At 53.7% G+C, this 57,671-nt stretch carries 46 protein-coding genes and 2 pseudogenes (2 of these 48 running past the window's edge); 17 read left to right on the top strand and 31 right to left on the bottom strand.

The features are described 5' to 3' along the window. The 5 genes from ACEN83_RS04990 to ACEN83_RS04970 form a co-directional block, all read right to left on the bottom strand. Positions 1 to 379 carry the 5' portion of a GNAT family N-acetyltransferase gene (locus ACEN83_RS04990; protein ID WP_495579668.1) on the bottom strand. The gene continues 119 nt to the left of window position 1, outside the view, so only the first 379 of its 498 coding nucleotides appear in the window; its start codon is at positions 377 to 379; the stop codon falls past the left edge of the window. Positions 380 to 381: 2 nt separating this feature from the next. Continuing rightward, positions 382 to 1,020: a LysE family translocator gene (locus ACEN83_RS04985; RefSeq protein ID WP_103394356.1), complete on the bottom strand. Its 639-nt coding sequence runs from the start codon at positions 1,018 to 1,020 to the stop codon at positions 382 to 384. 23 nt (positions 1,021 to 1,043) lie between these two features. Further along, entirely contained in the window at positions 1,044 to 1,478 is a 435-nt protein-coding gene (locus ACEN83_RS04980) for an NUDIX hydrolase (protein WP_495579667.1), read from the bottom strand. Between the two features lie 153 nt (positions 1,479 to 1,631). Then, on the bottom strand, positions 1,632 to 2,957 hold the full coding sequence (locus ACEN83_RS04975) for an APC family permease (protein ID WP_102699066.1): 1,326 nt from the start codon (positions 2,955 to 2,957) through the stop codon (positions 1,632 to 1,634). Between the two features lie 138 nt (positions 2,958 to 3,095). Then, positions 3,096 to 3,917 carry a carbon-nitrogen hydrolase family protein gene (locus ACEN83_RS04970; RefSeq protein ID WP_495579666.1) on the bottom strand — a complete coding sequence of 274 codons (822 nt, stop codon included), beginning with the start codon at positions 3,915 to 3,917 and terminating at the stop codon, positions 3,096 to 3,098. A 124-nt stretch (positions 3,918 to 4,041) separates the two neighbouring features. Between ACEN83_RS04970 and ACEN83_RS04965 the strand changes: the two genes are divergently transcribed. Both ACEN83_RS04965 and ACEN83_RS04960 read left to right on the top strand, forming a co-directional pair. Continuing rightward, positions 4,042 to 4,842, top strand: coding sequence for a helix-turn-helix transcriptional regulator (locus ACEN83_RS04965; RefSeq protein WP_495579665.1), 801 nt, complete (start codon positions 4,042 to 4,044; stop codon positions 4,840 to 4,842). Between the two features lie 91 nt (positions 4,843 to 4,933). Further along, positions 4,934 to 5,164, top strand: a pseudogene (locus ACEN83_RS04960) (FMN-binding glutamate synthase family protein); the annotation flags it as partial. Between the two features lie 568 nt (positions 5,165 to 5,732). On the opposite strand, the gene ACEN83_RS04955 reads toward ACEN83_RS04960, so the two are convergent. The 3 genes from ACEN83_RS04955 to ACEN83_RS04945 form a co-directional block, all read right to left on the bottom strand. Beyond that, positions 5,733 to 6,521, bottom strand: a complete 789-nt coding sequence (locus ACEN83_RS04955) for a hypothetical protein (protein ID WP_495579664.1) — start codon at positions 6,519 to 6,521, stop codon at positions 5,733 to 5,735. A 425-nt stretch (positions 6,522 to 6,946) separates the two neighbouring features. Beyond that, positions 6,947 to 7,504, bottom strand: coding sequence for a hypothetical protein (locus ACEN83_RS04950; RefSeq protein WP_495579663.1), 558 nt, complete (start codon positions 7,502 to 7,504; stop codon positions 6,947 to 6,949). A gap of 361 nt (positions 7,505 to 7,865) precedes the next feature. Then, the gene (locus ACEN83_RS04945; RefSeq protein ID WP_495579662.1) at positions 7,866 to 8,252 is read right to left on the bottom strand and encodes a hypothetical protein; all 387 of its coding nucleotides are present in this window, start codon (positions 8,250 to 8,252) and stop codon (positions 7,866 to 7,868) included. Between the two features lie 361 nt (positions 8,253 to 8,613). Between ACEN83_RS04945 and ACEN83_RS04940 the strand changes: the two genes are divergently transcribed. Further along, positions 8,614 to 9,879, top strand: coding sequence for a hypothetical protein (locus ACEN83_RS04940; protein ID WP_495579661.1), 1,266 nt, complete (start codon positions 8,614 to 8,616; stop codon positions 9,877 to 9,879). A 273-nt stretch (positions 9,880 to 10,152) separates the two neighbouring features. On the opposite strand, the gene ACEN83_RS04935 is transcribed toward ACEN83_RS04940, so the two are convergent. Continuing rightward, the gene (locus tag ACEN83_RS04935; RefSeq protein ID WP_495579660.1) at positions 10,153 to 11,208 is read right to left on the bottom strand and encodes a hypothetical protein; all 1,056 of its coding nucleotides are present in this window, start codon (positions 11,206 to 11,208) and stop codon (positions 10,153 to 10,155) included. A gap of 173 nt (positions 11,209 to 11,381) precedes the next feature. Here ACEN83_RS04935 and ACEN83_RS04930 point away from each other — a divergent pair, with 173 nt between their 5' ends. Next, on the top strand, positions 11,382 to 12,512 hold the full coding sequence (locus ACEN83_RS04930) for a DUF3800 domain-containing protein (protein ID WP_495579659.1): 1,131 nt from the start codon (positions 11,382 to 11,384) through the stop codon (positions 12,510 to 12,512). 141 nt (positions 12,513 to 12,653) lie between these two features. After that, positions 12,654 to 14,432 carry an ATP-binding protein gene (locus ACEN83_RS04925; RefSeq protein WP_495579658.1) on the top strand — a complete coding sequence of 593 codons (1,779 nt, stop codon included), beginning with the start codon at positions 12,654 to 12,656 and terminating at the stop codon, positions 14,430 to 14,432. 227 nt (positions 14,433 to 14,659) lie between these two features. Here the strand turns inward: ACEN83_RS04925 and ACEN83_RS04920 are convergent, their stop codons facing one another. Next, positions 14,660 to 15,109 (bottom strand): hypothetical protein, encoded by a 450-nt coding sequence (locus ACEN83_RS04920; protein WP_495579657.1) that lies wholly within the window; start codon positions 15,107 to 15,109, stop codon positions 14,660 to 14,662. A gap of 37 nt (positions 15,110 to 15,146) precedes the next feature. Further along, complete coding sequence (locus ACEN83_RS04915; protein WP_495579656.1) at positions 15,147 to 15,803, bottom strand: hypothetical protein; 657 nt, start codon at positions 15,801 to 15,803, stop codon at positions 15,147 to 15,149. Positions 15,804 to 16,215: 412 nt separating this feature from the next. On the opposite strand from ACEN83_RS04915, the gene ACEN83_RS04910 reads away from it, so the two are divergent. Then, on the top strand, positions 16,216 to 16,521 hold the full coding sequence (locus tag ACEN83_RS04910; RefSeq protein WP_495579655.1) for a helix-turn-helix domain-containing protein: 306 nt from the start codon (positions 16,216 to 16,218) through the stop codon (positions 16,519 to 16,521). Between the two features lie 831 nt (positions 16,522 to 17,352). Here the strand turns inward: ACEN83_RS04910 and ACEN83_RS04905 are convergent. The 5 genes from ACEN83_RS04905 to ACEN83_RS04885 all read right to left on the bottom strand — a co-directional run bounded on the left by ACEN83_RS04905 (position 17,353) and on the right by ACEN83_RS04885 (position 21,029). Then, positions 17,353 to 17,856: a hypothetical protein gene (locus ACEN83_RS04905; protein ID WP_495579654.1), complete on the bottom strand. Its 504-nt coding sequence runs from the start codon at positions 17,854 to 17,856 to the stop codon at positions 17,353 to 17,355. After that, a complete protein-coding gene (locus ACEN83_RS04900; protein ID WP_495579653.1) occupies positions 17,853 to 18,449 on the bottom strand; it encodes an antitoxin Xre/MbcA/ParS toxin-binding domain-containing protein in 597 nt (198 codons plus the stop codon). The genes ACEN83_RS04905 and ACEN83_RS04900 overlap by 4 nt, the downstream gene beginning before the upstream one ends. After that, a complete protein-coding gene (locus ACEN83_RS04895) occupies positions 18,442 to 18,852 on the bottom strand; it encodes a hypothetical protein (RefSeq protein WP_495579652.1) in 411 nt (136 codons plus the stop codon). The genes ACEN83_RS04900 and ACEN83_RS04895 overlap by 8 nt, the downstream gene beginning before the upstream one ends. Before the next feature lie 501 nt (positions 18,853 to 19,353). Continuing rightward, positions 19,354 to 20,067, bottom strand: a complete 714-nt coding sequence (locus ACEN83_RS04890) for a hypothetical protein (protein WP_495579651.1) — start codon at positions 20,065 to 20,067, stop codon at positions 19,354 to 19,356. Further along, a complete protein-coding gene (locus ACEN83_RS04885; protein ID WP_495579650.1) occupies positions 20,064 to 21,029 on the bottom strand; it encodes a hypothetical protein in 966 nt (321 codons plus the stop codon). The genes ACEN83_RS04890 and ACEN83_RS04885 overlap by 4 nt, the downstream gene beginning before the upstream one ends. Before the next feature lie 322 nt (positions 21,030 to 21,351). Between ACEN83_RS04885 and ACEN83_RS04880 the strand changes: the two genes are divergently transcribed. The 3 genes from ACEN83_RS04880 to ACEN83_RS04870 all read left to right on the top strand — a co-directional run bounded on the left by ACEN83_RS04880 (position 21,352) and on the right by ACEN83_RS04870 (position 26,264). After that, positions 21,352 to 22,824 carry a toxin-antitoxin system YwqK family antitoxin gene (locus ACEN83_RS04880; protein WP_495579649.1) on the top strand — a complete coding sequence of 491 codons (1,473 nt, stop codon included), beginning with the start codon at positions 21,352 to 21,354 and terminating at the stop codon, positions 22,822 to 22,824. A 619-nt stretch (positions 22,825 to 23,443) separates the two neighbouring features. Further along, positions 23,444 to 24,862 (top strand): hypothetical protein, encoded by a 1,419-nt coding sequence (locus ACEN83_RS04875; protein WP_495579648.1) that lies wholly within the window; start codon positions 23,444 to 23,446, stop codon positions 24,860 to 24,862. A 445-nt stretch (positions 24,863 to 25,307) separates the two neighbouring features. Continuing rightward, on the top strand, positions 25,308 to 26,264 hold the full coding sequence (locus tag ACEN83_RS04870) for a ParA family protein (protein ID WP_495579647.1): 957 nt from the start codon (positions 25,308 to 25,310) through the stop codon (positions 26,262 to 26,264). A 336-nt stretch (positions 26,265 to 26,600) separates the two neighbouring features. On the opposite strand, the gene dsr1 is transcribed toward ACEN83_RS04870, so the two are convergent. The 8 genes from dsr1 to ACEN83_RS04830 form a co-directional block, all read right to left on the bottom strand. Continuing rightward, entirely contained in the window at positions 26,601 to 30,419 is a 3,819-nt protein-coding gene (dsr1, locus tag ACEN83_RS04865; RefSeq protein WP_495579646.1) for an anti-phage defense-associated sirtuin Dsr1, read from the bottom strand. Between the two features lie 295 nt (positions 30,420 to 30,714). Beyond that, entirely contained in the window at positions 30,715 to 31,680 is a 966-nt protein-coding gene (locus tag ACEN83_RS04860) for an SIR2 family protein (RefSeq protein ID WP_495579645.1), read from the bottom strand. 338 nt (positions 31,681 to 32,018) lie between these two features. Beyond that, positions 32,019 to 33,392, bottom strand: a complete 1,374-nt coding sequence (locus ACEN83_RS04855) for a hypothetical protein (RefSeq protein ID WP_495579644.1) — start codon at positions 33,390 to 33,392, stop codon at positions 32,019 to 32,021. 206 nt (positions 33,393 to 33,598) lie between these two features. Next, the gene (locus ACEN83_RS04850; protein WP_495579643.1) at positions 33,599 to 33,934 is read right to left on the bottom strand and encodes a hypothetical protein; all 336 of its coding nucleotides are present in this window, start codon (positions 33,932 to 33,934) and stop codon (positions 33,599 to 33,601) included. A gap of 125 nt (positions 33,935 to 34,059) precedes the next feature. After that, on the bottom strand, positions 34,060 to 34,800 hold the full coding sequence (locus tag ACEN83_RS04845; protein WP_495579642.1) for a DUF6602 domain-containing protein: 741 nt from the start codon (positions 34,798 to 34,800) through the stop codon (positions 34,060 to 34,062). Between the two features lie 45 nt (positions 34,801 to 34,845). Continuing rightward, positions 34,846 to 35,775 carry an AAA family ATPase gene (locus tag ACEN83_RS04840; protein WP_495579641.1) on the bottom strand — a complete coding sequence of 310 codons (930 nt, stop codon included), beginning with the start codon at positions 35,773 to 35,775 and terminating at the stop codon, positions 34,846 to 34,848. Continuing rightward, positions 35,775 to 36,290, bottom strand: coding sequence for an HORMA-1 domain-containing protein (locus tag ACEN83_RS04835; RefSeq protein ID WP_495579640.1), 516 nt, complete (start codon positions 36,288 to 36,290; stop codon positions 35,775 to 35,777). The genes ACEN83_RS04840 and ACEN83_RS04835 overlap by 1 nt, the downstream gene beginning before the upstream one ends. A gap of 9 nt (positions 36,291 to 36,299) precedes the next feature. Next, a complete protein-coding gene (locus tag ACEN83_RS04830) occupies positions 36,300 to 37,265 on the bottom strand; it encodes a CBASS oligonucleotide cyclase (RefSeq protein ID WP_420650617.1) in 966 nt (321 codons plus the stop codon). Positions 37,266 to 37,455: 190 nt separating this feature from the next. On the opposite strand from ACEN83_RS04830, the gene ACEN83_RS04825 reads away from it, so the two are divergent. The 3 genes from ACEN83_RS04825 to ACEN83_RS04815 all read left to right on the top strand — a co-directional run bounded on the left by ACEN83_RS04825 (position 37,456) and on the right by ACEN83_RS04815 (position 39,260). Next, the gene (locus ACEN83_RS04825; protein ID WP_420650616.1) at positions 37,456 to 37,779 is read left to right on the top strand and encodes a helix-turn-helix domain-containing protein; all 324 of its coding nucleotides are present in this window, start codon (positions 37,456 to 37,458) and stop codon (positions 37,777 to 37,779) included. Continuing rightward, positions 37,779 to 38,669, top strand: coding sequence for an ImmA/IrrE family metallo-endopeptidase (locus tag ACEN83_RS04820; RefSeq protein WP_495579639.1), 891 nt, complete (start codon positions 37,779 to 37,781; stop codon positions 38,667 to 38,669). Before ACEN83_RS04825 ends, ACEN83_RS04820 begins: the two co-directional genes overlap by 1 nt. A 135-nt stretch (positions 38,670 to 38,804) precedes the next feature. Beyond that, positions 38,805 to 39,260, top strand: coding sequence for a hypothetical protein (locus ACEN83_RS04815; RefSeq protein ID WP_495579638.1), 456 nt, complete (start codon positions 38,805 to 38,807; stop codon positions 39,258 to 39,260). A gap of 163 nt (positions 39,261 to 39,423) precedes the next feature. Here the strand turns inward: ACEN83_RS04815 and gmtX are convergent, their stop codons facing one another. Genes gmtX through gmtY form a run of 3 tightly spaced genes read right to left on the bottom strand, consistent with a single transcriptional unit; the run spans position 39,424 to position 44,192 of the window. After that, the gene (gmtX, locus tag ACEN83_RS04810; protein WP_495579637.1) at positions 39,424 to 40,095 is read right to left on the bottom strand and encodes a gamma-mobile-trio protein GmtX; all 672 of its coding nucleotides are present in this window, start codon (positions 40,093 to 40,095) and stop codon (positions 39,424 to 39,426) included. Position 40,096: 1 nt separating this feature from the next. Next, the gene (gene gmtZ, locus ACEN83_RS04805) at positions 40,097 to 42,724 is read right to left on the bottom strand and encodes a gamma-mobile-trio integrase GmtZ (RefSeq protein WP_495579636.1); all 2,628 of its coding nucleotides are present in this window, start codon (positions 42,722 to 42,724) and stop codon (positions 40,097 to 40,099) included. A gap of 4 nt (positions 42,725 to 42,728) precedes the next feature. After that, positions 42,729 to 44,192, bottom strand: a complete 1,464-nt coding sequence (gene gmtY, locus ACEN83_RS04800) for a gamma-mobile-trio recombinase GmtY (protein ID WP_495579635.1) — start codon at positions 44,190 to 44,192, stop codon at positions 42,729 to 42,731. Positions 44,193 to 44,322: 130 nt separating this feature from the next. Here gmtY and ACEN83_RS04795 point away from each other — a divergent pair. Next, positions 44,323 to 45,717: pseudogene (locus ACEN83_RS04795) on the top strand (FMN-binding glutamate synthase family protein); the annotation flags it as partial. A gap of 45 nt (positions 45,718 to 45,762) precedes the next feature. On the opposite strand, the gene ACEN83_RS04790 reads toward ACEN83_RS04795, so the two are convergent. From ACEN83_RS04790 to ACEN83_RS04780, 3 genes are read right to left on the bottom strand one after another with little or no spacing between them, the layout of a single operon-like run. Next, positions 45,763 to 47,271, bottom strand: coding sequence for a glucosyltransferase domain-containing protein (locus tag ACEN83_RS04790; RefSeq protein WP_495579634.1), 1,509 nt, complete (start codon positions 47,269 to 47,271; stop codon positions 45,763 to 45,765). A 1-nt stretch (position 47,272) separates the two neighbouring features. After that, on the bottom strand, positions 47,273 to 48,214 hold the full coding sequence (locus ACEN83_RS04785) for a glycosyltransferase family 2 protein (RefSeq protein ID WP_495579633.1): 942 nt from the start codon (positions 48,212 to 48,214) through the stop codon (positions 47,273 to 47,275). Then, positions 48,211 to 48,585, bottom strand: a complete 375-nt coding sequence (locus ACEN83_RS04780) for a GtrA family protein (protein WP_007975111.1) — start codon at positions 48,583 to 48,585, stop codon at positions 48,211 to 48,213. Before ACEN83_RS04780 ends, ACEN83_RS04785 begins: the two co-directional genes overlap by 4 nt. 244 nt (positions 48,586 to 48,829) lie before the next feature. Here ACEN83_RS04780 and ACEN83_RS04775 point away from each other — a divergent pair, with 244 nt between their 5' ends. After that, positions 48,830 to 49,966 carry an OpgC family protein gene (locus tag ACEN83_RS04775; RefSeq protein WP_495579632.1) on the top strand — a complete coding sequence of 379 codons (1,137 nt, stop codon included), beginning with the start codon at positions 48,830 to 48,832 and terminating at the stop codon, positions 49,964 to 49,966. 65 nt (positions 49,967 to 50,031) lie between these two features. On the opposite strand, the gene ACEN83_RS04770 is transcribed toward ACEN83_RS04775, so the two are convergent. Further along, complete coding sequence (locus ACEN83_RS04770) at positions 50,032 to 51,453, bottom strand: amino acid permease (RefSeq protein WP_495579631.1); 1,422 nt, start codon at positions 51,451 to 51,453, stop codon at positions 50,032 to 50,034. 463 nt (positions 51,454 to 51,916) lie between these two features. Here ACEN83_RS04770 and ACEN83_RS04765 point away from each other — a divergent pair, with 463 nt between their 5' ends. From ACEN83_RS04765 to ACEN83_RS04755, 3 genes are all read left to right on the top strand, one after another. Beyond that, positions 51,917 to 52,375 carry an REP-associated tyrosine transposase gene (locus tag ACEN83_RS04765; protein WP_495579630.1) on the top strand — a complete coding sequence of 153 codons (459 nt, stop codon included), beginning with the start codon at positions 51,917 to 51,919 and terminating at the stop codon, positions 52,373 to 52,375. A gap of 285 nt (positions 52,376 to 52,660) precedes the next feature. Continuing rightward, positions 52,661 to 55,783: a transglycosylase domain-containing protein gene (locus ACEN83_RS04760; RefSeq protein ID WP_495579629.1), complete on the top strand. Its 3,123-nt coding sequence runs from the start codon at positions 52,661 to 52,663 to the stop codon at positions 55,781 to 55,783. A 171-nt stretch (positions 55,784 to 55,954) separates the two neighbouring features. After that, positions 55,955 to 57,671, top strand: the 5' portion of a protein-coding gene (locus ACEN83_RS04755) for a dermonecrotic toxin domain-containing protein (protein ID WP_495579628.1). Its footprint extends 2,933 nt past the window's final position; the window shows 1,717 of its 4,650 coding nt (coding positions 1-1,717); its start codon is at positions 55,955 to 55,957; its stop codon lies off the right edge, out of view.

Here is a 57,671-nt window from a genome sequence, read left to right as displayed (position 1 = left end):
TGCCGGCGGTGACGGTCAACTGGATCAGGCGCAAACCTCCATGGTGCTGCGCCTCGGCCAGTGCCGCCTGAACCAGTTCATAACCGAGCCCACGCTGACGGACCCCGGCGGTCACGTACATGCCAAACAGCGTCACCTTGTGCCGGGCCTTTTCCCGAGGCTCGAACGCGAGGCCGACAATGCCGGCCAACCGGCCGTCCTCGAACGCCCCGAGCACCACGTCCAGCTTGCTCGTCAGGCGCGACTCCCACCAGCCCAGCGGCATCGCCGCCCGCTCGCGCACACTCGAGGTGAAGGCCTGCGGGTGCAGGTCGTAGGCTTCGAGCATCAGTGCCCGATAGTCCAGGGCATGGCTGGCATCCAGTCGCTCGATCCACATGCTCAGGCCATCCGTTTTTGCTCAAGCATCAGCCGCAGCGCCAGTGCCGACAACACGAAGCCCATGAAATAGCGCTGCATCGCCAGCCAGGTGGGATTGTTGACGAACCACGAGGCGATACCCGCGGCAAACATGGCGATCAGCAGGTTGACGCAGAAACTGACGCTGATCTGGGTCAGGCCGAGGATGATGCTCTGGCTGAACACCGAGCCATGTTCCGGCGTAATGAACTGCGGAAACACCGACAGATAGAACACCGCGATTTTCGGGTTCAGGGCACTGGTCAAAAAGCCCATGGTGATCAGCTTGCGCGACGAATCCGGGGGCAACTGCTGCGCCTCGAACGGCGAACGCGCACCGGGTTTGACCGCCTGCCAGGCCAGCCACAACAGGTACAGCGCACCGGCCCACTTCAACACCTCATAGGCCATCGGCACTGCCAGGAACACCGCGGTCAAACCGGCGGCCGCAGCAAACAGGTGCACGAAAAAACCCGCGACCACGCCGAGCAAGGAGATCACCCCGGCCTTGCGCCCCTGGCAGATCGAACGGGAGATCAGGTAGATCATGTTCGGCCCCGGCGTCAGTACCATCAGCAACGCGGCAGCGGCAAAAATCAGCAGGTCTTGAAGCGGGATCATGGGCGAGGTCCTTTGCGTGATGATCAGGCGATCGCGGTCAGCGATGCTCGATAAAACGGCAGGATCAGGTCCCGTGTCAATGGCGCCAGAACGACACCGCCCTCGGTGGCCGGGTCGATCCAGATCACCTCTTCGATCTCCGCCGCCGGAGTGACATCCGAATCAATGTTCAGTTGAAAGAGCTCGGCGTGCACGACAAAACCCGGTTCGTTGGCCGCCGGTGCCGAAAAGTGACCGAGGTAAACGGCCTGCGCCGGGTCGATGTCCAGACCCAGCTCTTCTTCCAGCTCCCGGGCCAGCGCATGAACCGGCAGCTCGTGAGGCTCGATCTTGCCGCCCGGCTGCATGAACGCCGTGGTACCGCGCTTGCGCACCAGCAGCGTGCGGCCGTCAGGGCCGATCAACAGGGCGGCGGCGATGCGGATGGTCCGGGAGGCTGGCGTGGAAAACGTCGACATAAACAGAAGGCCTTTGACTCAAAAACGCCAAGCATCACATGTCCGCCAGCTGAGATCAAAAGCCTCGTGTAGGAGCTGCCGCAGGCTGCGATCTTTTGATCTTGATCGTTAAAATCAAAGATCGCAGCCTGCGGCAGCTCCTACACGGGGGTGTTACGTGGCTTCCTGGAAATCCATCTCCGGTGGCTGCCGACGGAAACCGCCGGTCAAGACCGCCAGGTACACCACGCCAATCGCCAGCCAGCTCAACCCCAGATACACCGCCAGGTGATCGAGGCTGACCATCAACCACAAATCCGCTGCCAGACCGATGAACGGGAACAGCAGGAACAGCACGAATTCGCGCAGGCCTTTTTTGTCGCCACCGATCCAGTAATGGAAGATCACCGACAGGTTGACAAGGCTGAACGCCAGGAACGCACCGAAGTTGATGAACGAGGTCGAGGTGGTGACGTCCAGTTTCAGTGCCAGCAACGCCACCACTGCGCACAGCAGGATGCTGTTGATCGGCGTGCCGAAGCGTTCGTGCAGGGTGCCGAAAAACGACTTCGGCAGCACGCCGTCGCGGCCCATGGCGTACAGCAACCGCGAACCGCTGGCCTGGGCCGACAGGCCCGAAGCAAATTGGCCGACGATCAGGCCGATCAGGAAGATCGAGACGAACAGGTCACCGCCGATGTTGCGGGCAATTTCGTAGGCCGCCGAGTCGACACTCTCGAACTGGAACGACGGATGAGCGATCTGCACGAAGTACGACACGCCGACGAAAATCAGCCCGCCGATCAGAGTGATCAACATGATTGCCCGAGGGATGGTACGGCGTGGATCGCGGGTTTCTTCAGTCAGGGTACTGACGGCGTCGAAGCCGAGGAACGAGTAACAGGCGATGGCCGCACCGCTCATGATCAACGGCATCTGCATGTCGCCATTGAAGAAGGGCTTGATCGACCACAACGGCGTGCTCGCATCACCACCGACGTAATGCACGCACAGCGCGACGAAGGCGATCAGCACCAGGAACTGCACCAGCATCAGCAGGGCGTTGATGCCGTTGGCCAGTTTCAGGCCGACGATATTGATCGCACTGGTGATGCCGATGAATGCCAGTACCCATATCCACTGCGGCACCGCCGGGAACGCGGAGTTGAGGTAGGCCGCGCCGATCAGCCAGATCGCCATCGGCAAAAACAGATAATCGAGCAGCACGGCCCACCCGGCGATGAACCCGAGTTTCGGGCTGATGGCCTTGCGCACATAGCTGTAGGCCGAGCCGGCCACCGGGAAGGCTGAGGCCATGCGGCCGTAGCTCATGGCGGTGAAGAACATCGCCACCAGCGCCGCGAGGTACGCGGCCGGTACCATGCCGGCGGTGGATTGAGCGAGGATGCCAAAGGTGCCGAGCACAATGATCGGCGTCATGTAGGCGATGCCAAACAGCACCACCGACCCCAGAGACAGGGTGCGTTGCAAACGAGCCATGAGCGACTACTCCGAATTTTATTGGATTTATGGCAGAGCCGGGTTTTTCGCGGTTGTTAAAAGATCGCAGCCTGCGGCAGCTCCTACATGGATCGCATTCCCCTGTAGGAGCTGCCGAAGGCTGCGATCTCTTGATCCTCAGCCCCTGGGAATCAGCAGCTCGCGCAATCCGCAAGCATGCTCAACCACCTCCCCCGGCAACTTCAGCCGCTGATCGTCCAGGTACCGATAATCCTGACGCGCCGCCGTCAACCGCTTCAGGTCCAGTTCAACGGCAAACTGCCCTTCCTCGCGCCCGGCCTCGAACAGCAGCGTGCCCAGCGGATCGACCAGCGCACTGCCGCCGGCAAACAACAAACCGCCATCCCCCTCTTCCACCCGGTTGACCATCAGCGCAAACGCCTGGTTTTCCTGGGCGCGGGCCATGATGGCGGTGCGGTGGGTCGGGCCGTAGGGGTCCATGTTGCCGTTGGTGACGATCAACAACTCAGCGCCCAGTTGCGCCAGGGCGCGGGCGCTTTCGGGGAATTCGATGTCGTAGCAAATCAGCAGGCCCACGCGCACGCCGTTCCACAGGCAGGTGGCGTAGCGATCACCCGCCTCGTACACACCGCGATCCGAGGCCCACAGGTGGGTCTTGCGGTACTTCAGCGCGATGCCTTCAGGGGTGATCAGCAGCGTGGTGTTGTAGAAGCGACCGTTGTCTCTTTCGGCCATGCCGATGGCCACGGCGATATTGCGCTCACGGGCGGCGTCGATTACCGCGCTGACGGACGGACCGTCCAGCGATTCGGCGACATCGGCCACGGACTCCGCCGAAGGGAAGCCCATCAAATGACCTTCGGGGAACAGGATCAGCTGCGTGTCGGCTGCGCATGCGGCGATGGCCGCCAGGGTGCGTTCGAGGTTGTAGGCCGTGTCGTTGTCACGGCCTGCCAATTGGGCGAGTTCGACCTTCATGGGTATTCCTTGTTATGGACCGGGCGGCAGAAAGATTGCCCGGTCGGTGTCTGTGCGCCAGTATGCGCAGCAAGCAACCGGGCGGGGAATCACGCCGCTGGGGTAACACGATAGGGGTAGTTGCATGACACTCTCGTTGGACGACATCGCCTGGCACCGCTCGGTGGGGCAACTGATCGACGCCCTGGACAAGCCCAATTTCTGGACCCAGCTTGTCCGTTTGCTGGATCAGTACGTGCCCTTCGACAGCTGGGTGGCCCTGCTTTTCAGCGCCGATCAGCGCCCGCAGGTGTTCGCCGAATGCCCCGGCGAGGACGGCAGCCCCGACCAGTTGTTCCAGGATTACCTGCGTGGCCTGTACCTGCTCGACCCCTTCTACATCGCCTGCCGCGAGCAGTCGCGCACCGGGCTGTATCGACTGTCGGAAGTGGCCCCGGAGCACTTCGAGCTGACCGAGTATTACCAGCGCTACTTTCGTCTGAATGTGGTGGCCGACGAAATCCAGTTCAATTGTCAGCTCGAAGGCGACCGCACGCTGTGCCTGTCCCTGGGCAGCACACAGCGCTTCAGCAGCCAGCAGATCGCTCTGTTGTCGTTGATCCAGCCATGGGTGCTCGGCCTGTTGCGCCAGCGTCTACCCTATGAAATCAACGAAGTGGTGGCCCTCGCTCCCGCACCGCCGCAAGCCGACTGGCGGGTGCAACTGGAGGCTTCGGTGCAGCAGCTCAAAGGCGCGCAGTTGACGGCACGGGAGCTGGATGTCGGGCGTTTGATGCTCAGCGGTTGCTCCAGTAAAGAAATCGCCCGTAAGCTGGAAATCTCCGTCGAAACCGTGAAAGTCCACAAGAAACACATGTACAGCAAGCTGGGGATCAAATCCCAGTCCGAGCTGTTTTCGATTTTTCTCCAGGCACAAAATGCCTGAAAAGATCGCAGCCTTCGGCAGCTCCTACATGGATCGCATTCCCCTGTAGGAGCTACCGAAGGCTGCGATCCTTAAAACTCAAGGAAACCGTATGAGCCTGTCACTCCTGAGCCGCTACGCCTTCTTTGCCGTCTGCGTGATCTTCACCCTCGCCAGCCTGCCCTTTCTTGACTATGACTGGCTCTGGCCGATCACCGCCGTCACCGGCGTCCTCAGCCTGATCGGCCTGTTCGATCTGCTGCAAAGCCCCCATGCGGTGCGCCGCAACTACCCGATCCTCGGTAATATCCGTTATCTGGTCGAAGGCATCCGCCCGGAATTGCTCTCCAGATCACTAACCATACTAACAACCGCAACACCCCCGGCTCACGGCTACAGCGCAACATAAAAAACTTAGTACACATACTAACGAATGGTACTAAGCTTCGCGGCAAGCTAGTACGCTCAAACGCGCAGGGCACACGGAAAAACCCCTCGGCCAGCTTTCAGATCAACCTCACCAGACACCCGTTACTCAGTGCCCCAGGAATGTCACTGACTCCCGAGCCCCGCTCGGCTGTGAAAAATGTCATTGCCCACAATTCAAACACCTGCTCCAACCGCTGAAACCCAGAGTGTGCAGTCGGGTTATTCAGCTATTCGGCTAACTGCTTAATTGCATGGACTTGACCGCCCATTTGCATTCGACCTGAACAGGCATTTGCATTGGATTGACCAGCACGGATTCGTGGGCATGACCGGCAGAGAGCGGCTAGTAACGGTCAGTCCTGACAGCTATCGGATTACCATCCCTCAATCTCAATGCCACATTTGTCGCATGTCATGTCGAAGGTAATCAAGTACCTGCAACAGAATCACGCGACATCGTAAAACCTTTACGGAGAGGTATTTTACGTAAGTAGCATCGCAGAGTTTGATTTTATGGTTTGAGTTATGTCGGGTCGCCTTGGTGTTATGACTTCATCGAAAACGCTCTGGATGAATGGAGCAACCCAGTATTGGGAATACTCCTCTGGCTGCATGCCACACTCAAGTAAATCTATATAGTCGCTAGACATCATGTAATGATCGTTGATATAGAAGACATAGCCTAGGTGAAGGGTGAATATATCTTTCAGGTCTTCTAGAAATTTGTCCAGCCACCAATCGCGGTCTTTTATATAGACATCGCCATCATTTAAAATTACATGCCGGTAAAAGTTGTAGTGCGTATGGTCATTACATCTATTTCGAAGATGCTTGTATCTATCGTCCAAGGCTAGCGCGTCATTTATTGATTTAAGCGTGCCTGAGGACCTCAAGAGTCTGGACATAACTCTGTACTCAGGAAGTTTCTCTTTTCCGTGGAGCCAGTTATTTATCTTTTCGACTATGAGGTTCTCTATACTAAAATTTTCTTTCAGATGCCAGTTTGAGTAGGCATTGATTATCGCCGAGTCGTAATATTTTCTGAGCAATGCATACCCATCGTTGATGCATCCGACCATCAGAATGGCTTTAATTGATTTTAGTGTGCCTCGAATCGAGCTGTAGACGTAGCTGTCAATATTGCAGAGGGCTGTTGTGCCAGGTGTTGTGCGGAGAAAAACGGAGTCGGCCAATTGTTGGTAAAATTCGATATATCGTTCAAGCTCATCGAAAACTTTGTGTTCTTGATACGCCTTGTCGTTTACCATCATTTTTGGCGCCCTTTAGATTAGATCTATTTTTTATAGAATTAGTGCTCGGTTGATTAGAAGTCTAGATTAATTTATTTTTAGGTGCCCATCGCAGAGAATATTTTCAGCCATGCGCTGGAAGCTTTCAAAGCGCCCGCGCGGCGTCTATACCTTGTTATCGCTGACTCCGAATTGACCCTGATACCAGCGTAGCACTTACCCAGCATCAATCAACTCAAAGTCAGCACTGATAATGCTTTACAAAGCAGAAGTTCGGGTTCGCGAAATTTCGATAATCGGGTCAATTCGATGTCAGTAGCAACACCGGTCTCTCCTCCTGTGCGTAAGCGACGTGCCTCTCTGCCGATCTACTGGCCGTTGCCTGGTGCCTGAACCTCATCGGTTTTGTGCGAGGACAAAAAAACGGGACGAAAATTGGAGGAGGTTTATTCTTCACAAAATAAATCGGCTCTATTTTTTCTCAGTATTGGCTCTGCTCCACGCGGAAAATTGGCCCAATCGTAAATCGTTAATTCACCAGCAGTTTGAGAGAACACCAATACGTACTTAACGTTTACCAATATTCCAAACGCAACATATGTATCATAAAAAACTCTCGAAAAGCCCTGACGATAGTATGTCGCCCCTTCAGGCACCCTGACAGTTTTCTTATTAGTACCAACCCACTCCCCAGGCTCCGAGGGAAAGAGAACCGCCAATGCATGATTTCGCTTGGATCGCTCTGATCGAGATTTCCCTGTTTCTTTTAGAAGTTGACCAAAAATTTTGTTGATCGTGTTCGGAGCGTCTGTTGAGTGGTGACTCTTGGCCTCAATTATTAAACATTCAGGAAAATCTTCAGGCCACCTGTCTCGCACCAGATGTAATTCTATATCTGCTAGGTCACTATTATCCCCTAGAAAATGGGAAGACCCATAAATCAACCCTTCCGCCTTCAAAAAACTTTTAAATTCTGCTGCAAGACTACTTTCAGATATTTTCATAACCAATAATCAAACTTACCGGTGGCAAATCGTAACTTCAAAGCCCAAAGAGCGAAACGAACTAGTTGAGTGACTAGTTAGGCACTCCCCACCTCAGAATACATTTTGTAAAGTGACAGCGCCGACGCTTTTGGTTGCTTTGGGGCGGTTGGACTCACGCGGAGACCCCTTAGGCATCAATATGATATCACAATACTGAACGACTGCTCCTGGCCGTTTTCTGCCCGTCGCGAGAACAACCCCAAGCGGCCTTTCGCGAAAAGCAATTAATAGCCAATTTCGTCGAGATGGGCAGCAAATGCCCAATAGTAGACAGGGTGCGGTCAGGGTGATTCGTCAATGTTTTTTGGAGGCTCTGGCATCAAGGACGATGCAGCCCCGTTGCATCCCGCCAGTACAATGTTTCTTCAAACTGGAAGCTTATCAGGAAGAGGGACGAGCACGCCTGAGCGATGGATTGGGCTATTTTGTCCAGATCTTCCATAGCAGACTGCCCGTCCGGCTCAGGGCCTTTGATTCTGATGGTACAACGCATAGCGACACTGAAGTCGACACCCTTCATATCCTCAGCGTAAATCATAGAGTCAGCGGTTACGCCATCGGTACTCAGTGTTAGTCCCGAGATAAAGGCAGCTTCCAAACCCCCGCCCACTGCGTTGATTTCCCAGGCGCCAGCATTGTTTAAGGCTTTTCCCAGTATCGGGGCTGTGAGCGCATTATCAGCTTCCAGGTACAGGTCAAGACTCATTTGAAACCCCTCTTCCCGCGTGGACATTTGCACTAAAAGTTTTGAGTACGATTTTCGCGGCAGTGTATTGGTCAGCGGTTCGAATGTCTGCTCCTGGCCGTTCTCTGCCGGTCGTCACTACGGCGTGTTCTGGTCATGTCGAATGAAAACGGTCGGTCAGTACGAATGCAATTGACTGTTCAGCGGTAATGCAAATGGGTGGTCAAATGGAGTGCAATTCCCCAGCTAATCGCGTGTACTAGGCAGAAATCGGCCAGAATGAGGTAATCTCATGCGTAGCCAAGGCCCCACCGCCACCAAATCGCACATTGCTTTTCCGTGTTTGAGCCTAGGTGCTGATACCAAATGAATAAGGATAGTCATGAATATCTGCAAATGTTTTCAATGCAACACATGCGGTACAAAAATCGATTGCAGAATTGGCATGTCAAACAGAGACATTCAGCCATTCCAATTCGCGTGCCCACAATGTGAAGAGCGCATTTCATTTGTTTTTGGCCAGTCCGATGGTGAATTGTTTGGGGCCACAGACGTGGTAGATTTTGAAGGCCCTTTCAATGGAACCAACCCGTTCGTTGACTTGCACTTGGACTTTCCAGCGTACTTCGGAAAATATGTAATGGGCATGACAACTTTTCTCCGAGTTACAGGAGAAATTGGCCACGATTCATATCAGCACTTGAATCAACGCCTAAACATGCTGAACATTCTTTATCCGATGCAGAACGACTTGAGAAGTGTGATTACCCAGTACAAGCGCGGGGACATAGATAATTTCCAAAAGACATGCTCAAAGATACCCGGAGTCAGTCTAACGTCGCGTAAAAAAGAGGACGTGTTAGCTGCGCTGTATACAGCCACATCCGTGATGTCTTCTCCATTTACAATCCATGAGCACAATTCTGAAATAAGCTCGAAAGCATCCGATCTGATGATGTGGCTGCACAAGCACCACAACGAAAAGACTATTGCATTTATTGACGAGATATTAGGCAACGGCTTTCTCAAAAACCTACATAACGACTGCTTATCTTTGTACCCAAAATTGATTGCAATGGATTTGCCGTTTCGCTCAGCATTCTTCTACGATTATGCCAACAATGAAGAACTTGGTAGAATTCCCGCTCGTATATCTACAGCGGATTTCGATATTTGCAGCAACTATTACAAAGACTTGGCAGAGGTTTTCTCGCGACAACTTAACTTTCTGGCAGGACTGAACAACCTAATTAAGCGAGGAGACAGTAATCTTTTTGAACCGTCTCTGAAACTGACGAAAGCTCAGAAGGTAAGACCTGAGCTTGAAAACCTAAATTCTTTCGCAAATGTTGATCTTGGAAACAAGCTGGCTTTCATAGATGAATGCTTCTATCGAATTGACATGAACGCTATTGACAACAAACTAAGAAACGGCATTGCCCACTACAAGTATGAATACAAGGAATCAACACAACTAATAACCTATTATCCTGGAAAAGAAGGTATGAGCAGAGACAAGTACTACGAAATTTCCTTCATGGATTTTATGAGAAAGTCACTCCTACTATTCAGGGAGGTTCATGGCATCAATCACATAATGAAAGCGGCACTTTTTTATTGCGTATTGATTCTTAAAAAGGACGTCTAGTAGCCACTCTACGCCCCCTCAGTTATTTCCGAGGCTGACTTCATTGTCAAGCCTCCAGGCCCACTGGGTCGGCGAGGTAAGCCACTAGGACGTTTTTTGTTGAGGACTAGCCACACACCTATAAATGCGTAATTTTCTTATAGTGGTTAACAAATTTTTTGGCAGTAGTAGTGGCAGCTACAATACCACCTGCCATATGTTCAATTAGAAAAAGAGGCGCTGATAAAAACCTAACCTGCAAAATCAAACAAGCTCCTTGTTAGGTGCTTTCAATTACGCCTTCTCAGAGCTGATAGCCCGCCAGACCTTCATCCAAAACCCCGCCTTGGCATTCTCTAATTCGCCCTTCAAGCTTTTGATCTCATTGCCGCTACTCGTATACGCCGTCTTATATTTTCCCAGCTCGATATTCAGTTGTTCCACGGTTTGCGTCAGACCATCATTTGAAACCACCAAAGCCGCCTTGTCCTTTGCCAGCAAATCTTTCGCTTCAGAAATACTGTCTCGCTGCTTGGAAACATCAGCAGCAAGAGACTCCGCCTCACGGTACTTCCTGACAATTGCCAGCATGTCCTGCCTGGTTTTCTCTGCCAGCTCCAACCGATCCTTTTCAGCTTGCCTAACATGGTCCTGATGAAACTCAATACTCACTGGATCAGAGAGGACTCTGCAAAACAACTGGTTTGAAGCGATATCGCTAATTTTCCGATAGCCCCGCTCGATACTTCCCTCAATGTCATTTTTATCAATATAGGTCACAATATTAATGCTTTTGGCAATCTTGATTTCAATAATGGGGATTCCGTGGTCACGGAAATCTACGATCTTTTGCATGCTGCACGGATTGGAGTAGCAGACCTCAATCGCCAGCTTCCCGCCCCACTTCTGATAGAAAGGGTTATCAGAGGTGAACTCGCCATATAGGTCAGGAACGTAGACATTGCCGTTCCCGAATCGCAGCCGGGCTTCCTCCGCAACAAGGCGTGTGAACGTGAATGGGACGACGTCATCACCAATCTTGAAATTGATCGTTTGAAGCTGTGAGAGGATGGCTATCAGATAGGCGTGTGGGAGGGATTCTCCGTCGCTATCACCAGATCGAGTAGCCTGAACATCGACGCTCTTGTAGCGAAAATATCCATTCTTGACGGCGACCATCTCACGGCGCTTCTCTACGCGGGAATGGGTACTGAAGAAGGTAAGCGCGCTAAATTCGGCAGGGTTCAGGCGACGCATCTTGAGGACTTGCCAAATGAAAAACAGCTTGTACCGACCATCCTCCCGGTTGATGAAGCCGTTAGCACCCTTCGCACACGCCCAAATCTTCATGCCTCTTCCTTACCCTGCAACGCTCTATATCGGACCATCCTACCGGTAGCCGTTAGCTACGGGCTACTGAAAAGCTCACCTTACGTAATGCAAGCCATGGGCTACTATCAAGGAAGGCTGCGCCTGTGAGCACTGAACGAAACCCCGTACAGCTTGAAAACAAGGAATGTGTAATGAGCACGGTTTACCCCATTGAAGATGCTGTTCCGCTGCCACCTGATGACGGCGAGAAAAAATCGGAGAAGAAGGTTTTAACCAAGGACGAAAAAATTGAGAAGGAGAAAAAAGAGCTTTTATCTTCGGTAGCTGCCGCTGACTTTTCTTCCTTGAAGCCTAGAGTTGCATACGTACTAAACCTTTATCCTCACACTCGAAATAGCGACATTTCGCTTTCATTGAAATACTGGGAAATATTCCAACCAGACCTATACAAAGAAAGCGGGATTCAACCGAAAGATCTATTCAAGCTGGAACGGCTTCATTACATAGTTCGTGCCCGCGCTAAAATACAAAACGAGTACGAGCTATTTTTAGCAGACAGTGAAATCAAAAAAAGCCGCAGAAGAAATGAAGAGAAAATGGAAGGTGCAGTCATTGATGACTCCCCCCCTGTCAAGAAGGTGCATATATTTTCAGATGAAACAGGGAAAACGCACAAATTCGTAATTGTCGCATCTGCTTGGGTTCTCAATGGCAGAGCGGTATTCGCCACCAGCAAAGCCATAAGCGAATGGAAAGCTAAATCTGTCTGGAAAAATAGAGAAGTTCATTTTACAAAATTTGGTAAAAGCGATTACGAAACCCTGAAATCATACCTTGGAGTAATTGTAGAAAATCGTGAGTATCTAGGATTTAAATACATCGCAGTCGAGCGTGCGAAAACCAATCGTCCGATTGAAGAAACAATTCTCAAGCTGCATGAGCTGATGCTTGCGCGTGGTGCTGCTCATGAGCTGGAAAGCGGAAGGATAGATCTACCCAGAGAGATGGAAGTAACTGTGGATGAAGAGCAATCGCTGGATTCCTTTGTTATCTCTGACCTAAGAGACCGTGTAGTGGAAACCTTCAAAAAACGGTATGAGGATAAACTGCGACTGACCTCGTTACAGACGGCCTCATCAAAAAATAGTGCTCTTATCCAATTGTCAGATGTGATCGCTGGAGCGATAGGTCGAATTCTTAACCATGACGGGGAACGTAATTTTAAAGACGACATGGCTGACCTCGTTATCCAGATGCTAGATCTAAAAATTGAAGAAGGCGATATTGACGGACTCGATTCAGCGGCGCGGTTCAACGTCTAAAGTCGAACGTTGAAGGATGGATTTCGATACGGCCCGCACTCCCACACGCATTGAGCCATCATTAGGCCATCCGTGTAGAATGAGCTGAAACGGCCTTTCGCGCATGTCTTGGACGTGCCTGAGGGCCAACGACCTTCCGTGATGGAATACGAGATGCAGCAAGCAAATTTTCAGGTTGACTCCCGACTGGCAACGTTGCTCAGCCAAGACTACTCAACGACAGAAAAGGCTCTTAAAGAGCTGGTTGATAACGCATGGGATGCAGATGCTGAAGAGGTGGTAATAGAACTGCCTGAGCCACTGACTGATGGCGCTATTGTTGTGAACGACAATGGCAACGGGATGACGCGTCAGGAGCTTGAGTCTCACTATTTGAAAATCGCGTCTGATCGGCGGATGCGGAATGATGGACGCACATCAAAAAAGCGGCGCCCGATCAAAGGTAAGAAAGGGATCGGAAAATTCGCCGGGCTCATGTCCGCATCGGTGATGTGCCTCACAACAAAGGCTCGTGCCCAACAGATTTCGTTCATGCTCGGCATTCAGGATCTAGAGTCGGCGTCCGATATTGAGCACTTGACGTTGCCGTTAGAGGTTAGCGAGTGCAGTTCCGAAGACCACGGAACCTGCGTGACACTGACGCATCTTCGCCAGGGGCTTCGTTACCCAAGTGCTGATCGCCTGCGCCAAGAGCTGATCATGGAGTACGGTCGGCAAAAGGACTTCAAGATCATCATCAATGGCAAACCGCTGGGCATTGATGACCTTGAGGGCGAATTTACTGAGGTGCGGGGTACATTCCCCCATGCAGGAGATGTGATTCTTCGTTTTGCGATCAGCAAAAAGAAAAGTGGCCTGAGACGCCCCGGCATTAATCTGATGGTGGAAGGAAAAGCGGTCGGCAAGCCTGGTTCTTTTGGCCTGGAGAATAACGATGAGATTCCTTCTCGCCTGTTAAAGAAGCTGTATGGCGAGGTCGAGGCTGACGGCCTGATCGATTATGTGACAGCAGGTTGGGACTCGGTAATCGAAAACAGTGAGGCCTACTTACAGATCGTCGCCTTCGTACAACAGAATTTGGTTGAGGCTTTCCGCGCCACGCACGGCATGGAAATGCGGATGGCGCACGCTCGCTTGCAAAAAGCAGTCTCCGGCAGATTGGAAAAGCTTCCGCAGCACAAGCGCGAGTTCGCGGATCGAGCAATCAAAAAAGTTTTGAAGAAGTATTACGACGAACCTGCCCACAAGGTACAGGCTCTGGCATTTGTCGTTCTTGAGGCAGTAGAGCGTACCGAATACCGCTCTATAGTCGAGCATCTCGCTGAAGCAAATCGCGGTGATATCGTGAACCTTGCTGATGCACTGGAGAGTTTTGGTCTTGCAGACATGGCCGTTCTAGTCGATCAAGCCAAGGCCAGATTGCAGTTCTTGGACGACTTGGAACGCCTAGTCCGAAATGAAGCCTGTCTTGAGTCGACGGTACACAAAGCTATAGAAGTGAACCTTTGGATTTTGGGCGCTGCGTTCACAATCTTCAGCTCTAATATCACGTTGAAACGGCAGATCGAAGAGCTACTGGATCAGAAGTATTCTGGGGCACAAGGCACGACTCGTCCGGACTTATTGCTGAATGAAAGCCTGCTTGGGGAGTTCTTGCTGATCGAGTTTAAGCGTCCTTCCCACTCTCTGAGCTATATGGACTACCAGCAAGCGACTAGGTATCGGAATGAGCTTTCCGGATATACCGGTAAGCCAATAAAAATTCTAGTAATAGGAGGACGGATTGATGGCTTCCCCTCCCGAGAACTTGAACCCGGTGTCAGCTGCCTATTGTTTACAGACATTATTTCCACAGCACGTCGACAAATTGAATGGCAACTTCAACGTGCACCGACTTTCCCTGGAGCGACTCTGGCGTAGGTCGTCCATAGGGGGCTTGGTACATCTGGAACTCAACAGCTACGGAACTGAGCTGTTGCCGCTTACCCGGCAACAGCTATCGCTCCATCGGTCGCTTGCCTGATTAACGCACAGCAGGTCAGGCGTGGAATTACGCCCCACTTCGCTCAGAGCTTTGCAAGAAACTCTTTCTAACGAGCAAAGGACTTGAGTGACTTGATCAGACGCTTAGGATGCTCTTGCCCTTCTCAGGGCATCGGTTTATGAAAGACTTTTCGAGCCTTGAAATGGTCCTTCATGGCGAGATAGGAAATCGTCATCCCCGCACCTACCAGTATCAGCAAGGATAATAAAATAGAATCTGTTGCCCGTATAATGCCCATGAATATAGGGCTCAAAAGAAGTGAAATACCAAATCCGATCATCATGGCCTGGACCATCGGAAGTCCCTTACCTCTGCTGACGACCTCACCGTCATCCAATTGAGCTGAATATAGAATGTTGGCTCCCGACCAACGGCGCACTAGAGCTAATTTCACCTTTTTGCCGACTTTGAGAAATGACCTCATAAAGTCGTCACACACAACATCTTTGACGCGTGTCCCGTTCACCTTTACAAACGAAAGCACCCATTGATGATTGACGTATGAACCAACGCCAATCTCCTGAATAACGCCATCCAAAATCACAAGTGCCATAAGCCATACCGCCTTCATGGAAGACATTAATTCGAAATTAAATGCTTTTCGTGTAGATGACTTCACCGGTAGTGCTATCTCTCAGGTCTATACGGTGGGGGCCAATCAAGACGTATCGCTGGGGGCCGAACTCCCCGGCAAAGCGCTCCCGCTCTATCGAGCGAACGTAGCCATAGATATCGATTCTTATGGTGTCTCGCGACGCTTCGATTTTTCGGGCGAGAGTTTCATCGGCCACGTCTAACACTACGTTGGAACCACCCTGGAAGCCGATGTAATAGGGGATGGGGCCGGGATTGAGATAGCACCGAAGTGGATTCTTAGCCATTCTGCTTTGGCTTCGCTGTTCTTCGTCCGTGTATTCCAGTTTGTCTGAGAAAAGGCAGTTGTCGATATGGAAGCCCTTGGCTTGGTCGTCGTAACCGCTGAGCGAAATCGGCAGCCATTCGTCCGAACTCAATTTCACTAAATTATTGGCCTTGGTCTTTTCAGTCTCCTCCGCCACCAGAGCGCCTAGTGCCTTTGTTAGATCCTTCCGCTTGAAGCTGTCCTTCTCCGACAGCCTCTCAGAGGCTAAGCGATAAAGCTCTGGGTTTGCCTTTCGTACGTTGGAAGCGTCAGCAATTGAGTCGGCAATATCATCTGGCGCTTCCATCCAATCCCGTTTCGCGTTGTAAAGGTTGAACGCGGTCATCGGCAGTCTGGCGTCCAGATATGCGTTTGGCTCAGCTTTTCCAGGATCGGGGAAGCTCACGATGCGCGGGGCGTTCTCCTGCAATTTGCTGCATCACAGCCGCATCAGCGGCCTTTGAACCAGCACCTGTCTTGCTGGATGCCGAGATCGAAGCAGGCTGCTTTTCGGTCTCCCCTGCTCCATCGCCACAACCGGCCAACAAGCTGAAGGGAATCGCGCATACAAGGAAGAAGCGCAATGGCGACGATTTGTGCCAAACCACCATGAAATATGTCCCTATGAGATTTTTTGATTGGCGGCGCTCTGGAGCCTCTGCGCCACTGATTTGCCATCTGCGCCAAGTTACCAAATCGGTAGCATTTGAACAATTCTCAAATTGCACCATGACGCCACTGATTTATTAGAAGACGTCATGACCCAGAGCACGTTATCCATAAGGCTCAAGCAGGCACGGCTACGTGCGAAGCTTTCCCAAGAGGAATTGGGAATTCGGATTGGGCTAGAGCCTGCATCTGCGCGAACCCGCATGAACAGGTACGAAGTCGGACGGCGAGTGCCGGCGTTTGAGTTAATTGAGCGTGTTGCCTCTGAGCTAGGGCTCCCTGCGACCTACTTCTATGCCGCGACAGATGATGAAGCTGAGCTGTTGGCTCAGTACCATCAGCTCGACCAGGCAGATAAAGAGCGGATGCTGACTTTCATCAAAAATATTGGCTAAAAATCCAGTGTGGCATAGCCGGTGTAATTATCCGTGATGACGCTCTCACGAGCGTCAAAACAAATTGTCCCATACTGTCTTTGCCCGCCAATGACTGATCTTGGCAGGCGCATCGCGCGCGATTCAGCTGTTCCTGTCTGCGTCCCCTCGCTGACTGTCAGGATCAACTACGGGGGCTAGTTCTTTTGCTTTGGCTACAAGAAGCTTGATGTCCTCCTCGGTATTGCCTTCCACTTCTAAATCTCCCACCTTCAAACGTAGCTTGCGTCCATTACATCTGCCCACCTATTGCTGTACTTCAAAGGGCAATACCGCAACCTCGCCACGCATAGCACGGTCTGAGCCGTTACGTGCGCAGGTTCAGGAACTTGGATTTTACAAAGGATGCCGCCACGTCGGTAGCGTCCTAGTGCGTTCGCCTCACTGGCCGATGGTTCGCCGAAGGCACGGTGGCTTAACGGCTCCTGCCATTCATCTCTTTGATGCCTTGCGTCCCCGGCGGGATAATAACCTCGTATGAGCAATGGGGGAGTAAAACCATGACCCGGAAAACATCACAAATCCGCCCTGAAGACCCAGGGGCCAAGCCGTCCACGGGCTCATCGAACCAGGTCCATTCTGAAGCGCCATTGAAGCGTATGAAGCTTTCCCTAGAGAGTCTGTTAGCAGAAACTCCCGCGAATTATCGAGACGAAGCTTGGGAAAAAATGGCACCAGTGGGAAAGGAATTTTAATTCGGTAGGATTGCCAGCTCTGTGAAGCCCTCAGCATCTGATCCGGACGATGCGCGAGCGACTCTGTCGCCAGACGAAATCTGTTCCAAAGATCGGCTCAAAACTCATCGGTAAAGAAGCCCCATTCACTCACCAGCTCGTCTATCGCGGCCGAGATTCTCGATTCAGCCATCAACTCCGCAGGCGTGTAACTCAACGCCACCGCGACCGCCATAGCAAACTTATTCAGATCTCCTGGCTCGTATGGCCAGATTTGAAGCTTCATCACTGACGCATCAAGGGGATGGTATTCACCGACCACCTCTACCGAGTCCACCAGAGTTCGATAATTTGTGAACGATATGGCCATGGTTTTTTGAGGGTAGTCCGCCAAGCGCGTGCGTGAATCCAAAAACGTGTCCCCAGCTTCGGCTAGCGCGGGATGGCTGAACGCACGGACGCATAACGATATCAATCGAGGCGACGATACGAGGCTCCTAACGTGACGTAAATCCACCAGCCCTTGATTGAATTCCCATTTCAATTCATCGCGCAAATGAATCTCTAGGTTTGGGAGATTCGCCATCACCACACAAGTCGCGCGAATCAGTTGCGAAGTCAAACGCCAACCCCATATTCAAGCCGTTTGAGCATTAGGTAAATCGCCTGGCACCCCTCCTCCGTTGCCAGCAACTCGCACGGTCGCCGACCAGCAAAAGCGGCGCGTTCTTGCTGTACCCAAAGCACTGCACCTTCTCCGAAAAACGACAAAATCGCGTCTACGGCTTCTACGTAGCTTGCGATGTAATTGTCGTTATTCTTAACTTTTTTAGCCCTAGCTATTTTTCCCGCCGCTGAGTGTTGGCTACAGCGAGCCTGAAGCCAACCATCAACACTTATAACCCCACCTGGCATCCCGCACATCTCACAAACACTACCTGATACCACCTCCGCGATCTCGAAAGCGGCACCGATGCTCTCGTCATCTCCGCGATGGTAGATCCTGAGCTGACCAAATTTCTCTTTCACCTGCGTGACTTTCACGTCGAGCGGACCCATTCTGGCACGTTGCTGAACAAGCCAAAGGGTTGCTTGGATCAAATCACCCCATCCGTCATTGCATTCAAAACCGAAGATTGCCTCTCCGCAGAAGTCTTTCGGAAAAAGCAGAGAGCGGTACTGAGCTGCAAGAATCCTTTCGATTAGATTATTCATTACCCATTGCCCGCTTTGACCACAACGGGACGCGGGTTCCTAGCAAATTTGATGGATAAACCTGTCCATCCATCAGCTCGTAGCAGACCCGCTGGTCCGCCTCTTGGATCTCCCGAATTGGCTCCATCAACCAGTTGCCTTTCTGGTTCAGCCATGGAGGGGATACAAGCTGAACCTCACTGATGAACTGCCCGGGCGTGTCTCTTGAGGCCAAATCCAAGAGGAATTGTACTTTCGAAATCATGAACTGCTGCTGCGAAGAACCCTCCTCGCCCGCTACTTCATATGTGACAAAAAACCACTCGTCATTCGACGTTTGCGAGATGTACGCCCAGCGGCGTGCGCCGTCTTCAAGCACGAAGAAAGGATTTTTCACGCATGCTTGCTCGTGAGTTTCGAACATACCGATTCTCCAGATAACTCATTGCGTTAGGCGACTCACCTTCACCGCCACACCCCGCTATGGATGCAAATCGAGCGGGTATCATGGCGGCGAGCAACCGGCGCAATAGCAACTTTTTGGCCCAAGACCTGAACCGTCTCCCTATGGATTTTCAGAAAGACGCCTACTTGAGCGCTTGTGAGTCGCTGGTTTGAAATACCCGGCAAAGCTACCAAATTGGTAGCTTTTAGAAAAGCAGCAATCGCCCCAAGGCGCTACTGAGCTACGAGATAACAATGTGAACCGCAGTGCCTATCAATCCGGCTCAAGGACGTGCGACTACGTGCCAGCCTCTCTCAGGAAGAGCTGGGCACATGCATCGGCCTGATGCCTACCTCCGTTAGTACGCGCATGAATTGACAGAGGCTTGGTTAGCGAGTGCCGGCTCCAGAGCTGGTATACGGATCGCGGCGGAGTCTGGTCTATGAATCCCGCCAACCTAGAGAGCCATAGGTCTTCTTATCAACCAGGCAAATGAGGTAACCCCCAACCGCCTTGGCCATCCAGAGACATTATCGACAGCAGATAGTTATCGATTTGCCGGAGACTGACCGTGTGACAGAGGCTCTTTTCCATCAAGCTACGTAGTTCCAGAACTCGCGCGCACCAATCGTTATAGCGATCAACTTTTCCGAAGACACGCCATCCTTTGTAGCTCTGGCCCAACTCGTCCATAACCCACGACCATCCCTCACGAACATACGAGTCCACAATGGGGAAGAATTCTGGCCGGTGAAAGTGAAGGTACTTCGAGGCGAGGCTGCTGTTCTCGCGGTTATTGGCGCTCGTCAGCGCTTGACAAAGCTCAAGATGGATAGCAACGGCTTCCGGCAAGCGGTCATTCGTGAGCTTGTCATTCATTCCGATGGCGTCCAATAACTTGGCACACTTTGACACCGCAATAGCCTCGGCAGCCGCAATGACGACTTCAAGCGCTTGCCTCTCATCTTTAACATGCCCTTGGGTTTTTCTGCGCTCCACCGAGGCGGAGTAGGTGCGCCCGATTAGCATCAGTTTGCCAATGATTTGCGGTCTATCGATGTTGCTAGGATGACTCGCAACAGCGTGATACAGCATCGAGTTCAGCACATCGAAGGGTGGACAACCCTGCCCATTTCCAAGCCAGTGGAACTGCGGCGGAAATACAGGTAGGAGGTTTAATTTCTTCTTTTTCATTGTGCGCTTATCCGACGCTTTGTCTCATCACGCGCTTCAGCAATCGAACTGTATGCTCCCGATAACAAAGTATCGATGGCGCACCAGATCCGTCCGGTCACATAAATTTTGCCGTTGGGCAATGGCTCTGCGGGTTTCATCGCTGGCCCCAACTTATATACGACGCACTCACCACTGCTCTTTGACCATAATGGGTTTATATCCGACGGGCTCGCGACTCGCTCGAAACTGTCCACGTGATGCACGGAAAGCAATTTCCCTTTGTATCGAAAGCCAATGTAGTTAGGGGGAACGACAGGCCAGCCGCTCTTTCCGATTGGGTGGTAGTAATGCCCATCGCTCACCACCACATCTAGATAGGAGTAAGGATTCTCTCCCCGTATCCGTTCAGCAGAGAGCACTACCAAGTACACATCATTGTTAGTTACTCGATCCACCGAAACGTACTCCTTGTAGTGTTCTATCAGCTCTCTAAGCCACAGTTTCTCTTCCTGGCCTGATGCCTTTGCGCGAGCCTCGCTTGCCAAAATTTGCAAGTCACGCCACGAAAAATGAGTGACCTCATCTTTGATCGAAGTCGGCAGGAGTCGACGAGCATCTGTCTGGTCTGCGGCGCTGATGGAGACGAAACGCTGGTGGCGAAGATGCTGTGAGAGACGTGGCATGTAACGGTTGTACTGAGCGTCATCGACGACACTCCACCAACGTTTGGCCTCAACAATGACGTGGATGCCGTCGCCCATGATCTCAAGATCTGTGAACCCGCCGTCCTCGGCGTGTTTCTGAGTTTCGATTCGGATACCGCGAATCGACACTCTTTTGTCAAAAATCCTCTGGAGAAAAAGCGCAAGTAAAATAGGGCTTTGGCTTAGCGTCCAACTCAACGCCAAGGTACCGCTATTTTCGTCACTCCCTCGCAATCGAAATACGCTGGGTGCTTTTGAACCATTGATCCTCAGCATTCGGACGTACTTACCGTTAAAAAAAAATGAACGTCTATAGTGCCTGCATTAGGGTCATGGATGTCAAAATGCTAGTGCTGATTGCTGAGTTTTTCCTACCTTCGATTTGGAATGTCCGGTTTTTGGCCATTCACAGCCGGTCATGTCTCCACGAATCTTACTGGTCAAATACGGTGCACATGACTGGTTAGGCCCAACGCAAATGAGGGGTCATATACGAATGGCAGAATGGCAGAATGGCAGAATGGCAGAATGGCATCACAATATCACTTTGCCCTACACTGCACTCCTCTCACGCTTTGAAATCGGCAGGTGCCGGTACGTGAATAAGGAGATTCTGGTGTTTTTCAATGCTCGCCGCTGTTTCGCTCTGAGTACCATCGCCCTCGCCTCCCTCAGCCTCACAGGGTGCTTCACCGAAGAAGTCGACTCACGTCAAACTCAAGAAATTCGCGGTTTGATTTACAAAGTGCATGCAGATGACCCCTTTACCGGCCGCATCCTCAATTACCCGATGTCGGTGTTGGGATTGTTCAGCGTTGGGTCGTGCTCAATCGACGTCAAAAAAGGTCTGCCTGACGGTGAAATGCGCTGCTCGGACAACGCAGAGCATCTGCTGGCTGTGGGTGAGTTCAAAGCCGGTAAACGGGACGGCAAAGAAGAAAAATTCGACGCAAAGACCGGCAACAAGATTGCTGAAAACACATGGAAACGTGGAGTCCAGGACGGACTGCAAGAACAGTTCAACCCTCAAAACAGCGAGCGAATTCTTGAGGTGCACTACACCGCCGGCAAGAAGGACGGCCAAGAGCGAGCATGGGATGACCAAGGGAAAGTGCTCATTGCTGATCTCGATTGGCAAAATGGTAAGCAGACCGGGTTCGACAATCGTGGAACTCAGCATCGAACGTATCTACAGGGCAAGTACCATGGCCTACAGAAAGATTATGGCCTTGACGGTAATCGCTTCTACGTTTCGCAAGAAGAAAACTACGAAAATGGCGAACTCCATGGCATTCAGAAACGCATCAATGCACGCGGTAAAGTGACCGAACTCAGCGAATTCGAGCACGGAAAACTAAAAGCGCGAACCGTCGATGAATATAGTTATGAGGGCCAACACCTTCATCACGTCAATCGTCTGGCTATCAAGGAAGACGTCAATCAATACATCGCCAGTGATCTCAGCAACGACGGCCTGGAGCAGTACTGGGACAGCAAAGGTCACTTGATTCGAGAGCTGCAATGGAACAGAGGAAAACTCGTCAGTGCGACTGCCACGATCTGGCTTGGTGATAAACAGATAAGCCAGTACCAAGGCGTTGCTAGACCTGGCTACGAAAGCCATCAAGATGACGTGGTAAAACACGGTCAAGAACGCCTTTATGACCGCGATGGGGAACTGGAAGCCGTAGTGGTATGGAATGCTGGAAAAGCCACCAACACGATCGTAAATCTACCCTCTGATCGTCGTAGCCAATACCCCGGCAAAATGGCCATGCTTAATCCAAATACGGGTTGGGGTAACCCAGTGGAGGAGATTCCGGATTTCGAAAGCCCAAGCCGTTACGGAGGCGGCGGTTTTGCTATCGATTACGCAACTATTGTCGATATCCCTGCTCCAGGGCAACTCATCCAAAATCTACCCACGCAGACGCAAGTCCTAGCAACTGCCTCTAACAGCAACAATTTGGATGCCTGCGTGCAGCAGAAAGTAGATGCAGTCCACGCTGAAGATCCTGAGGCGTTGGTGCGTGCCGACATGCTTGAGGAGTTTGAACAGGACTGCCAGTGACCCTTCACAAAAGCATTTGCCAATTGTGGTAGCTAGCTGAAAGGGGATGTCAAAATCGCCTTTCCGTACAGCCTGGTCACGTTATGGTAGCTATACCGTCGTTTTCGACGAATTACACACTCAGGGCAGATTGCAGCCTCTCGCGAAGGGTTGCATCGGCCAGAAGCGGACGATCTCGGACAAAACGTCTTATCGTCAAAAGGAGCACGTTTGTGTACGGCGGCGCGGGGTACCCGCTCGATACTGTCGGGCGGTCTGCCCCTCCCACTACGCGGCCTTCCAACTGGTTGATACAGCATTCTTGGGTGCATTCGTTGCGTGAAAATCCCATCACCTGTAGCTCCGTGAAAGACAACCGACTGACCGACAGCCCCGCCGCCGCTGTCAACTTTTTGCGAGACGTAATGCGGTGATCCCCATCGAAGAAGTGGGAGGATGCGTGCGGCCTGGCAGGAACGGGAAATTACGAGCCATGCTGAACTCTCGGATAGCGGCCGAGCAAAGGGAAAAGCAAGACTGCCCAAAATAACGGCACATTGCCTCTACGGCACGTTACCATTGCTCTCACGCGCCCAGAAACCACCGAGCCGCACCTCTTATTACTCAGGGATCAGCTAGCATGGAAAGCAGAGAACCACTTGAACCCCGTTGGGTTGATTACTACGCCTCGGTCGAAACGGTCGTCAACGATGGTGATACCCAGAACGATTTCGCCACCATTGTGATCGATGCTATCCCAAAGTCTTCGGCTGTTGCCCTCAGGAAACTCGACGCAAATAGAGTTCTTGAGGATCTGGATAGATACTTCCCGGTGTTCATGCTGACTGCGAAGCTAGAGATGAAGCTAGCAAACGAACTTGTAGATAATACAGGCTGGATTGAATTATCGATTAGCACTGACTCGCATGGCGAAGAGGCTAGTTTCCAAGCCTCATCAATCACGTTCGAAGGCGATGAGGAACAAGCAGAAGTAATATTTTGGGTGCGCGTGCGATCGACCTCTGTTGCCAAAAGAAACCTAAGCGCGCTAGCGGCAATAGCGGAATTTCGCACAGTATCGGATGCGACAGAATTGACCCTGCGCCCTTTCGACTGCGCGAAGGAAGCTGCTGGCGTCGCCGTTTATGACGTGGGTCAAGCCAGCTTTTGCGCCCTGGTAGATCAAAATGAACATCCCTTAATGTTCTTTGATTTAGGTTGGCCGCTGCCATACAACAAAAGGTCATTGCGATTGCCCGGTCCGTTTTCCCCACTCCATGAGTCATTGCAAAGAAACGGTCCTCAGCCGGTAGTTTTGTCTCATCTTGACTGGGATCACTGGGGGTTTGCAATCCAGTCCGGTAAGGCTAAGTTCGACTTACGAAACGGCCATTGGCTTACAGTCCCCGAATATAAGGAGGACGCCTTAAGACGGCCATGGCTAATGCGCCGGCCTAGATTTCACCGACACAAGCTTGGTCCGAGCCAAATCCATTTCCTTTTGACGCTGAGCATTACTTTCCTCCCTGATGGGACGCGTGCGCTCACATTTTGGCCTGCAAAGCGACCAAGGCTATCTTTCACCAACTATACAGTTATCCGGTGCAGCCCTACCCATGGCGGGAGAACGGACTTCGGGTATCTTAGGAACAATGAATCGTTGGCGCTTTCCGCAAAGCTGGAACAGCGCATTGAAAAAGTGTTATTGACCGGAGATTCAGATTATCCCTCGATCCCCGTTAACTACCTTAGGGGGCTAACTGGCATCTCTGCCCCTCACCATGGAGGGGCGATCACTAGACATTCCACACCTGCGGCACTGCCACACAGCCGAATGGTCCGCTCCACCTACCCTGGCTGCTACCAGAGCGTTCCTTCACACCTGGCAGAAACTGAAGCGACAAATCAAGGCTGGGAAATCCACGATACAAACGACCGGTCCCTATGCCATTGCGAGTTGAGGTGTAACACGCACGGTAATAAGCTCATTCCCCTGAGCGTCGATATTCCTAAATGCAGCTGTGGCAATGTGCCCTCATTTGGCCTGTGCCTGAGATAATGCTTTTTCGTAGTTTGAATACCCTAGGAATTCGGGGCGAAAACTAAGCTCATTGGCCCCAGATGACCAAATGGCTAAACTGGCAGTCATGATTCATCCCGACGGTAATGCAGACTTACGAGAGACTTTGAAAGCAAAGCGGCGTCTGGTTGGACGCCATATTTCAACGCTGTTAGCGACTAATGACGGACCGCGTCCAATAACTTGAGTAGGATCGCAACACCATTTCACGGCTGACATGTTTGAGAATCCTTCAGGCACCCAATGATAGAAGTCGGCCGATCTTTGTAGTTGTTTCTGCATCAACAGCGTAAGCGAGGTAGGCCTCATTCGCTGGCCGCGTTGCCCACGGTGATTTCAATAGAGGCTATCATCACAACCACTGGAGATAATCGACTCGATGTCATTTGATCCAAACTAGAATTCGTTGACGCGAGATCGATCGATGATAGATTCACTTCTGCTAAAAAAATCAATGAAATATCTCGGACTAAGCGCCGCCGCCTTAGCCAACCAATTCAGCGAATTTCGTCGAACCAGCAAATGCACGGAAGTTGAAAACATAGGTCGATGGCTAAGTGGTTTGGACCCGGTCGACTCATCGCTAATGGACTGGGTGACGAAGCTGGTGCGCAACAAAATGCTTAGCCAAAAGCAGCGTCTCGTTCACCTGCCGTCAAGTAAGGGATTGATGATTGCGGTCGCGAGCCCAATGAGTGGAGTAGGCAAAACTACGGTTGCCAAAAATCTTGCGGTCATCGCCAAATTTTCGCTGAACATGAAGACGACCTTGGTTCAGGCTAATGCTCCTGAGAACAAGGAAATCGTCTCCGACGAGCTTGAAGAAATGCAGGACTTACGCATCAATTGCGCAAGATTGGCTCCAGATGATGTGTTGGCCTGTAAACCAGAAGCTGGCGAAGTCGTGATCATCGACGTCTGCGCAGACCTCGCTGCCGAAAGCATTGGCATAACGCCGAAACCTGAAGCTTTCCTGCTTCAATTTCAGCCGGATATGTATCTGGTTCCAGCTGATTTTGACAGGGCCCAGGAGAGCGCAGCGAGCGCGCTCCTTGTTCAAGCCGGAGTGATGCAGGGCCCAATTCAGTTGCTCCATCGCCCTCGTTACATGAGGACAGATACCGCTGCCAGAGTTGGCTACGCCGGACTGGATGTTAGCAGCAAGATATTCTGTCCATTCTTTATCCCCCAAACGATTTCAGGCAAGAATCCACGCCCTCGTCGCCCATTTGAACGATGGCAAGATGAAGACCAGGAAGGCCACTTTAATAACCTTTTTGAGCACTTGGTCTGTCGCCTAGGTGGCACGGTTAAGGACCCGCGCTCATTAAAGAGTGACATGAAATTCATGAGTTTGAAGGAGCTTATGGACTTGAGGTGAAATTTGTGACATCCGCAGTACCGGGTCACCAAGCGCCTGAGCGAAATGACCACCAAGACCACCACCCGCTGGACTCATCCCGCCTAAGCGGGTATTGACCGAGGCCTACGCCCCGAATGAGCCCGCGTATCTGATTAGGTTGTCCTATTACCCATCAGAGGTAACACTCAATCTTAGTAAGCACCTTCTTGATCGCATCAGCGTAGTCGTGTTTGTAGAGCGGACCAAACTCATCTCTCACTTGGCCTGCTTTACCCACTAGCAACGATTCAAACATCCTGCATCATTATCCCTTGCACGAAATCAACTGGCCCGCTGCACCAGAGGCTCTTCGCACTATGGCTGACCACGACGACGCAGGTACTCTGTCAGCCTGCGGTATTCTGGACGCTCAGTAAGGTCGATCTGGGCATCCGCAATCGATTCAAGACAAGAGCGCAGCTCAGAAGGCGGCCAAGTCTGCTCGCCAACTACCGCAGCCAGCAGGCGCAACGCTGATTCAGGGAAAACCATGCACATGCCTGACTCATCAAGCAGGTGGATGACATAGTGCAAATGCTCGATTGGCACTAGCCAGTCGTGAACTGCATTCAGGATGTCCGGGAATGTTCTTCCGCCTGCAATGGACATCCGGATCAATGATTCAGCGATATTGGATGTCACTAAGTCCCTGGATTTTGGCCAGATATGTTGCCAAAAGGGCAGTACCCGATTCTGCCAATACTCCTCCCGCTGTTCCCCAGCCCCTTCCAGCGCTTGTGATAGAGCTTGAGCCGACTCTTGTAACGCTTTCAGTGGAAACGTCGCAAAGGCATCACGGAATTCCTGCGTGGTATACCCCTCAAGTGGACCTAAGGCTGCATAAGTGAAAATCGCCGCGAACTGCTCCCCGTGCTCACCCAGATCCGCATAATGGCTTGCGGTATCGAGAAACTCGACTTTGAAGGCCAACAGGAGTGGACGGTATAGGCGGGGCGACCACAAGAAGCCTTCCCAGACCCTTCTAGCTTCAGCAGGATTGCGAGCCCAGCTGAAATGAGGAAGCAGATTTGTTCTTGTCCAAGCCCCATCCACCCTGAACAGAGCGATAAGTCTAGAAGCAAGCAGTACCCTGCCATGACGGTATCGTTCCACTTGCGGGTCGCACAGCTCGGTGAAAATCTGCCCCATCCTCTCTGGCAGACCATCACCGTCGCTGAGGCTTGATCTCTCCCAAATATTCAACAGAGACTGGGTAACGTGCCCAATGGGGTGATTGATGGCTTCAGTGACTGGCTGATTTATCGGTTCGCCATTACTGGTCATCCCCGTATCCGCTGCCAGGGGCAGATGCATCACCCTTCGGATAAGCCCCAAAAACATATCCATATCTTGAAGTTCTGCTTTGGATACCTCATCGAGCCATCGAGTTACGTAATGAATAATCTGCTCAAGTTCACGATCTGGCATCCTATTGATCCACGGAGCAACATAACGCCATGATTTTCGAGCAATGCCAGATTCGCTCCATGCTTGGAAAGCTTCCCTCCAGCGACCCAAGAGCCATTGGCCCTCCTCCGCTAGGTCACCCAAAGCAAACAAGCTGTTGAGAAGGTGCTTTCGGCACACCTCTCTCCAAGTGTCTTCATCGAAATACTCATCAGCTGCCGGGACATTTCGAAGCCATTGGACCAGTGCCTCACGTTTGTAAGGTGCAGGCCTGACAACACGCTGCTGCTGATAATCAGGGTCTCCGGTCCCACTCATCCAATGAGAAAACTCGTCGCTCTCATTGTCTGCCAAGCGTAGATGTGGGTAGGCTGCGGACAGCGCATCAAGTCTTTGCTGAGCCTGATCACCCAGCACAAGCCCACCGTACTGAAGCTTCGCCAAGCCCCTCCAAATCGCCTGGTCTACGTGTTCTTGATAGCGATCATCCGTAATGTCTGCCACGAAGTTTGCTCTGGGAGGTCCGGCCAGAATCTCCGCCTCTAACCTTTCTTGAGCGGCAAGGGGCAGCAAGCGCCCTTGCAACACAAGCAGGCGGTAGACCTCGCGTTTAGTGGAGGTGGACCACAACCAATGACCATTCTCGACAAGTAGCCATTCAGCCCACTCATCAGCAGAAATGGCACCATCCTGACTGGCTGCAAAGAACGCCAAGCGTTTGAATGTTGGATATGGAATCTCAAACCACTTGTGCGCGATCTTCGCCGCAACCTCCGGATGTTCTTCGAAATTAGTCAGCCACGAATCCCTCAGCAACTCAACGAGCACGACCCACTCGCGGAAACCACGATTCTGCCAATGAGGACTAACAGACGGTAGATCCCAATACGAACGATCCACGAAGGAGTTGGCGCTTTCCAGTTCTTGCAAAAGATCCAATGCATCACGAACCAATGCCTGGAGATCCTCCAGCAGCAAAGGCAAGACCGGTGCCCACTCCGAACGAGACGACTCGGAGAGCGTCGATCGCACATGGTCGGAGACTAAAACCAACTCCCAATTCACCAGATCGCGCAGGTGTTTTGCTGAGACATCCTGGTCTTCTGGAAATCGAAACGGCCGAGAGATTGACACCACAGGCGAAAGCAACTCCCTGAGTTGCAGTCGAAGACTGGCAGTCAGGCCATCTCGCTTCAACCGCTCCAACCAGCTATAGAGGTCTAGGTCTCTCCAAGGCGACTTGATCCGCTCAGCCAGGAACAGTCCCCACAGTTTGCGCATGTGAGGCCCAGGTATCGCGTTAGGTGAGCTTTTGCGAAGCGCATCCAGCTCAGCGGTGTTTCCTTCGCTCTGAAGCTTGGCAATGCGCCCCAGTTGATCCTCAATAAGAAATGCAAACCGCTCGTGGATACATCCGCCCCGCGTAGTAAGCCAAAGTAGAAGGTCTGGATCGTCGAGATGCCGAACAAGCCACCGAGCGATCTGGAACATCACATTATCCCAGTGACCCGTGCGCCCGCTTCCCAGCGTCATCTGCGCTGCCAAGTGGTAAGGCGAAGGTCTTTGAACCAGACTGAAGCTGAGCTTAGGATCATGTTCAGCATGAGCAGGAACACCAAAGCGCGCGAGATCCGAGTAGCAGTACCGGGGGTCACTAAATGCGCCCAGCAGCCACTCCAAGGGCGGAGCAGGATTGAAATCTGCAAACCGGCGCGCTGGTAGCCCTGACTTGTCAGAAAGCGCCCACAGCAGACGCCCCACGAAATCATCTTGCCGGGTGCTGGCCGAAGGCCTGGAAAGAGCGTGAGTGGTGACGATCCGCTCCTTACCCGTCGTTCCGTCACTGTATGTCTCTGCCCAAGCTTTCAGAGTTTGGTGCAACCCCCTATGCGGGTTCGCCCCAGGTTGAGTGTTGTACAGGATGGGGGAAACCCCTTTTGCCCTCCACTCAGCTGTCTTCAGGCTTTCCTCTCCTGGCGCACAAGATCCAAATGCCCATGCCTGAGGGGTAATCTCTCCCAGCATTCTGTCAGCAGCCAACGCGTCCATCATGTAGCGCAGAACTGGATCGCTGACACTGTACCCGATGAAGCAAACGACGTAGTTGCGGAACAATTCGCTTACGAATCGGGCAGCCCAACGCTCAGTCAGGTAAGCAAGTCCGAAGTCACCACTTGTAATGACCAGTCGATTGAGTTCGGAAATGGTAGGTTTATCCGGCAGTAGGCCGTGCAGATAAACGACCCCATCCCATCGACTTTTTTTGGGAAGAGGAAGCATTGGGGCTGAGTAATAATTGAAACGCTGTTTTGTGCGTCGACCTGCGGCATCGAACACTCGGTCGAAGTTTGTGGTTACAAGACGCACTTCACCGGTCCGGCACTTTCCCAGCCTCAGCAATGCTGCGTGCGTGTCTGTCGCGCCTTTGAGTCGGATGTTGGGCTTGAGAGCCCGCGCCAAAGCATCTCGAACAGCAGCGCGCCCGTTCGGCAAGCGACGCTCAAGTAGATCCAACGTGGCATCGAACTGATAGTTATCAAAAGCTTTCTGCTCGGCGCTATCGAGGGTGGTCGACGCCTCCTTGTAGATGAGCTGCACCAAACCTTTGAAATCTAGGAGCCCAGCCGGATAGGAAATACCGGCCCCACAAAAGAAGATGACCCTGCCTTCTTCATGGGCTTGGAGCAGCTCATCTGGAATATCTGGACCGTTCGTTACAAATTGCATCCCTGCCCCACCCCATGCTTAATGGCTACAAGCCACCGTTTGGATCGTTGTGTACCATGGGTGAAGCCTTTGCGCCATCAATAATCAGCGACCGGTGACATTACGCCTTTGTGATAGCTTGACCTGACATGAGCAAGGCGCCACCTGGCCCCTTCGACCCAGCAGCTACAGCAGCGCAAGCGCTGAAAGTTCCATGGTGTACGTCCTCTGCCAAAGCATGAATAGCCTGTAGCGGCACACCGCGATACTCAGGACTTTTGTAGCCGCTCGCCATATCTGCGACCTCCGGTTGCAGTCACCACACTTGATTATCCAATATATTTGCATATAGATCTAAGCGCAGGTTCATTGACTTGAATACACCCTGCCACTGGGACAGTCTGACAGGGTGAAAGTGATTTGCAGCCCACTCAATTACTCGAATATGTTTATATGCCCCGTACATGGCGATTATTTCGTTCAGGTGCGTGTCGCATCCTGAATACCCTACCACTACAATCTCTGACGCCTCTTGCAGTGCGCGATGCAAATAGTGCCAGTACGTGATTAAAATCGGTGATGCACTTATTACTGAACGCTTATGCGCAACATGGGTCAAGACTATGTGATCGGATGGATTCGCCGCGAACATATTAATCTCATGCCGCTGAAGCTTACGAACCCGCCTATCAATATCCGTATAGAACAACGGCGAACCGTGAAGGTGTAAGTAGTAACCAAAATTCCTCCCCCACTGCCTTTCCAGATTCGCAGAATCAAAACCAGCATTAGTTATTCCATCGACTAGACTGCCATCAAAACCAGCTAAAACTCCTCTATCAATGAAGGCCCCATATAAAAGCCGATCATAGTTCAGAGTCGCAACATGAGAATTTGTTTGGCGGACGAAAGCTGATAGCGACGCTATAAACTGCTCGGGTAAGTCTGCATCGGCAAGATGCAATCTGGTCGCAACCATGTGCATATACTTGGCTACGGCCATAGGAAACCGCCGACCCTGCTCTGTAAGCCAGTGAAGATCTGGTGAAAGTATTCTGTTTAGCGTTTTGCAAGCTGTGACGGCTTGATGAAGAACGTCAAGCTGCTCTTCATTCTGAGGGATCGCGCCCTCATTCCCCAGCGTAAGGCTGATAAGTCTCCGGTCTTCCGCTGTGAGTAAATGCGGTAGATGCCACACATCATGCATAGCCCCGGCGAGGCTGAAATGCTGCGGGGCAAGGGCCATGCCCAAGCCATTACCAAAAATTAATGCTTTACGCATCTCACATCCTTGTTCTTTGGGGGGGTCATAGAATGAAGAATGCAAATCCCAAAAGATGCTGTCAATGAGCCTTTAGGGTATGCGTGCAGCCTGTAATCCTTCCATCGCAATGCTACGGTCGGGCGGAATCAACGGGTCATTTCTGATCATGAACCTCACCTAAGGCCGTCGCAACCCAAGGCCCACCAAGTGGCACCTTCTGCAAAGCAGCTATAGCATCGCAGGCGCTGGCCCCCCCCCCCCCATGGTGGGGGCTGGGGGCCAGGCCTTCACATCGTCGGCCGCACTCCCAAGCATCCGCAGAAAGGGAGCATGCCAGATGCCCCCTCCGAGCACCTCTAGGGCGCGTCTCCCTCAAGAGAAGACCTTAGAGCCTTATATTTGGCTTTGGCAGCCTTGGCCGTATAACGAGAAAAAGACATGCCAAATCTAAACGCCTTCCAAACGAATGAAGCAAGGAAAATCGTGAGGCGCCAAAGATCCTTCACAAAAATCGCTCTCTTCCTTTTCGTAAAATCGACGAGTTTTGTACTCGAATTCGCTATCTTTCCACCAACAGCCAGCGCGATAAACAAGAAGTAAAACCATCTGTAGTTCTTCACCTGGCTCGCTTCACGATCATCAGCAAGCAATCTTGGCATTCTAGATTTCAGCTTAACCAGGTTGGGAATTATGCACTCGTTAGCAATTGCCACTGGGCGCTGAAAAATGTAGCGATCAACGAAACCCTCTGGTCCGTCCGGCCACGCGGTACAATACTCAAAGGGAGGTGATTCACAACTATCCGATAGCGGAGCGTACTGAGCAGCGTCTTTAGACAACTGCTTCACAGGACACACTTTCTGGTTGTATTCCAACAGCTCCCGCCTGATGGTTAAAACATCCTCATCCGACAGGTTCGACTCTCTTGGTTGCTGAAAAAATCCCCGACTGCTTTCGGGCGCAAACTCTTCAAAAAGGACTGGACTATATTCAGCAAGCGGCCCAATCGTCCACTGTGAGTAATTGCTCCACTGACAAGACATGGTAGATTCCAAACCGTTAATCCGACAATAATCTTGGTAACGGCGGACTTGCAGGAGAAGATAGCGACTTGAATCCTGAGCTACTCGCGAAACATTATTGAGGGTTTGGGCACTGTTGCTGGCCGTGCTATCTGTCACAAAAAAGACCGCAGCGGTCAGCGCTGTCAAAAACCAAAGGTGATCATAATAATGATGAAATTTATCAGTTAATTTCAACGTATCGTACAGCAGCACCGTGATTGACCACCCAGCAGCAGTGACCATCACCAATAAAGGAATGAGCGCCATAACATTTCCGCTCACACCCACGCCCCCCGTAGAAGAACTTGGTGCGCCGTATCGAAGGTCAGGGAATAAACCCATCAAGTTAAGTACGCCTGGCGCAAGGAGCACGCAAAGCGCTATGACGCCACCCTTAAACCGTCCTAAAGTGTAAGCAGCACCAATGATCAGTGGCATCAATAGAAGAAGGACCCACAACAACGTCATTGCTCTCGGAACAAAGCCGCTCAGGTGAGTTTGAAAAAATTCAGATTTTGGAACGCCTAGGTCTTGCAGTACGTGCCCAAAACTAAACGCAGCACCACCGACAAACTCAAGATACGGGTGAATAAACTTGCTGACAGCCAGAAGCACTTTACCGTTTTCCTTAATATAATAAAAAATCTGAAACCACGCACCTGCCATCTTGCAACGCTTTCATCCTGCGAAAGCGCGATCCTAAGAGTCTGTACAGTTGCGAAACTCTAGCCGGTGGGATCATGGAAGCTAAAGATCACGGTTGCCGCATAACGAAAAAAGTTGCCCGACATCTGCAATGTGGCAAGCCTGGTTCCCACAGGCGCTCGCCATTCTAAAGCTACTTTATCTTGAAGATCAGTCGCCGATATGCATTAGCTTTTGAGCCTAGCAGGGCGACTAGGAAGGAGTTTGTTATATTCAGCGTATATCCAAGCTTGGACTTTTTCTTTTCCTTGCACGTTGGATGGCAGCTCTTCATGAAGCATCCATTCGACAGCCAACAGCGCACTGAGGCTGGTTTTATTATCCTTCCATATGATTGAATTAATCATATCAACCACTTCGTACTTCTCTTTTCGACTGAATCTGTCAGCGTCTTCTTTGGTTTTATTGGGATCATCCCCAGGTACGGCCTTGTCGCTGTAATCCGTGTAGTACAATTCGCTTGGCTTAATTTTCAGCGGTTTTGTTTCAGTGCTACTACTCATGTGTCGACTTCCTTTGGGGGATTTGAAGTTTGACCTGATCCTCTTGGTAGCCCTTGCAGGCTGCTCAAATGGTTTCGTCAAGATTAAAATTCTAGGTTCTTATCGGGAACGCCAGATGTAAATGCCTATCTATTTATGACCGTTGCATACGCAGCCCAATCAATTGCCGGAACCGTGCCTAGCGATTGAAGCCGAGAAAGAAGACGGAACAGAAAGTAGATAAGCGATCCCTCAGCGTCGACGACTTTGAGCTTGCCATCGAAGGTATCGAATGCCCCGTCATCAAGCGCGCAACCACAATCCAACTGCTCCGATTCTTCCACCGGTAAGTGTTTGAGGAAATGCTCCCCCAAACCGTCAGCCCAACTTGATTTTGGTGCGATTATTCCGGCGAGGATTGGGAAAAGAGGCTTGGGATCGTATGTCCCACCAGCATGCGCAATAGGGACAGAAGTTCGGTGTAGCTTGCGCACCGATGCGGCCTTTTTGCCGGCGTATTCCAGGTAGCTTTTGTCAAAATGTGGCTTGGATTCGAAAATCGCATACACGGCTTCGACGGGGATATACCGATGACTCTGCTGATCGAGCAAAGTCGGAGTGTAGTGACGGTCGAAGATGACGATATCAATTTGATCGCTTCGGTTACCTTGGCTGTCAATCACCAAGCCCGTCGCAACCTGATAGCGGTTAGGCAAATAGGCCCTAAATACTTCAATCCAGTGGTCTTCGACGACTGTACCGTGCGTCCCAGCGTGCGAGATGGATTGAGCTGCTCGCTTCAGCCTGAGGGCCAATTCCACCTGGACATCCATAAAAGCATCTTTCATCCAGGCAGTGTCGGCAATGCGATCCTTTTTCGTAGCCATAATTTTTCACTCACGGGGCATGGGAGCCAGCGACTGGCGTCACGATTAAAGATCCTGGAAAGTAGGAGTCGGTTTCATCTCATGCGCAACTCGTAAGGCATTGCCCGGCTTCACCGCTTGGCTAGGGTAGGCATCTAGGACTATCGACGGGATCAACCGTTGAGTCAGATCGGAAAAAGTGAATCCAGGAATGTCACCTTCCTTCGGGCCAGTTACCTTCACGAGATCATCCAGCGCGACTTTAGGAAGGCCGAGTGGCCCCAAGCGCCGGGTGAGAATGCTGCGGCGTTGCTCTTCGTTCGGTCGGCCAAAAGACAGAACTTCAGCTGCGCGCCGCTTCACAGCAGGGTCCAGGGCATTGAGACGGTTGGTGCACATAATCACTGCGGCTGGCAGTTGAGCGTTTGCGATCCGATCGATGCCCCTGATGAAGGCGTTCACACCAGCTCGATCTTCGTGGTGCATCTGCGCATTCTCGCGAGACTGAGCAAGGGCATCAGCTTCATCGATGAGCAGAATGACGGCGCCGCGAGACCGGCCTTCGCTCGATTTAAGCTTTTTGGACTCCTCAATGGTGTAATCGAAAGCCGCTGAGATCAACTGAGTCATTTCACCGACTCGGCCTTGCCCGCGAGTCGAGAGGCTAAGTGGGAAAAGCGTAATATTGATTTTTTCCTGCCGGGCAACGGCATCGCCGATTGTTTCGGCCAGTTCAGTTTTGCCGCTGCCTACATCACCAGCCAGCACGACAAGAGGTGGGCGCCGCAGAACTGTTTCGATCAGAGCTTCGGAGCCAGGATGGAATTTTTTAGCCCAGTCGGTGAGGCCGGAGGAGTTAACCAGAAGGCCAAGAATTTTTGTCAGGCGGACTTTTTGGTCGTCCAGGCCGACCAACCTAGCCAGCCGCTCCTGTGGTTCGAAATCTGGGTAGTTGACCCGGTATTCGAAGAGTTCATCCAACGCTGGCTTGTTCATTAGTAACTCCTTACGGTTGAACGGTTGAGGGCACGGCCCCCGGATGAATACGAAAGGTCTGAGGTCAAATAGCCATTAACCTCTGGCTCATCCGCCCCGCTTCTGCTGATTGGTACTTGCACCTTAATGACATCTCGTTCGCTTTGAGAGGCGTTTCTCCAAGCAATGCTGTAGGTCATGTAGCTGTAGAAACTTGCCCCAGCGATGTCGGCATTCGGACGAATACGCCCCGGAGTATCGTCAACATCGCCGCTCGATAGTTCGGATGCGGTGTACTTAAGGGTGGGTTCAATCCACTTCCCATCGCGTTTAAACCCATAGGTCACAGTGTCCAGGTAACCCGCCTTGAGGAAGACCTTTACCTCTTCCTCATAATCCAAGATCCACTGGGTGCTCGGACTACCATAGAGGCGTTGAAGGCGCATCAGATCAGCGGCTACCTTTGCGGCCATGTGCTTGGCGTGAGTCAAGGTGAAGGTTTGGGACTCTGTGACCGAATAGCTAGCGGACGACATACTGTTACCTCACACCTGGAAGGTTGAACCGAAGACCTGCTGCCAGTAGCCAACAGTCAGTTGCTTATTAGGAGCATAAAGCGCTGCGTCAATGGCATCACCTGCTTCCAGAGCCGCCTCAATGATCGCGTCAATGTTCTGCTGCGTGTATAGCCGAGCAACATTGTTGGTGGGATTCACAGGGTCAATGATCTGCAAGGGGTCGGAGAAAGTGCCGACCTGTGACGCAGAGTAGTTGTCAGTGAAGTAGATTTTCTCGCGCAACTCTGAGCGAGCGATGTAGGTGAAGAAGGACTGGAGAGCTTCCGGGTAGTCAGAGAAGTCGACACCGTCATCGCAGAGCTTCGACAAAATCATCTCAATCATGAACGACTTAAATCGGAAGCCGTCGCGCTCACGCTTCATCAGCGCAGCCCAATACTTCACGAGCCTCACCACTTGCGCGTAGTGAGTAGGCTGCGCGCGTTTACGTGCTTTGGCGAACTCTAGGTGCAGCGGGATGCTCGTTTCGAGGAAAGAGCCATCTTCTTGGCTGATCAAATTTCCTCGCCATTGGGGGAGGCCGCTGTAGAGTACGGGAACGATATCGACGTCCAGACCTGACCCACGGAACGACACAGTGACTGAGTAGGTTTGAGGTACGACCTGCTCAGGGCTGAAGTTGGGGAAGGCTTTGCGCAATTTCTCGGCCAGGTAATCGATCAGCGCCTTAGTGTCTTGCGGCGCCTCTGATCCACTTACGTAAACGGCCACATCAATGTCGCTTAGCGAGCGCAGAGCGGTCCCTTTTGCCAGGCTTCCAGAGACCAGCATCCGTTTGAGCGAGAAATCTGGGTGGTCTGACAGGTAGCGCTCCAATTTCTCCTGCAAGCGCCCTGCCTGCTCTCGGTATGCGCTAGCCTTATCTTTGGGCAGGTTCACCTTATCTTCGGCGAACCGTGCGATGTCGCGATGGTCGACATGTTCTCTGGACATACCATTCCCCCCTGGGGATGAGTATCAGATGAAGCCAGTACGACCACGCTTGGACAGCGCACATCGGCTAGCATGACAAAAGTTCGGTATAGCGAACTTTCTACTTACGCTACTCCGAATTCCGGTGTTGTCAAACGCTTTGTTCGGAATCGTGGTACAATTTTGATTACTAACTGAAAGGAGCGAGATCGTGGCGACCCGTCTCGGTGAGAAGCTCCGTGAACTGCGCAAGCAGCGCGGGCTTACCTTAGAGAAGCTCTCAGACATGGCTGGTCTGAGTAAAAGTTATCTCTGGGAACTGGAAAACCGTGAATCGCAACGGCCATCAGCTGAAAAGCTCACGGCTCTGGCTGATGTTTTGGGCGTTGCGACCCAGTACTTTTTCGAAGAGGATGTGCGTGCTCCTGAAGAGCGCCATCTCGATGATGCGTTTTTTCGCGGTTACAAAAATCTAGAGCCAGATGCCAAGGAGCATCTTCGAAAGATTCTGGAAACCTTCAAAAAGGGAACATGATGGCTGACGAGCAGGTATGGACACCTCAGCGAGCAGCCAATCGGCTGTCGAAAATTTTGGAAGCCTTCGGTAACGCACATGGCGGCAGGTTTCCAGTGGACGTGCAAACGTTGGCCATGGAAGCAGCGAACATTTTCGGCTGGTCGGACCCGATCACAGAAGTCACCCCTGTAGACATCAAAAGCTTTGACGGTGCACTGTTCCCGGACGATGAGCGAAAAAAATGGATGCTGTTATTCAACAGTGCGATGGCATCACCAGGCCGTATCCGTTTTACCCAGGCTCATGAGTTAGGTCATTACATCCTGCACCGCCAGACACGTTCTGCCTTTCAGTGCAGCAACGATGACATGCTTGATTGGGAAGACAAGACAATCGAGGCTCAGGCGGATCTATTCGCCTCTTACTTGCTCATGCCTCTGGATGATTTCAGGGCACAGGTCTCCACCACCGTTGATCTAGAGTTACTTGGCTACTGTGCTGAGCGTTATGGTGTCTCCCTTACAGCCGCTGTTCTGAAGTGGCTTCAGTACACTGAGGAGAATGCGGTTCTGGTTTTGTCTCGTGACGGCTTTATGCAGTGGGCGTTTTCAAGTAAGCAGGCATCACGTGCAGGCGTATTCTTCCGCACACGCAAGCAGACGGTCGAGATACCAGTAGGCTCTCTCGCTGCGGCTCCAGGCATCAAGCAAGAGCGCAGGGGAATCGAATTGCCAGCGAAGATCTGGTTTCCTCACGCAGAGGCCGGCACCTGCGTCCGAGAGATGAAGGTTTCGTCTGATCAGTACGAACATGTCATGTCTCTGCTGATTTTGCCGCGCTCTGCTACGGTATGGCGCTCCGATGAAGATCAATTTAAGCCCTGGGAGCAGAAGCGTCCGCGCAGTTGACGCGGCTCTCAAGAACCTGTCCGTGCGCGGGGGCAGCAGTTGTAAAGGCCATCGGTTCTTCAGGTCGCTCCACCCTCACGCTAATGGTTCAAGCGTGTTTAGTCTCTCAAAGTTATTTCTCAAGGTACTGTGCCAATGAGCGACCAAGCAGTAAGTGCGATCCGCTTCACACTCTTCAAACACAGCAACGAGTCTTTCTTGGCCGCTCTCGACGATGCCTTCATTCATCACTCCAGCGTGATGCAGTTTTCGGGGCAACCGCAAGCTTCAGGTTTCGTCGAGATGATCTCGGCATTGAGTGATGCAATGCCTTGGAATGCGATTGCTAAGGTAATCATCTCTTGGCTCAAGGCTAGGAACAGCCGGCGCGTGATGATCCATATGAAAGATGGTTCGCTCGTCATTGAGGCCAATGGATACGGCGCGAAAGATATCGAGCATTTGTTGAAAGCATGTGCCGGCGTCACTGTCATTGATACGCAGCCCCAAGACAAACAAACCAGAGCCATTGAGTCAGATGATGCTTGCTATATAAAGGATCAGGAAAATCTCCTCACCGACGCGGCAAGAGCACGCGATATAAAAGTCTAACCTAGTGGCCCCGCAGGACCGGGTCACCGTGTTCGTGAGCGCAACGACTTTCATGACCACCACCCGCTGGACTCATCCCGCCTAAGCGGGTATTTACCGAGGCTTACGCCCCGAATGAGCCCAGCGTATCCGAGTGGGTTTCCCCTTACTCATCAGGGGGGTATCACTCAATCTCAGCAAGCACCTTCTTGATCGCATTAACGTAGCCGTGCTTGTAGAGCGGACCAAACTCACCCCTCACTTGGCCCGCTTTACCCACCACCCAGCCCTGCTTCTCGATGAACGCATCATCGATGGCCCCCTTCAGGGCTTCAATTTCGCTTTCATTCAAGACACCACGCAGCGACGGGATGACTTGGACATTCTCATCATCAGCCTTAGCGGGTGGGGGCATTTTCAATGGTCGCAAATCAATTACGAATTCACTTTGCCCTTTCAGAGTGTTCAGCTCATTCCGGTATCTGTTCCGCTCGGCAATGATCATCCCAAAGACGCCTCGCAATGCTGGATCATCGATCCGATGCAACAGCTCGTTGTCCTTCGGAACCGAGTTCGACTTCAACCGTGGATTGATGGGCTTCTTCATCGACATACCAGATTTGGCAGCCCAAACCTCGATAAGCTGGCGGAAGCACATACCGGTTTTGTTGCGGATAGTCGAAGTCGACGGGCCACCCTTAGCTACCGAGAGGCGCGCTATCTCAGCAATGGAGAAGTTTTTCTCTCCCGCTGCGTGATGTTCGGCCAAGACGGCATTGAGCACCGCCAGGGATTTCCGCTGTTGCGCATTCGCCTTCGCCGTGAGGTCTTCGAAAACAATACTCGGATCAATCATCCTAGAGCACTCCCTGATGACTTGGGGAAATCGAAAGCAGGTCAACAAGCTTGATTACAGGCGCCTCAAAGGTGTGTTCCAGCGCAGAGATGCCTGACGGCAGCAGTCCAAGGTTCTGCCCCGCCTCCAACACACCAGACGCCATCCTGAAGCCCTCCAGCTGATTTGTCGGGTTCGCCTTTGAGGCCATGGCACGCATCATCGCGTTCCCGGCGATCAGCTGCATACGGTCATCCATGTTCATGAAAATAGGAACGTATCCCTGCGACATGAGCACACGGTTCAAAGCTCTTGAACGCTTTTCGACCGCAGGGGATTTACGAATATCATCCATCAGATCCGGGTAGATTTCGGCGTCTTCACAAATTTGAGCGAGTTGCAGCATTTCGGAGTCAGTTTCGATAAACGAGATGGGATGACGCACGTCCTCCATGCTACCTACGGCAACCAGCTTCGTACTCTCGTCACCCTCTTCACGATCTTCTTCAATCGACACAAGACGACCGATGATCTGGAAGCACGCGACCAAATCTTTGGCGTACTCATCGGCCTCAGTAATCTGCTTTTCATACCGACGTTCAGCTTGTTGAAGCTCAGCTTGGCGGGTGAATGGCTTACCTTCCTCCTGGGCGAAATACCGCTCCTCAAGCAACTCATCCCTGACCTGCTCATGTTCGACTGCCAACTTCGCCGCTAATGACGCCTTGTAACTCAAATTATTGAAGTGCGCGCGCAGCGGATCGAGATAGCGAGCGTCTGTGATGAACCAACGACACCTAATGCAGTTTTCAGGCCCGTGAGGCACAGCAAGATAAATGGGAATACCCCTCTGACCGAAGAGTTCTCCGCCATTCCAGCAACCACCCACAGTGCTTTTTTCATCTGACTTGATCGTATTCCCGCCGACCAAGCAGAGTCCAATATGACGGTGCTCCCACCCCAGAGGATTTCGGTTCGCCATCGCCATCTCGATTGAAGCCCGGTCTTGATAGACCGTTTTGCTGGTGATCTGCCGCAAGCTGGCATCTTTGAGGAATACCCTAAGACTCTCATGTTGCGCGGCGTCCACCTTCTTCGAAGCTTCGCTCATCGCGTTCGACACTTGCGAGATGGAAGGCTTTACGTAATAGAGCGTCATCAGCAATCGAGAATGCCCCGCGATCAGCTTTGAAAGCACAGGCATGGGAACACTCCCTTCCATCGCGTAGCAGGTCAAAAGGGAGACACGCAAACTGTGAAGGGGAAAGTGCGTCGCAACTTTTTTCGGCGCGAACTTACCTTCATATTCATCAGGGTAATCCTGTACAAACTCAAATTTGGAACCGTCGGACAAGGTTTGGCCCCGCTCGTACACTCGTTCCTGCAATGCAGACAAAAGCTTGTACCAAAGCGTATCCATCACTGACCGGGTGATTGGCTTGCTCGTTCCTCCCTGAAGGTGCGCAGCATCCCTGAACAAGAAGCAAATACTCCCCATCTCCCGTCGTTGGTCTTCCGACTTGTTGAATCCAAAGTGCGTACTGGAATCCAAGTCGATACAAGGCTGAGGACGGTCGATTGGATTATATTTTTCCTGCCAATTCCTTAACTTCTCAAGCCAATACAAGACGTCTTCGTGCTGCCAAGGGATGGTGTAACCACGCTCTCTTTCTTCCTTATTTTTATCCGCAGTCTTGTTGGTATTAATATGGAGCCCGGTCATGTAATCGCCGGTATCTTTATTTTGCACCCGACAAAATACACCTCGACCCCAAGGATTCTTCTCGCTCCCAAGAGAAAATTTGTGCTTGTCGTTAATGACCCAACTGCCATTTACATATCGCCAAGTATCCGCCTCCCCTGAGTCCAAGAATCTAACTTGGTAGGTGCGTAATGGCAGGTGCAATTTAAGAAGCAGAGCAACTGAGCGTACTGGAGCCCATATTTCATAGAGATCCAGTTCAGCGTTATTTTTACCATTATAGCGGATAACAGTTCGCTTACGCCAAACGCAGTCAGGATCATCCTTGTCTATCATAGATGGATCTACAGTAAACCAATCACCGCCTTTTCCAGCCTCGCGACCATTAGATCTCATCTGACCCGATTGAAGGTGCGCCCATTTCCAATCAGAGAAATTTCCCCGATCATTTGGGCAGAGAATCTCTCGTGCTTCTCTGATATATGCGTAGGGAAGAGGGGTATATACGGACTCAGAAACATGTCCACTGACATATTTCCCTTTAGAGAATGGGTTGGCAACCGTTCTTAAATTGACACCTCGATCATCTGGCTCAGTGTAATACCCATCAAGAATCCACTCAAAAAAACTATAAATATGATTGCGAATACCAGTTGCCGTGGCTACAGACATGGTCTGTTCCAGTGCAGTTTGAAGATCAGGCAGGCTGGTTTGCGTGGATAGCCTGAATAGACCATGGGCATCGGAGGGAGTTGGTATCAACGGCAAATACACATTCGTGAACCAGATTAATGCCCGCATTCTGTGATGCACGCCAGATTTATTACTCGCTATCCAGCCGGACATCCATTCGCGCCACACATCCCACTTCGAGCCACGATCTGCTAGCCACGTAAACTCGTAATCTTCACTACGCCCGTTGTATTCTACTCTTTTGCCTTTTAACACAAACCTACTTCCTTAGCTTAGGATAAAGACCTGACATGTAGCCATGTGGATCAATGTCTTCAAAACCGGTTTTAAGCACGTCATCCCAACTTGAGAAGGACGGGATCATTTTTTCATCGCCCTCCCCGCTCTCTACGCGTAATCTTGCAGCTTCCAGAGCGGTAGTAACATCGGCCAGACCAAGTGACGTATAAGGCACTTGTGATTCTAGAGAGGAGTGATGCATCGCCTTCTTAATGGTCATCGGATCAAGGCCCGCTCGCCTCATCCTGCGGCCATATGCGTGACGATGAGCATGAGGAGATAAACCTTCAACTTTAGAAGTTGAAAAGCCAATCCTAGCGAGTGCATTGGCATAGTTCTCATTGAAAGCGCCCAGTTTATAAGGCTCGCCCACGACTGACTTTTCATAAGACACAAACGCATAAGGGTGATGTCTTTCAACAGACGCTAAATACAGTAGGTGTTCTCGCCACAGCTTGAGGAATAAGACCCCAAACTCCTGGGGAAACCAGTGAACCTGCATAAAGTGGTCGAGATGATCAACGACTCTCGACTTCCACCCGACGTGTTGTGTCCCCGACAGTTTAGTGCGAGGGGTCAATGCATAGACCTCACGCAAATAGGCAGAGCGGTTCGATTTTCCTGTTCGCGACTTCCAATCGTCAGGAGCCCTCCCGTCCTCCGGGTGATATATACGGACCAGGGCACCTGCGTCTTTTGCAGGATCAATGTGGACATCCTGTACCCAGAGGTGCAGTGGCTCACTCTCCCTCAGACTGCCGCCGTGCATCAACAGTAGGATCAATTGGTCACGAACCGCGCATCGGCGATCTTTAGCACTTCCGAAACCATCAAGAAATAAGCTCTCGAAAAGTCTTTCTGGAAAAGCAATGGCATCGTCATCCAGCTTGCTCAATCGCTGAGCGCCCCTGATGTTGCGCGCAAACATAGCCGTCGAGCCGGCTGTCTTGTCTTGAATGTGGCCGAGGAAATCGTGATGGGTTCGCCTGTGCCAAGCGGCATAGATCAGACGCTGGTCGTGAGTAGAGGCGCGTACGAGTGGATTCATATGTACTGCACCACACTCTTCAACCAAATAGTCAGTAAGTCCTCGGAGCGCAACGATATGACGACCAGCAAGAGCCCTGCTCGCAGGAGACCAATACAACCCTGAAGGGTCAGTTCCATCATCACCGATTGTCCCGGTGTACAGCCTTGTCGCGAATGCCTGGAACAGAGACTTGGGATCAACGAAGCTCGACTCGTTAACAGACATGTAATCGATCAACAACCTGGCAGCACGAAGCACCATCCGCTGCCAGCTTAGGCTTCGGTCATGCTGGTGACTGAGTATGTATTTCAGAAGAGGGAGTACGACCCCTCCCGATGCCAACAGGACGGGGACCTCGGACTGAATGCCAGTGTCATCGATTACAACTTTTGCCGCGATCTCTACCGTAACCACTCAGCGAACCCTTTCCCAGAACCGGCGAATAGTACGCTTAGTGCCATAAGCCAGTAAAGGCACAATGATGGCACAGGTCTCTATTTCGGGCTTTTCTGGGTTAGTACAGTTTTGAAGGTGCCCCTAATAAGAAATCCGCCAGTATCTGCTCGAATCCGACAGCGACGCCCTGCCCTTCTCCCGGGCCCAGCGCTCTCTGGTTTATTCCCGGGCCAAAAACGAAACCGCCGACAAACCCTTCGGCACCCTGATCGACGTGTATCAGTCGGGTTTCGAGTTCATCGGCCACTCCATGCGCCCGGCGCCGTTGAGCGACCCGAGCAGTTTCCGCGTCACCGTCGGCGGCCCGCAGTGCACCCAGCCGTATTCGGCGTCGGTGTTCAACATCTCGGCCATGAGTTTCGGTTCCCTCAGCGCCAACGCCATTCGCGCGTTGAACCAGGGTGCCAAGCTGGGCAATTTCGCCCATGACACCGGCGAAGGCAGTATCAGCCCCTATCACCGGGAACACGGCGGTGACCTGACCTGGGAACTGGGCAGCGGTTACTTCGGCTGCCGCACCAGCGACGGTCGCTTCGACCCGGAACGCTTCGCCGCGCAAGCCCGCACGCCACAGGTGCGGATGATCGAAATCAAGATGAGCCAGGGCGCCAAGCCCGGCCACGGCGGCATCCTGCCCAAGCACAAGGTCACCAAAGAAATCGCCGAAACCCGCGGCATCCTGATGGGCGAGGACTGCGTGTCACCCTCGCGCCACACGGCGTTTTCGACGCCGATCGAAATGATGCATTTCATCGCACAACTGCGTGAGTTGTCCGGCGGTAAACCGGTGGGCTTCAAGTTCTGCCTCGGCCATCCGTGGGAGTTCATGGGCATTGCCAAGGCCATGCTGGAAACGGGCATCCTCCCGGACTTCATCGTGGTCGATGGCAAGGAAGGCGGCACCGGCGCCGCGCCCGTGGAGTTCACCGACCACATCGGCGTGCCGATGCGCGAAGGCCTGCTGTTCGTGCACAACACCCTGGTGGGCCTGAACCTGCGGGACAAGATCAAACTCGGCGCCAGCGGCAAGATCGTCAGCGCCTTCGACATCGCCAGCGTGCTGGCCATCGGTGCCGACTGGGCCAACTCGGCACGCGGCTTCATGTTCGCCATCGGTTGCATCCAGTCGCAGAGCTGCCACACCAACAAATGCCCGACCGGTGTCGCCACCCAGGACACCCTGCGCCAGCGCGCGCTGGTGGTGCCGGACAAGGCCCAGCGCGTATTCAACTTCCATCGCAACACCCTCAAGGCCCTGGCGGAAATGCTCGCCGCTGCCGGCCTCGAACATCCGTCGCAGTTGTCGGCCAAGCATCTGGTGCGACGCATGTCGGCGACCGAGATCAAGCTGTTCTCGCAGCTGCACGTGTTCCTCAAGCCGGGGGAATTGCTGACCGGTGAAGTGAACGGCGAGTTCTACTCGCGGATGTGGCAGATGGCCCGGGCCGACAGTTTCGAGCCCAACGAAGTAGCCGCCGCCTGACTCTGCAGGAGCTGCCGCAGGCTGCGATCTTTTGATCCTCACCCGTCACCAACGCAGCGTTTTGCTCCGGGCCGGCTCCTTCATCACGATAAAACCGTAATCGCCAATCAGGTAAATCCGGTAGAACTGGCTGTCCACCAGCGCCGGATAGCCCTGATAGCCAACCCGCGTCGCATTGCGCCGCTCGCGCTCCGCCACCACATTGGTGATGCCCGCTTTCGGCAGGTTCTCGGCCAGCATGTAAAAATCGGTATTGAGCAGGTAGTGCAGCACCGGCATCTGCTTGAACGAGCCTGCCGCCGCCACCAACCAATGGTCGGAGTAAGTCACCGAGAGGTAAATCCGCCTGGCCTCGCGCAGCGACTGATGGCTGGCGATATCGTACGCAAGACCGGCCAGCGCCGTGGACGCAAAGGTTTTCTGCACCGTCAGCACCCGGCCATAGGCAAACGACAGCGACAGCATGGCCAGCAGCGGAATGATCAACAACAGTGGCAGTCGCTCATGAATCGACGCCAGCGCCAGATGGCTCAAATAGCACAGCAACACCAGCAGCACGGCGAAGCCCATCAAGGTACGGGCGCCCTCGTTGAAGTCGCGGAAAAACAGCGCGACACCGGACACCAATAGCGTCACCACCGGCAATGTCAGCAAGCACATCACGCCGATCAACAGCTTCTTCGGCCCGTCGTCCTGACGCGCCGCCACGTTCAGACCCAGCCGCACCGCCCCGGCTATCGCCAACAACAGCAACCCGCCGAACACCCAGAGCCATCCGCCATGGAACAGCAGCACGACTTTCTCCAGGACCCGGGCAATGTTGATCTGGATCTGCAATGAAGGATGCGCCGTCCAATCGAGCAACAACGTGCGATTGGAGTCCATGAACGGATAAGCGCTGACGCTGTAGATCAACCCGCCGAGGATGATCTGGGCGGCTTTCCAGCCCAGCAGGTCGCGCCATGGCACCGGGGCGGCTTTATCGTTGGCAGCCCTGAGCAATTCCAGGCAACACAGGCCCAGGAACACATTCAGGCTGATCTGATACAACCCCAGCGCCAGTGCAATCAGAAACGAAGGCACCAGCCATTGCACGCTGCGCCACGGATGACGAAAGGTGATCGCGTAGATCACCGCCACCAGGCTCAGGGCCGTGGCGGGACCGTCGTATTGATAGGACAGGTTCTGCAGGAAGAACGGGTTGTACCAGAGCGGCAACAACACCAGGCAGCAAGCAATGGTCGGCTGGCGAAAGTAATGGAAGGTCAGGCTGCTCAGCGCGGCCGCCATGGCCAGAGTGGCGATCAACAGGGGCAAGGGAAAGATGTTCGGCGCGGCATGGCTGAAGGTCAGCGCGTTGTAGAACAGCTGGGCGAAAAGTCGACCCTGTTCGGACCAGGCCATTCCCGCCGCCAGCGAGCGCCAGTTGTCGTCGATGTAGGGATAGTCCGCGAGGATCAACGGCAGGACATACACCAGGGTGGCGAGCAGAAAAAACCGCCAGACCTGATGCCGGCTGAGCTCGCGAACGAAAAAGTCGCTGAACCGGCCCATGCTAGTGCCCGCCCCGGTCTTTGCCGCCGACAATGTCCTTGATCACATAACGCGGCCGGTGCTTGGCCTCGATATAGATGCGACCGATGTACTCGCCGAGGATGCCGATGCCGATCAGTTGCACGCCGCCGAGAAACAGGATCGCGGTCATCAGCGACGGATACCCGGGGACGTTGTTGCCGAAGAAAATCTTGTCCAGCACCATGTACACCGCGTAAAGCACCGCGAAAACCGACACCGCGCCACCAACGTAAGTCCACAAGCGCAGCGGCACGGTGCTGAACGAGGTCACGCCTTCCAGGGCCAAGTTCCACAGCTTCCAGCCATTGAACTTGCTGCTCCCCGCCACTCGCCCGGCCCGTTCGTACTCCACCATCACGGTATTGAACCCGGCCCACGACAACACGCCTTTCATGAACAACTGATGCTCGGGCAGGGAACGGATCACGTCGACCACCTTGCGATCCATCAGCCGGAAATCCCCGACGTTTTCCTCGATCCGGGTGTAGGCGATGCGATTGAGCACGTGGTAGAAAATCGACGCGCTGTGACGCCTGAGGTAGCCGTCGACGTCCCGATTGCGGCGCTTGGCAAGCACCACATCGGCACCCTTCTGCCATTGCTCGACCAACAGCGGGATGACGCTGATCGGGTCCTGCAGGTCAACATCCATGGGAATCACGGCATCGCCGCTGGCGTGTTCCAGGCCGGCAAACAGGGCCGGTTCCTTGCCGAAGTTGCGCGAGAAATTGATCAGCAGCACCTGCTCATCCGCCTTGGCCAGTGCCGTAGCCTGTTCGGCCGTGCGGTCGGAGCTGCCGTCGTTGATGAACACGATTTCAACCTCGGCATCGCCCAGTTTCAACTCGCGACGCACCGCCTGGTAAAACAGGTTGATCGACTGCTCCTCGTTGAATACCGGGACGATGAGCGAGATTTTCATTGATCACGCTCGCGAAACACCACGTATTTGGAATACAGGAAGCCAAACACCAGGCTCAACGCCGAAAACAGCATGACGGTGAGCAGGCCATGCAGGCGCCACACATCCCCCAGGTGACCGACGCCCAGGCTCAGTGTCCCCATGCCCAGAAGAAACAGCAGATAACCGCCGATCGAGGCACTGGCGGCGAAGGTAAATTGCGCGTTCATGTAGAAGGAAAACGACGCAGCCACGCAGAAGGCGCTCAGGTTGCTGATCGCCTGACTGAGGCCGGCCGCCACGCTCAACAGGAAAAAGATCTGCCAGTGAATCAGGGTGTTGGCGACCCCGATCACCGTGTAACTGGACAGCCCTTTCCACAACAGTCTCATGTGAGGCTCCGTTTCAAGAACGTTGTACTTATGAGTATTTGAGCCTGTCTGCTGTCAGAAATCGCAGATTGACCGAGCTTTCAGACCAGCGGTTGAGCCTTGGAGCAACGCCCGAGACATCCGGTAATATCCCGGTTTTGCAATTCACTGCGAATCACGCCACCCTGCGCGCCGCCGACTTGGCGCGCGGCCCTTTGCGCCCGCAGCCAATCCCATTTTCACTCGCTGATACGAGCCTGCTGTCATGACGTTAGCGCGCGATCACCGGATCGACTTTTTTCGTGGCCTGGCACTGATCTTCATCTTTTGGGATCACGTGCCCCACAACCCTTTGGGACAAATCACCCTGCGTAACTTCGGTTTCAGCGATGCGGCCGAGGTTTTCGTGTTTCTGGCCGGTTACGCGGCGGTGCTGGCGTACGGCAAAGTCCTGGCGCGCGAAGGCTTTCTGATCGCCTGCGTGAAAATCATGCGCCGGGCGTGGGTGCTCTACGTGGTGCATATCTTCCTGCTGGCGATGCTGATGGGCATTGTGTTTTTCGCCAACAGTCACGTGGAAACACGGGATCTGGTGGAGGAAATGGGCATGCACCACTTCATCAGCAACCCTCAGCAGGCCCTGATCGATGAACTGCTGTTGCGCTTCAAGCCGAACCTGATGGACCCGTTGCCGTTGTACATTGTGCTGCTGGCCGGGCTGCCACTGGTGCTGCCGATACTGGTGCGCAAGGCCTGGGTGGTGGTCGCGATGTCAGTGGCGCTGTACCTGATGGTGCCACTGGCGGGCTGGAACCTGGCGGCCATCAAGGACGGCGTGTGGTACTTCAACCCGGTCGCCTGGCAGTTGCTGTTCGTGCTCGGCGGTGCCGCTGCGATTCACAGCCAGCGCCCGCGCTTGCCCGAGACCCGCCCATTGGTACGCCAGCCCTTGTTTGTGAGTGCGGCGTTGTATGTCGTGGTCGCCGGTGTGTTGACCGTCCTGTGGCGTTGGCCGGACCTGCACGACGCCGTGGTGCCCGCGAGCCTGCAAAACATCCTCTACCCCATCAGCAAGACCAACCTGTCCCCCATGCGCCTGCTGCACTTCCTCGCACTGGCCTACGTCACGGCGAAACTGATTCCCGACAGCGGATGGACGCAAAACTGGCTGGCACAGCAAAGCTGCCGCATGGGCCGTTTCTCACTGGAGATTTTCTGCCTGGGCGTGCTGCTGGCGCCCCTGGCGGACATGGTCAATGCCCTGACCGACGATGCGTTTGCCATGCAGATCTTCACGGCGCTGGTGGGTGCCGGGTTGATGGGTTTGCTGGCAACCTGGCTTGAGTTCAACAAGCGTTTGAACCAGCCAATCAAAAGATCGCAGCCCGGCATGTCCTTGTAGGAGCTGCCGCAGGCTGCGATCTTTTGATCTTCAAAAAAGCCCCGGTCAAATGGACCGAGGTACATTCAAGAAACCGTACGCACCGCCCCCTGCGACACATGGGTCGGTTGCAGCTTGAACACATAGAACAACACCGTCAGCAGCACCAAAAACGCAGGCCCCACATACAACGCCACGCGGGTGTCCGGGAAGTACGCCATCAGGCCGACCACCAGCACCAGGAACGCCAGCGCCAGGTACGAACTGACCGGATACAGCCACATGCGATACTTCAGGCCAGCCGCTTCGCCGGCGCTCAGGCCTTTGCGGAACTTGAGCTGGGCCAGCAGGATCATCACCCAGGTCCAGATCGCGCCGAAGGTGGCAATGGCCGTCACCCAGACAAACACCTTTTCCGGCACCAGATAGTTCAGCAATACGCCTAACAGCAACGCGCCAATCGACAGCAGCAATGCACGACGCGGCACGCCGTTGTTCGAGGTCTTGGCAAAGCCGGCCGGGGCCTGGCCGTTCTGCGCCAGGCTGTAGAGCATGCGCCCGGTACTGAAGATGCCACCGTTGCAGGACGACAACGCCGCCGTGATCACCACGAAGTTGATGATGCCGGCTGCGGTCTTGATGCCCAGACGCTCGAAGGTCATCACGAACGGACTGCCCTGGGTGCCGATTTCATTCCACGGGTAGATCGACAGGATCACGAACAACGCGCCGACGTAGAACAGCAGAATCCGCCAGAACACCGAGCCGATCGCGTTCGGAATGGTCTTCTGCGGGTTCTTCGCCTCACCGGCGGTCAGGCCGATCATCTCCACGCCCAGGTAGGCGAACATCACCATTTGCAGGGACATCAATACGCCTTGCACGCCGTTGGGCATGAAGCCGCCGTGGGTCCACAGGTTGGAAATCCCCAGGGCCACGCCGTCGTTGCCGAAACCGAAGGCGATGATGCCGATGCCGCCGAACACCATCGCAATAATGGTGACGATCTTGATCAAGGCAAACCAGAACTCGAACTCACCGAAAGCCTTGACCGCGATCAGGTTGATCGAACCCATGCTGATCAACGCAGCGAGCGCCCAGATCCAGCGCGGTACATCGGGAAACCAGATACCCATGTACACCGCCACGGCGGTGATTTCCGCGACGCAGGTCACCAGCCACAGGAACCAGTAGTTCCAGCCGGTCAGGAAGCCCGCCAGCGGGCCCAGGTAGTCTTGGGCGTAACGGCTGAACGAGCCGGCTACCGGGTTGTGCACGGCCATCTCGCCGAGCGCGCGCATGATCACCAGGATCGCCAGACCGCCGATGATGTAGGACAGCATGATGGCCGGGCCGGCCATTTCGATGGCCTTGGCCGAGCCCAGGAACAGGCCGACGCCGATACAGGCACCGAGTGCCATCAGGCGAATATGCCGCTCGCCGAGTTCACGTTTGAGCGGACCGCCCTGAGCGGTCTCGCCTTGGGGCAGGTGATTGCCTACGGGCATTGGGGACAACCTCGTCTTGTTATTGGATATGACCACCGAGTGGCGAAGCGCAGGCCGATAAGCCATCGCCTCCCGAACCGGCCCTGCCTCGTGGGCAACGCCGTCCTGTAGGAAAAACCCGCAAGATCAGTGGGAAAAGCGGCGCCGAGTATTGCACAACAATGGTGCATCGTCATGCCCCTGCAAAAGCCTGGAAAGCTCTAACTCAGGTGTTTCAGACAGCTATCTACTGTGGCGAGGGAGCTTGCTCCCGCTCGACTGCGCAGCAGGCGCAAAACCTGTATCTGTAGTTGCAGGGTTTGGGGCCGCTTCGCAGCCCTGCGGGAGCAAGCTCCCTCGCCACACCAGCGCTACCTGGATCCGAATCCTTCAATGAGTTGGGAAATTTCACTCAGCCAATACAGGCTCAAGCAGGAAAGCGAGGAGCTAGCGTACTTAGACAGCAGTTAAAGGACGCAACGGAATGCACCCACATCCAAACTCTCACCGACTGCGTTACGGACGGTACTCAGAACCAGGACGGGGCTATCTGATAACCGCAGTCGTGCATCAGCGCCGCCGAATATTCGCAAACTGGCGGGTTGGACGCCTTTTGGTTGAAGAGCTAAGGCGAGCCCATGATCAAAAATGGGTCGATTCAATGGCTTGGGTCATCATGCCGGACCACTTCCACTGGTTAATCCAGCTTGAGCAGCAAACGCTGGCGCGACTCATGCAAGCCATCAAATCCCGGAGCACCCTCACCATCAACCGGGCATTGAACGAAAGCGGAGCCTTCTGGCAAACCGGCTACCACGACCGGGCCATTCGCGATGGAGAAGATCTTCTGCCGTTCGCCCGCTACATTGTTGCCAATCCACTCAGGGCTGGGCTTGTGGATAAAATTGGCGACTACCCGCTCTGGGATGCGTGCTGGCTCTGAATAAAGCTCCCAATGTTTGCTCCTCTTTGTGGCGAGGGAGCTTGTCGGATCGCCGCACCGTCCCGCTCGACTGCGTAGCAGTCGTAAAACCAGAGAACCAGATCAACCGGACGAATCGCATTTATCAGTCTGGGGGCCGCTTCGCAGCCCAGCGGGAGCAAGCTCCCTCGCCACAGGAAACGGCAATAACCCGACATTTTGCCCTTCACATTTTTTTCACCCTCGCCAACCACCGTCTAAGCTTGAGTCAAGTCCGATCAATCTGCGTGAATGGATCAATCGACTATGGGCGCTTTGTGGCAAACCGATTCGAGTAAAACCGTGGTTCCGACTGAGAGTGTGGATGAAGCGCCTATACCTGAAAAACCCCGTCGCTCCAGGCACGGATGGGGAGCGTTCTGGCTATTGCTGTTGATTATCGCGATTGTCGTGGGGCTGGCCGCCATGAGGGAGATGCGCACCTCGAAGTTCCAGGCCCGGGAAGTCAGCAAATACGCCGCGTCACTGAACTATGAGCTCAAACCCGGCCCCAGCGATGCGATTCGCTATCCGGGCGACGGCCCGTTCGATCGGCGCCTGGGCTACAGCTCGCTGGATGAGTTCCTGCCGCGCCTGATCAAGCGCAACTTTGTCGTTGAGGCGCAAACCCGCTTTTCTCCGGAGCTGTTGAAGTACACCGACAAGGGCCTGTTCGTGCCTTATGCCGAGAAAATCCAGGCCGGGTTGTCGATCACCGATTGCCGCGCAGCGCCGCTGTACCAGTACAACTACCCGCAGCAGCTTTACTCAACCTTTGCCTCGATCCCGCCGGTGGTGGTCAACAGCCTGCTGTTCATCGAGAACCGCTTCCTGCTCGACCCCAGGCAGCCGCTCGCCAACCCGGCGGTGGACTGGCCGCGGTTCGGCATGGCGGCATGGTCCCAGTTGGCCAAGATGTTGCACGTACCCGGCCAATCCGCCGGTGGCAGTACCCTGGCCACGCAACTGGAGAAGTACCGGCATTCCCCCGATGGCTTGACGGTCAATGGCGCGGAAAAAATTCGCCAGATGATTTCTGCCACCGTACGCGCCTATCAGGCCGGGCCACAAACCCTGGAAGCGCGGCAGAACGTGGTGCGCGACTACCTCAACAGCGTGCCGTTGTCAGCCGTACCGGGCCACGGTGAAGTGCATGGCATGGCTGAGGGTTTGCGTGTGTGGTACGGCTCCGATTTCGATGGCGCCAACAAGGTACTGAACAGCCCGGCAACGGATCCAGAGACCATGGCGGAAAAAGGCCTGGCCTTGCGTGAAATGCTGTCGTTGATGATTGCTCAGCGCCGTCCGTCGCATTACCTGACCAAGGGCCATGATGAACTGGCTGACCTCACCGACAGCCATATTCGCCTGCTGGCGCAAAACCATGTGATCGACGCCGATTTCGCCGCCGCCGCCCTGGCCAGCAAAGTGACCTACCGCGACTGGGCCACCCAGCCGACCATGCAACCGATCGAAACCAACAAGGGTATCAGCGTGGCGCGCAGTCGTCTGGCCGGCATGCTCAACCGCCCGTTGTATGACCTCGACCGCCTCGACCTCTCCGCCACCAGCACCCTGCAAGGCGAATTGCAATCCGAGGCCACCGAGTACCTGAAAAAACTCGCCGACCCTGCATTTGCCACGCAAATCGGCCTGATCGGCGAACGCCTGCTGACCACCACCAGCACCACCCAGGTGCGCTACAGCTTCACCCTGTTCGAACTGACCCCGGACGGCTCGCGGGTTCGGGTGCAGACCGACAGCACCGACCAGCCCTTCGACATCAATGAAGGCAGCAAACTGGAACTGGGTTCCACCGCGAAAATGCGCGTGCTGACCACCTACCTGCAAATCATCGCCGAACTGCACGACAAATACGCCGGCATGGCCGTTCCGGAACTGAAGAAAGTCGAGGTGCCGGATCAGGACCGCCTGAGTCGTTGGGCGGTTGATTACCTGGTCGAAAACAAGGACCGCGACCTGCAAAAAATGCTCGGTGCAGCCCTGGACCGCAAATACTCCGCCAGCCCTGGCGAGGCGTTTTTCACCGGGGGCGGCCTGCATGTGTTCCACAACTTCCGCAAGGAAGACAACGGCCGGATACCGACCCTGCGCGACGCCCTTCGCGAGTCGATCAACCTGCCGTTCATTCGTCTGATGCGGGACCTGGTGCGCTACACCACCTACTCCGGCCCGAACAGCAGTGCCGAACTGCTCAAGGACGACCGCGACCCGCGGCGCCAGGAATACCTGGCCGAATTCGCCGACCGCGAGGGCACGTCGTTCCTGCTCAAGTTCTGGAAGAAGTACAGGAACAAGGACACCCAGGAACGGCTCGAAACCTTCCTGGACAGCATGCGCCCGACACCGATCCGCATGGCCGCCGTCCATCGCTACCTGCTGCCACAGGCCAGCCAGGAAAGCTTCAACGCCTTCGTGCGCTCGCACCTGACGGGTGCCAAGCTCACGGAAAAACTCACTGACGAACGTCTCGTGCGGCTCTACGAAGCCTACGGTCCCGGCATTTACGACTTGCCGGACCAGGGCTTCATCGCCAAGGTTCACCCGCTGGACCTGTGGATGATGGGCTACCTGCTCAATCACCCCGACGCCAAGTGGGCCGACGTCGTCAAAGCCAGCCAGTTCGAGCGCCAGGAGGTCTACAGCTGGCTGTTCAAAAGCCGGCACAAGGGAGCCCGTGACAGTCGCATCCGCACCATGCTGGAGATCGAGGCATTCCTCGACATTCACCAGCGCTGGCAGAAAGTCGGTTATCCGTTCGACCACCTGGTGCCGTCGCTGGCCACCGCCATCGGCAGCTCCGGTGACCGCCCGGCAGCCCTGGCCGAACTGATCGGCACCATCCTCAACGATGGCGTGCGCATGCCGACCCTGCGTATCGACAGCCTGCATTTCGCCGCGCACACACCCTATGAAACCCAACTGATCAATGACCCCGACGTCGGCAAACGGGTGATGCCGTCCGAAGTCGCCACGGCCATGCGCGAAGCCCTTTCGCAAGTGGTGGATGCCGGTACGGCCAAACGCGTGGCTGGCAGTTTCAAACTGCCGGATGGAACCCCGCTGGCCATGGGCGGCAAGACCGGCACCGGTGACAACCGCATCGAGGCCATCGGTTCGGGCGGACGGATCCTGAGTTCCAAATCACTCAACCGCACGGCCACGTTCGTGTTCTACATCGGCGATAACCATTTCGGCACGCTGACGGCGTTCGTGCCGGGCCGCTCGGCGGAGAACTTCACCTTCACCTCGGCGTTGCCGGTGCAGGTGCTCAAGGGCATGGCGCCGATCCTGACGCCGTACCTGCAACCGGGCACCCACACGATGTGCCAGCCAAAGGCGACAACCGAGGCAACCGCCCGCCGCTAGGCATGGATCGGCAGATACGCCCGCGTGGCTGTAACTATGTATTTTTCACTCCTGATTTTTACCGGGTTCGGGGCGCAATCGACGTCGTTCCGAACCGGTTTTTGCGCTTTTTTTGCGGTTGTCGCCTGCCTAGTCTGATCGCTCCATCCATGATCAACGGACGATCAGGCAATGCCCCACCCACATCGAATTTCAGACCCGGATCAAAGCATCCACTTCGACCTGGTCAGGAAGGCCATCCCCTCCTGGCTATCAGAGGCTTCACTCACCCGTATCAACGCACTGAAAGCTGACCGGGTAAGCATTCCCGACTGGCAGGCTGATGCCACAAAAGTGTTACAGGAGCGGTTAAAACAGAGCATCAAGCTCGGCTGGAACGCGCAAAACGATGTCGATCGGGTGTTCAGCAAACTGCAGGATGTCTACGCCTTCGCCAAACCCTTGTTGCAACAGGCACTGAACGAACGTTTCGGCGTTGAAGATGACGTCGAAGAGACCTGGTTGCGGCTGTATGCACCAGCACAGTCATGGGGTCATAACTTTACCGGCGCAACCACCAGCCGTACCGTCTCGCTGCTGGATGCCGCCCTGCACAATTTTTCCAATAAGGAGGTGTTCACCCAGGACTCAGAATTCATCACCCGCCCCGACGCCCGCGGGCATTTCAGCGTGGTAAAGCTCAAGCACAAGCTGAGTATCGAGCAGTTCAAGTCGCTGTGCCGCGAACTGGATATCGGCAGCCGTTACCAACAACACCTGAGAGATTTCCTGCTGCCGCATAACCGGGTGGCCAGCAACGTCCTGCGCCACAAAGTCAGCCTCAGCCACAAGACCGCGCTCAACATCGCGGCGAACATGGCGCTGATGAAAAAAGACATCGGGCAGGATGCCTTTGACCTGGTGCAGGGACTGCTCGATGACCGCAAGAACCTGCGCTGGAGCGGCCGCTCCGTCGACTGCTACAACCTGTCGATGATGGACATTCACCTGACCGGCATCGTGCTGATCACCCCTGATGCCAACACCGCGACCGATCCCGTGCCCGTGATCGCCTATGTTCCCCATGACCCGCAGCACCCGCTCAAGCAGTACCCGTCGTTGCTCGACTTCATGGCCGAACTGACACGCCAGCTGCGCGATACCAGCGCCCCTCGCAGCTACCAACAATTCTTCAGCCGGTTCGTGCCCCATCAGCAGCGCGGGCATTTCTTTGCCGGGCTGAACGACCGACTGAGCAAGGTCAAATGGCAACCGGCCCCGGCCGGCTCCAACTTGCCGAGCTGGCGGGAAACGCCGGTGGATAACCCCAACCTGCAATTTCAGCTGTCGAGCGTCAGGAACGATCGGGACACTGTTTTCAACGGCGACCTGTGGGGCTACTTCCACCGACAAAAAATCAACAAGGTACTCAACGACGCATGGGACATCGCGATTTCCACCGAGTACGCCGACCGCATGGCCCGCTGGGCCTGGTGGGACAACCTGGAGAAAATGCTCTCGGGCATTCTCAATGCCGCGTTGCTGGTGGTGACGCCACTGGTGCCCGGCCTGGGTGAACTGATGCTGGCCTACACCGCGTATCAACTGACCGATGAGGTGGTCGAGGGCCTCGTCGATCTGGCCGAAGGCCGCGTCGCCGAGGCTGGCGAACAAGCCATCGGCGTGCTGCAAAGCGTGGTGCAACTGGGTGCGTTCGCCGCAGGAGGTGCGATCGGCAACGTCGCAAGGGCGAAACTCTCGCCGTTTTTCGAAAGCTTGAAACCGGTGCAGTTGGCGAACGGTGAGACCCGCCTGTGGAACCCTGACCTCAGCCCCTATCAACGAACCGACGTGGATCTACCCACGGAGGCCCGGCCTGATGGACAGGGTCTTCACCAGCATCAGGGCC

The sequence above is a fragment of the Pseudomonas sp. Pseusp49 genome (assembly GCF_059491875.1).
The sequence above is the reverse complement of the archived record's forward strand: the minus strand, read 5'-3'. Positions and strand labels throughout refer to the sequence as shown.

What these genes read in the sequence shown, in the direction of transcription:
- ACEN83_RS04985 (WP_103394356.1), bottom strand. Translation starts at nt 1,020, where the DNA reads ATGATCCCGCTTCAAGACCTGCTGATTTTTGCCGCTGCCGCGTTGCTG.
- ACEN83_RS04980 (WP_495579667.1), bottom strand. Translation starts at nt 1,478, where the DNA reads ATGTCGACGTTTTCCACGCCAGCCTCCCGGACCATCCGCATCGCCGCC.
- ACEN83_RS04975 (WP_102699066.1), bottom strand. Translation starts at nt 2,957, where the DNA reads ATGGCTCGTTTGCAACGCACCCTGTCTCTGGGGTCGGTGGTGCTGTTT.
- ACEN83_RS04970 (WP_495579666.1), bottom strand. Translation starts at nt 3,917, where the DNA reads ATGAAGGTCGAACTCGCCCAATTGGCAGGCCGTGACAACGACACGGCC.
- ACEN83_RS04965 (WP_495579665.1), top strand. Translation starts at nt 4,042, where the DNA reads ATGACACTCTCGTTGGACGACATCGCCTGGCACCGCTCGGTGGGGCAA.
- ACEN83_RS04955 (WP_495579664.1), bottom strand. Translation starts at nt 6,521, where the DNA reads ATGATGGTAAACGACAAGGCGTATCAAGAACACAAAGTTTTCGATGAG.
- ACEN83_RS04950 (WP_495579663.1), bottom strand. Translation starts at nt 7,504, where the DNA reads ATGAAAATATCTGAAAGTAGTCTTGCAGCAGAATTTAAAAGTTTTTTG.
- ACEN83_RS04945 (WP_495579662.1), bottom strand. Translation starts at nt 8,252, where the DNA reads ATGAGTCTTGACCTGTACCTGGAAGCTGATAATGCGCTCACAGCCCCG.
- ACEN83_RS04940 (WP_495579661.1), top strand. Translation starts at nt 8,614, where the DNA reads ATGAATATCTGCAAATGTTTTCAATGCAACACATGCGGTACAAAAATC.
- ACEN83_RS04935 (WP_495579660.1), bottom strand. Translation starts at nt 11,208, where the DNA reads ATGAAGATTTGGGCGTGTGCGAAGGGTGCTAACGGCTTCATCAACCGG.
- ACEN83_RS04930 (WP_495579659.1), top strand. Translation starts at nt 11,382, where the DNA reads ATGAGCACGGTTTACCCCATTGAAGATGCTGTTCCGCTGCCACCTGAT.
- ACEN83_RS04925 (WP_495579658.1), top strand. Translation starts at nt 12,654, where the DNA reads ATGGAATACGAGATGCAGCAAGCAAATTTTCAGGTTGACTCCCGACTG.
- ACEN83_RS04920 (WP_495579657.1), bottom strand. Translation starts at nt 15,109, where the DNA reads ATGGCACTTGTGATTTTGGATGGCGTTATTCAGGAGATTGGCGTTGGT.
- ACEN83_RS04915 (WP_495579656.1), bottom strand. Translation starts at nt 15,803, where the DNA reads ATGACCGCGTTCAACCTTTACAACGCGAAACGGGATTGGATGGAAGCG.
- ACEN83_RS04910 (WP_495579655.1), top strand. Translation starts at nt 16,216, where the DNA reads ATGACCCAGAGCACGTTATCCATAAGGCTCAAGCAGGCACGGCTACGT.
- ACEN83_RS04900 (WP_495579653.1), bottom strand. Translation starts at nt 18,449, where the DNA reads ATGAATAATCTAATCGAAAGGATTCTTGCAGCTCAGTACCGCTCTCTG.
- ACEN83_RS04895 (WP_495579652.1), bottom strand. Translation starts at nt 18,852, where the DNA reads ATGTTCGAAACTCACGAGCAAGCATGCGTGAAAAATCCTTTCTTCGTG.
- ACEN83_RS04890 (WP_495579651.1), bottom strand. Translation starts at nt 20,067, where the DNA reads ATGAAAAAGAAGAAATTAAACCTCCTACCTGTATTTCCGCCGCAGTTC.
- ACEN83_RS04885 (WP_495579650.1), bottom strand. Translation starts at nt 21,029, where the DNA reads ATGCTGAGGATCAATGGTTCAAAAGCACCCAGCGTATTTCGATTGCGA.
- ACEN83_RS04875 (WP_495579648.1), top strand. Translation starts at nt 23,444, where the DNA reads ATGGAAAGCAGAGAACCACTTGAACCCCGTTGGGTTGATTACTACGCC.
- ACEN83_RS04870 (WP_495579647.1), top strand. Translation starts at nt 25,308, where the DNA reads ATGATAGATTCACTTCTGCTAAAAAAATCAATGAAATATCTCGGACTA.
- dsr1 (WP_495579646.1), bottom strand. Translation starts at nt 30,419, where the DNA reads ATGCAATTTGTAACGAACGGTCCAGATATTCCAGATGAGCTGCTCCAA.
- ACEN83_RS04860 (WP_495579645.1), bottom strand. Translation starts at nt 31,680, where the DNA reads ATGCGTAAAGCATTAATTTTTGGTAATGGCTTGGGCATGGCCCTTGCC.
- ACEN83_RS04855 (WP_495579644.1), bottom strand. Translation starts at nt 33,392, where the DNA reads ATGGCAGGTGCGTGGTTTCAGATTTTTTATTATATTAAGGAAAACGGT.
- ACEN83_RS04850 (WP_495579643.1), bottom strand. Translation starts at nt 33,934, where the DNA reads ATGAGTAGTAGCACTGAAACAAAACCGCTGAAAATTAAGCCAAGCGAA.
- ACEN83_RS04845 (WP_495579642.1), bottom strand. Translation starts at nt 34,800, where the DNA reads ATGGCTACGAAAAAGGATCGCATTGCCGACACTGCCTGGATGAAAGAT.
- ACEN83_RS04840 (WP_495579641.1), bottom strand. Translation starts at nt 35,775, where the DNA reads ATGAACAAGCCAGCGTTGGATGAACTCTTCGAATACCGGGTCAACTAC.
- ACEN83_RS04835 (WP_495579640.1), bottom strand. Translation starts at nt 36,290, where the DNA reads ATGTCGTCCGCTAGCTATTCGGTCACAGAGTCCCAAACCTTCACCTTG.
- ACEN83_RS04830 (WP_420650617.1), bottom strand. Translation starts at nt 37,265, where the DNA reads ATGTCCAGAGAACATGTCGACCATCGCGACATCGCACGGTTCGCCGAA.
- ACEN83_RS04820 (WP_495579639.1), top strand. Translation starts at nt 37,779, where the DNA reads ATGGCTGACGAGCAGGTATGGACACCTCAGCGAGCAGCCAATCGGCTG.
- ACEN83_RS04815 (WP_495579638.1), top strand. Translation starts at nt 38,805, where the DNA reads ATGAGCGACCAAGCAGTAAGTGCGATCCGCTTCACACTCTTCAAACAC.
- gmtX (WP_495579637.1), bottom strand. Translation starts at nt 40,095, where the DNA reads ATGATTGATCCGAGTATTGTTTTCGAAGACCTCACGGCGAAGGCGAAT.
- ACEN83_RS04790 (WP_495579634.1), bottom strand. Translation starts at nt 47,271, where the DNA reads ATGGGCCGGTTCAGCGACTTTTTCGTTCGCGAGCTCAGCCGGCATCAG.
- ACEN83_RS04785 (WP_495579633.1), bottom strand. Translation starts at nt 48,214, where the DNA reads ATGAAAATCTCGCTCATCGTCCCGGTATTCAACGAGGAGCAGTCGATC.
- ACEN83_RS04780 (WP_007975111.1), bottom strand. Translation starts at nt 48,585, where the DNA reads ATGAGACTGTTGTGGAAAGGGCTGTCCAGTTACACGGTGATCGGGGTC.
- ACEN83_RS04775 (WP_495579632.1), top strand. Translation starts at nt 48,830, where the DNA reads ATGACGTTAGCGCGCGATCACCGGATCGACTTTTTTCGTGGCCTGGCA.
- ACEN83_RS04770 (WP_495579631.1), bottom strand. Translation starts at nt 51,453, where the DNA reads ATGCCCGTAGGCAATCACCTGCCCCAAGGCGAGACCGCTCAGGGCGGT.
- ACEN83_RS04765 (WP_495579630.1), top strand. Translation starts at nt 51,917, where the DNA reads ATGCACCCACATCCAAACTCTCACCGACTGCGTTACGGACGGTACTCA.
- ACEN83_RS04760 (WP_495579629.1), top strand. Translation starts at nt 52,661, where the DNA reads ATGGGCGCTTTGTGGCAAACCGATTCGAGTAAAACCGTGGTTCCGACT.